The organism is Streptomyces sp. NPDC043861, from assembly GCF_056435905.1.
This window is the reverse complement of record NZ_JBWKDP010000009.1, coordinates 1-57,671: the sequence shown is the minus strand read 5'-3', so window position 1 is coordinate 57,671 and position 57,671 is coordinate 1. Positions and strand designations below refer to the sequence as shown.

The window sequence follows — 57,671 nt, the reverse complement described above, 5'->3', positions numbered from 1 at the left end:
GAGGACCCTCGGCGCGGAAGGGCTCTTCGCGCTCGACCGGAAGAAGCCACTGCCCTTTCTTCCGCAGCTGGTCGGCCTGGTCTGCGGCCGCGCGTCGGCGGCCGAGCGCGATGTGCTCGAGAACGCACGACGGCGCTGGCCGGCCGTCAGGTTCGAGGTGCGCAATGTCGCGGTCCAGGGTGTGCGCGCCGTACCGCAGGTCGTCCAGGCGGTGAAGGAGCTGGACGGGCTTCCCGATGTGGACGTGATCATCGTCGCTCGTGGGGGCGGCAGCGTGGAGGACCTGCTGCCGTTCTCGGACGAGCAGCTGGTGCGCGCGGTCGCGGACTGCCGTACGCCCGTGGTGTCGGCGATCGGGCACGAACCGGACTCACCCTTGCTCGACCTGGTCGCGGATGTGCGCGCCTCCACGCCGACCGATGCCGCGAAAAAGGTCGTTCCTGACGTCGGCGAGGAGCTGGCCCGGGTGCAGACGCTGCAGGACCGGGCGCTGCGGACCGTACGGGGGATGCTCGAGCGGGAGGAACGGGGGCTCGACCACTGTCTGCACCGACGGGTCATGGAGCATCCGCACCGGATGGTGGAGGAGCGGGAGCTGGAGGCGGACGCGCTCGTCGCCCGGAGCCGGCGCGTGCTAGGGCATCTGCTGGACCGCGCCGACTCCGAGCTGGCCCACACCCGTGCGCGCGTCCTCGCCCTGTCGCCGGCGGCGACGCTGGAGAGGGGCTATGCGGTGCTGCAGCGCGCCGACGGATCCGTCGTGCGGGCGGCCGACGAGGTCGCCACCGGCGAGGAGCTGCGGGCCAGGGTCGCGGAAGGCGGGTTCACGGTCACCGTCGGACCCCGCACATAGGGTGGAGCGCATGACGGCGAAGACGGACGAGAGCTCGGCCAATCCGGCGAATTCGATCGGTTACGAGCAGGCGCGCGACGAGCTGATCGAGGTCGTCCGCCGGCTCGAGGCGGGCGGCACGACGCTCGAGGAGTCCCTCGCGCTGTGGGAGCGGGGCGAGGAACTGGCGAAGGTCTGCCGCCGCTGGCTGGACGGCGCCAGGGCGCGACTGGACGCGGCACTGGCGGAGCGGGGCGCGGACGGGGGTCCTGAGCCCGCGGCGGAGGACGAGGGCGACGCGGGCCCGTGACGGGCCCCTGACGGGAGTCGCACAGGGCCGGCGCGGCGGCGTGGGCGCACAGGACGCATCAACCGGGACGCCATTTAGTTGAAAGTTGTGTGAGTCGCCTCACCAGTGGCTCGATTTAGTTGAATCTTCACTCACTTCGCTCGTACGGTGAGGCCACAGCTTGTTCCCCTTGTTCCTCCGGAAGGTACGTTCCGCCATGTCCCTCGTTCTCGACGCCGCCGCCCAGGACCTCCTCTTCCGCGAGGCCCGCACCGCCAACACCTTCACCGACGAGCCGGTGACCGACGAGCAGGTGCAGGCGATCTACGACCTGGTCAAGTACGGCCCGACGGCCTTCAACCAGTCGCCGCTGCGCGTCGTCCTGGTGCGCTCCGCCGAGGCCCGCGAACGCCTGGCGGGTCACATGGCCGAGGGGAACCGGGCGAAGACCTCCGCGGCACCGCTGGTTGCGATCCTCGCCGCGGACAACGAGTTCCACGAGGAGCTCCCGGCGCTGTTCCCGCACTTCCCCCAGGCCAAGGACATGTTCTTCGGCGAACGCCCCGCCCGTGAACGGTCCGCCGCGCTGAACGCCACGCTTCAGGCGGCGTACTTCATCGTCGGCGTCCGCGCCGCCGGTCTGGCCGCGGGCCCGATGACCGGTCTCGACTTCGCGGGCATCCAGAAGGAGTTCCTGGACGACGACCACACCCCGCTGATGGTCGTCAACATCGGCAAGCCGGGCGAGGACGCATGGTCCCCGCGTTCGCCGCGCCTGTCGTTCGACGAGGTCATCACCACCGTCTGACGCCTGAGCTGCGCCCCGGACCCCACCGGCGGGCTCCGGGGCGCCGCACACCCGGCACGACGAGGCCGCCGCACCCCTGCGGGTGCGGCGGCCTCGTCGTGCGTTCCGGGCTGCTGCCGGCTCAGGCCTTCTTCGACTCCAGTGCGGCCGCCATCTCGGCGAGCCGCCCGAACGACGCCGTGCCCGTGACGACGGTGGTCGAGCCGTCCTGGCCCGTGCGCACGAGGGCGTCGTACTTCGGCCCCTCCCAGCGCTCCCAGGCCACGCCTCCCGCCTGCTCGGTGCGGCCGGTCTTCGCGGCCCGCTGGGTGACCTTCGGGACGTACTTGGCAGCCGGCGCCGTGGACTGCTCGACGGCGACGTACTGCCCGTCCGGGTCGAGGAAGCCCAGATGCCAGGCGTTGTCGTTCTCGCGGACGTACCGGACCGACGTCGCCTTCCAGCTCGCGGGCAGGCCGGCGGGAGCGGCCACCGGATAGGGTGCCGCCCGGCGTGCCGTCACCAGTTCCAAGCGGTAGTCCTCCGCCTTGACCGGGTGCGCCGTGTCGTCGTGGGGGACGAAGAGATAGACCACGAAGGCGGCGGCCAGAACCACCGCCAGCGACTGGACCATCCCACGTACCGTCTGCTTGCCTCGCATACCTGCCACGGCACTATGGTCGCATCAAGGTTGTTTGCTCAAACGTGGGGCCCTCTGCTCAATTTGTCGACGTACCGATAGAGTCGCAGCACCCTCTTCATCCGGCCGTCGTCGTACAGAAAGGTGCGCTCCGATGACCGAGCATCATCTTCCGTCACCGCTTGAGGTCTCGCCCGAGGCCCCCGACCGCAACCTCGCCCTCGAGCTCGTCCGGGTCACAGAGGCCGCCGCCATGGCCGCGGGCCGCTGGGTGGGCCGCGGCGACAAGAACGGCGCGGACGGCGCGGCCGTCAAGGCCATGCGGACCCTCGTGCACACCGTCTCGATGAACGGCATCGTCGTGATCGGCGAGGGCGAGAAGGACGAAGCCCCGATGCTGTTCAACGGGGAGCGCATCGGCGACGGCACCGGCGCCGAGTGCGACATCGCTGTGGACCCGATCGACGGGACGACTCTCACCGCCAAGGGCATGCCCAACGCCATCGCGGTCCTCGCGGCGGCGGACCGGGGCACCATGTTCGACCCGTCCGCCGTGTTCTACATGGACAAACTGGTCACCGGCCCCGAGGCCGCAGACTTCGTCGACATCAATGCTCCCGTGTCGGTGAACATCCGCCGGGTCGCCAAGGCGAAGAACTCCTCGCCCGAGGACGTCACCGTCGTCATCCTCGACCGCCCGCGCCACGAGGGCATCGTCAAGGAGATCCGCGAGACCGGCGCGCGCATCAAGTTCATCTCGGACGGCGATGTCGCGGGCGCGATCATGGCGGTGCGCGAGGGAACCGGTGTCGACCTGCTGATGGGCATCGGCGGCACGCCCGAGGGCATCATCGCCGCGTGCGCGATCAGGTGCCTGGGCGGCACGATCCAGGGCAAGCTCTGGCCGAAGGACGACGAGGAGCGGCAGCGCGCCCTCGACGCGGGCCACGACCTGGACCGCGTGCTCTACACCAACGACCTCGTCAGCGGCGACAACGTGTTCTTCGTCGCAACCGGCATCACGGACGGAGAGCTGCTGCGCGGCGTGCGCTACCGCGCCGCGACCGCGACGACGCAGTCGCTGGTGATGCGGTCCAAGTCGGGCACGATCCGCCAGATCGACTCCACGCACCGGCTCTCGAAGCTGCGTGCCTACAGCGCCATCGACTTCGACCGCGCCCAGTAGCCGGCCGCTCCGGCGACCGATGCGCCCGGATCCCGGTCCAGGGCCCATATGACCCGGATCCCGGGTCCACATACGGAAAGGGGCGTCCCCATGTGCGGTGGGGGCGCCCCTTCCCGTACGTACGCGGGGAGCCGCGTACGTCAACGGGTTCGTCAGGCAGCCGATGCCGGCTTCTTCAGCTCCGTCTCGCGCCTCCTGCGGCGGGCCAGCACGACACGGCGCTCGGCCGCGGTGAGTCCGCCCCACACCCCGTAGGGCTCGGGCTGCAGCAGCGCGTGCTCGCGGCACTCGACCATGACCGGGCATCGTGCGCAGACCCTCTTGGCCGCCTCCTCGCGGGAAAGCCGTGCGGCGGTCGGCTCCTTGGACGGTGCGAAGAACAGTCCTGCTTCATCCCGGCGGCACACCGCCTCCGAGTGCCAGGGCCCGTCCTGGTCTTCCCGAGCAGAGGTGCGCTGGGGTGGAACGGCGGCTACCTGCAAGGGGTGATGCGGCAGTTGCAGCACGGTCTACTCCTGACGACGGCTTCGCGAGCGAGAGACGATGCAGCAAGCCCTACCCGCTGTGCGCGCGCCTATGCACTGAGTGGCACAGAGTTCCGGGGCCGGAACGACCGTCGGTCAGCGGACGGAGGCGCTGCCCGATCAGTGCCCCAGGTGCTTGCGCAGGCGGTCGTGAAGATCGGCGATGCGCTTGCCGCGCTTCGGCTTGGCCTCGACGTTGCCGAAGACGGAGTAGCCGTTGACCACGACCAGCGGGGCCTCCGGATCGGCGGCCTCCAGGGTGTCCACCTCGAAGTTGCCGAAGATCCCCGTGCCGCTGCCGCGCAGCGAGATGTTCTCCGGCACCCGCACCTCCACGTTGCCGAAGATCGATGTCGCGTTGATGACGGTCAGCCGCTGCCCGAACATCGCCTCGGTCAGATCGATCTCGACACTGCCGAACAGCGAGAAGGCGTTGGTCCTCGCACCCACGCGCCAGCGGCCCTTGCGGGTGGAGCTGGAGAAGACCGCAACCAGGTTCTCCGCCGGCCCGGCCGGCATTTCGGGCCCGTATCCGTAGGCAGGCGGGACCGGTTCGGTGCGCGGCGCCGAGGCGGGCAGATCCCTCACGATCGGTTCGAGTTCGCCGACGGTCTTGGCACGGTAGACCGCGTCGATCCGCTCGGCGTGCTCACCGGCGTCCAGGCGCCCCTCCGCCAGGGCCTCGCGCAGGATGTCCGCGACCCGGTCACGGTCGGCGTCGGAGGCACGGAGGGAACCTGCGGGATCCGCGGGCACGGATCGGTCCGCGGGAGCGGCTGGAGCAACCGGCGTCTGAGGGTGCTTTTCGAGGTCCACGGCCCCAGCGTAGCGAAACGCGATAGATCGCGACTAGGTCCCGCCCTGGCGATCTTCGAGGATCGGCCCGCGACGTCGGACGCCCGGGTCCCCCCGGGCCTGCCAGGGCCGAGAGGAAGCACCGCAAGGCGGCGGGGGCATCCCCCTGGCCCCGCCGCGGGCGCCCCCGCCCGAGGCGGAGGCCGCGGGAGATCACCCCCGTACCGGACGCACTCGGGCAACGCAGCGTGGGGGCGCCTCCCAGCGGTTGCCGGTGGAGGCCTCAGCTTCGTCACGGGCCCGGGCAGAACGCCCGGACAGGACCCCAGGGGCTTCCCACCGGAGCGGACCGGTCTGGACGCGGCGCCCGGCCCCTGCAGCCCACGGGTCCCTGCAGTCCACGGGTCCGAAAACACGCGCCCGACGGCGACGACACCGGCCCGGGCATGGGCCCTCCCGGCAACTGAGCCTTACCTCACAACCCCGGACGCCGGGGGGCGTCTTACGCTGGTGCCCGCGCTGCCATGGATGCCAGCCGCCGTCTGCCGAGTGAGGAATGGCCGTAATGTCCCCTGTCTCCCGCCCGACCAGCCCTGCGTTCGAGTACTCCGATCTGCTCCCGCTGGGTGAGGACACCACGCCCTACCGCCTGGTGACCGCCGAAGGTGTCTCCACCTTCGAGGCCGACGGGCGCACCTTCCTCAAAGTCGAGCCGGAGGCCCTGCGCAAGCTCGCCGAAGAGGCGATCCACGACATCCAGCACTACCTCCGCCCCGCGCACCTCGCCCAGCTGCGCAAGATCATCGACGATCCCGAGGCTTCGTCCAACGACAAGTTCGTCGCCCTGGACCTGCTCAAGAACGCCAACATCGCCGCCGCGGGCGTCCTCCCGATGTGCCAGGACACCGGCACGGCGATCGTCATGGGCAAGCGGGGACAGAACGTCCTGACGTCGGGTGGCGACGAGGAAGCCCTCTCGCGCGGCATCTTCGACGCGTACACCAGGCTGAACCTGCGCTACTCGCAGATGGCGCCGCTGACCATGTGGGACGAGAAGAACACCGGCTCGAACCTGCCCGCGCAGATCGAGCTGTACGCGACCGACGGCGGCGCGTACAAGTTCCTCTTCATGGCCAAGGGCGGCGGCTCGGCCAACAAGTCCTTCCTCTACCAGGAGACCAAGGCGGTCCTGAACGAGGCCTCCATGATGAAGTTCCTGGAGGAGAAGATCCGTTCGCTGGGCACGGCCGCCTGCCCGCCGTACCACCTGGCGATCGTCGTCGGCGGCACGTCCGCCGAATACGCCCTGAAGACGGCGAAGTACGCCTCCGCGCACTACCTGGACGAACTGCCGGAGGAGGGGTCCGCCCTCGGCCACGGCTTCCGGGACAAGGAGCTGGAGGAGAAGGTCTTCGAGCTGACGCAGAGGATCGGCATCGGTGCGCAGTTCGGCGGCAAGTACTTCTGCCACGACGTGCGCGTGGTACGGCTGCCGCGCCACGGCGCGTCCTGCCCGGTCGCGATCGCCGTGTCCTGCTCGGCCGACCGTCAGGCCGTCGCCAAGATCACGGCGGAGGGTGTCTTCCTGGAGCAGCTGGAGACCGACCCCGCGCGCTTCCTCCCCGACACGACGGACGAACACCTCAGCGCCGCCGAGGCCGCCGATCAGCAGGGTGTCGTCAAGATCGACCTCAACCAGCCGATGGACGAGATTCTCGCCGCGCTCACCAAGTACCCGGTCAAGACCCGCCTCTCGCTGAGCGGCCCGCTCGTCGTGGCGCGCGACATCGCGCACGCCAAGATCAAGGAGCGCCTCGACGCGGGCGAGGAGATGCCGCAGTACCTGAAGGACCACCCGGTCTACTACGCCGGCCCGGCCAAGACCCCCGAGGGTTACGCCTCCGGCTCCTTCGGCCCGACCACGGCAGGCCGCATGGACTCCTACGTCGAGCAGTTCCAGGCGGCGGGCGGCTCCAAGGTCATGCTGGCCAAGGGCAACCGCAGCAAGCAGGTCACGGACGCCTGCGGGGCGCACGGCGGCTTCTACCTCGGCTCGATCGGTGGCCCTGCGGCCCGCCTCGCGCAGGACTGCATCAAGAAGGTCGAGGTCGTCGAGTACGAGGAGCTCGGCATGGAGGCGGTCTGGAAGATCGAGGTCGAGGACTTCCCGGCGTTCATCGTCGTGGACGACAAGGGCAACGACTTCTTCCAGAACCCGGCCCCGGCTCCGACGTTCACCAGCATCCCGGTGCGGGGCCCCGGGCTGGCCTGACACAGCAGGAAGGGGGTCCCGCCGCTCCCCAGCGGCGGGACCCCCGGACCGGGTGCGCGTCGGACGCGCGTACCACTACGCGAAGCGCTGCCTCGCCGACCCGACGTATCGCTGCACCACTGCAACCGCTGCAACCACTGCAACCACTGCAACCACTGCAACCGGATCCTTCGCCGCAGCCGTCGGGCACAGACCGGTCGGTGCGGCCGGCCGAAGGGTTCCGGCCACCCTGACGAACTGCTGATGGGCCGCGCCCGAGCAGTTCCGCACGACGAGCGCCACACTCGCCCCGTAGTCGGCGCGCGGCACGTCCGGGCAGCGGTCCTGGGTGAGGTCGGTGTGCAGGGAGCGGCGGGCCGGGTCGTACCACCAGTTCCGGTTCCGCCCGCCGTGGCATTCCCGGCCCAGCACCGCGGTCCCGTTGCGGGTCACGGCCCCGTCGACCTCGACACGACTGCCCGTCGCCTCGTTCCGCAGCGGCCTGTGGACGTCGTCCCACGCGAACGGGTCGAGCACCGGCCGGCCCGTGGATGCCGGATCGGCGCAACTCGCCTCGTCGGGATCCGAGTTGTGAAGCCGGGTCAGGCAGGCGGCAAAGGCTGCGTGCCCGCGCCGGTTCGGGTGGAACGACTGCCGCACCGTGCCGCTGTCCGCGCCCGAGCAGGCGGCGTTGCATGTCACGTGGCCGGGATGCCCGTGCGGTGGATGGCGGCGTCGGGAGGCGGTGGCACCAGTTGTCCGGGCCGTCGGTGCCGGGTTCGTACGTGCCCACCCCCTCACCGGAGATCTCACTGTCGCCGAGCGAGATCAGAGCACTCCTGCGCCGGTCGAGCGGGCGCTCGGCCGGATCACCGTGGAGGGCGGTGGCCTCGGCGGCCCGGATGCGCTCAGCTCCGGCGTCAGGGGTACGGAGGATGGAGATGCGGCGGGGCCTGCCGTGTCCTGCGCCGGCCGGGGGCCGGTGGCTGCCATGGTGCCGAGAGCCGCCGCAACGACCGCCGCGACCGCGACCGCACGGCGAAGTCTGTGTCCAGTGCGCCTCATTGCGCCTCCCCGGATCGGTGGTACCGACGGTTTTTACTGGGCGGTAGCGCACTTGGGAATACGCAGAACAAGACAAGTGCTCAACTTTTCAGGGAGGTTCGGAGATGTCCGACACGAGCGACAACGCAGGTGAGTACCGGGTCGAGCGCGACTCCATGGGAGAGGTGAGGGTCCCCGGACACGCCAAATGGCGGGCCCAGACCCAACGGGCCGTGGAGAATTTCCCCATCTCGGGACAACGGCTGGAACGCGCCCATATCGAGGCCCTCGCCCGGATCAAGGCAGCCGCCGCCAAGGTCAACGCGGAGCTGGGCGTACTCGACAAGGACATCGCCGGGGCCATCCAGGAGGCGGCCGAGGAGGTCGCGGTGGGCCGCTGGGACGAGCATTTTCCGGTCGACGTCTTCCAGACCGGCTCTGGCACGTCGTCCAACATGAACACGAACGAGGTCCTGGCGACGCTCGCCGGGGAGCGCCTCGGCCGCCCCGTTCACCCCAATGACCACGTCAATGCGTCGCAGTCGTCCAATGACGTCTTTCCCTCGTCCATCCACATCGCGGCCACCGCCGCCGTGACCAGGGACCTGATCCCGGCCCTGGAGCATCTCGCCGCGTCGCTGGAACGCAAGGCCTCGGAATTCGCGGGCGTGGTCAAGTCGGGCCGTACGCATCTGATGGACGCGACTCCGGTCACCCTCGGCCAGGAGTTCGGGGGCTATGCCGCGCAGATCCGTTACGGCATCGAGCGGCTCCGGGCCTCGCTCCCCCGCCTCGCCGAACTCCCCCTCGGGGGGACCGCAGTGGGCACCGGCATCAACACGCCGCCCGGATTCTCCGCCGCGGTCATCGCCGAGGTGGCCAGGACGACGGGGCTGCCACTCACGGAGGCGCGCGACCACTTCGAGGCGCAGGGTGCGCGGGACGGGCTGGTGGAGACATCGGGACAGCTCCGTACCATCGCCGTCTCGCTCACCAAGATCGCGAATGATCTGCGCTGGATGGCGAGCGGCCCGCGCACCGGCCTTGCCGAGATCGCCCTCCCCGACCTGCAGCCCGGCTCCTCGATCATGCCCGGCAAGGTCAACCCGGTGATCCCCGAGGCCGTGCTGATGGTGGCCGCCCAGGTGACCGGCAACGACACGGCCGTCGCCGTGGCCGGAGCAGCGGGGAATTTCGAGCTGAACGTCATGCTTCCGGTGATCGCCAGGAATGTGCTGGAGTCGGTACGGCTCCTCGCGGCCGCCTCCCGGCTGCTCGCCGACCGCACGGTCGACGGCATCACCGCCAATGCGGAGCGGGCCCGTGAGTACGCCGAGTCCTCCCCCTCCGTGGTCACCCCGCTGAACAAGTACATCGGCTACGAGGAGGCTGCCAAGGTCGCCAAGAAGTCCCTCGCCGAACGGAAGACGATCCGTCAGGTGGTGCTGGAGTCGGGGTACGTGGAGCGCGGCGATCTGACTCAGGAGCAACTGGACGAGGCGCTGGACGTCCTGCGGATGACGCATCCGTGACACCGGAGGGGCATCCGGGAAACCATCGTCCGGATGCCCCTCCGGGCACGGCCACAGCACCGCGGATGCCTCCCGGGGGTGCGGCCGGCGGCGCATGCCCCGCGGCGCTGACGGCACGGGACAGGGCTCGGCACGCGGCACGGCCGCCCGCGAGGAGTGCGTCGCCCCCGCACCCGGCTTCCGTCGCCGCTGCGCGCACCGCCCCCCGGCCCCCGCGCCCTGCCCGGTCCCGGGCAGCCATCGCCATCCCCTGAACGTCCTGTGGCACGCGTCGCGGCCGGGTGGATTCCGGGTGGACGGAGCGTTCTGTCGTGATCTGCGCCGCAGCGGGGCGAGGAGTGCGCGCCTAATATCTGCGCATGACAGGATCGGCGCGGCCTCAGCACTGGGCTCCGGGGGACCACATCCTCTGGCGCTACCGCGGCAACGCCTCCGGGCATGTCCACATCTGCCGGCCCGTGACCGTCGTCCAGGACAACCATGAGCTGCTGGCCGTGTGGATGGCTCCGGGGACCGAGTGCGTGAAGCCGGTGCTCAGTGACGGCTCCCCCGTGCAGCAGGAGCCGCTGGCCACCCGGTACACCGCACCCCGGACGACGGCCCGCTCACGCTGGTTCGGCACGGGCGTGCTCAAGCTGGCACGGCCGGGCGAGCCGTGGTCGGTCTGGCTGTTCTGGGAGCGGGGCTGGCAGTTCAAGAACTGGTACGTCAACCTCGAGGAGCCGCTCACCCGCTGGGCCGGCGGGGTCGACTCGGAGGACCACTTCCTGGACATCGCGGTGCGTCCCGACCGCAGCTGGCGCTGGCTCGACGAGGACGAGTTCGCCCAGGCGCAGCAGGCCGGGCTGATGGACGCCCGGCAGGCCCTGCGGGTACGGGCGGCAGGGCAATCGGCCGTCGATGTGATCCGTGCGTGGGGCCCGCCGTTCTCCGACGGCTGGGAGGCGTGGCGGCCCGATCCGCGATGGCCGGTCCCCGAGCTGCCCACCGACTGGAACCGCACCCCGGCACCCACGTCCGCATGACGTCGTCGTGAGACCCTTGATGCGCCCCCGGGGTTCAAACGTAGGATCGTCCTCCGCAAGGCCGCATCGCATGAACGAGTGAGCATCGCACCGGAACTGAGCGTAAGTCATCACGAGGGGGATAAAACCGTGCTTGATGTGTGCCCGGATCTCCCTCGACCTGTCGACGCCTTGCCCGGACTGGGTATGGGCTATATCGACCGTCCAGGGGTGCTGCCGTCCCGGACCACGGGCGGAGCCCTCGCCCACCGGCCCGGGGCCCCGCGGCGCAGCCACGATCGTCAGCACTCCCGGACGCACACAGCGGCACCCGAGGCGTTCGCCTCGCACCACCGGCCCGGACGGACGGAATCCCACGCGTGACGGAGCATCCCACCTCCCACGAAGGCCGGCAGCCTCTGGCTGCCCGGCCGCAGGAGCGCACCCGCCCGCGGCAGGAGGCGGCTTCGCACGCCCCCAAGCCCGCGGCGGGCGGCGTGCCTGCCCAGCCGCCCGCACCGCCCTCGCCCACGGCAGCGCCCGTGCCCTCCGTCCCGGCCGCGCCGTCGGCGACGGCGGCTCCGGGCGCACCCGCGGGCCAGCCGCAGGACCCCACCGGGGTCGCACGGCGCGAGGGCGACCGGCTGCGCTTCGTGGGGGCCGCGACCAGACGCATCGCTCGCGGGATAGACCTGGACGAGATCGTGCTCGGCCTGTGCCGGGCCACCGTGCCGACGTTCTCGGACGCGATCCTGGTCTATCTGCGTGACCCGCTCCCGGTCGGCGACGAGCGGCCGGTCGCACCGTTCGTGCTGCGCCTGCGACGCACCGACCGGCTGCGTTTAACCGACGAGGACACCGAGAACGCTCTTGTCACCAACGCCGTCCAGGTGCCGGTGCTCAGCCCGCAGTCGGATCTGCCCGCGGCGGAGCTGTGCGAGGTCCAGGCCGGCGGGGCGCTCGCCGAGGTGCTGCGCGGTGTACGGCCGGTCTTCGGTGACTCGGCCGCGGCCCGCGCCGCCCTGCCCGAGCTGCTCGGTGACGGCAAGACCGTGCCGACCGGACACCGGGCGATCCTCGCGCCGCTGCGCGGCCGGCGGCGCGTCATCGGCGCCGCGATCTTCCTGCGCCGGCCCGACCGGCCCGCGTTCGAGCCGAACGATCTGCTGGTCGCCGCCCAGCTGGCGACGCACACCGCGCTGGGCATCGACAAGGCGGTGCTGTACGGCCGCGAGGCGTACATCGCGGACGAGCTGCAGCGCACCATGCTTCCCGAGGGGCTGCCCCAGCCGACCGGTGTGCGGCTCGCCTCCCGCTATCTCCCGGCGGCCGAGACCGCCCGGGTCGGCGGCGACTGGTACGACGCGATCCCGCTGCCCGGCAGCCGGGTGGCACTGGTCGTCGGCGATGTGATGGGTCATTCGATGACCTCGGCCGCGATCATGGGCCAGCTCCGGACGACGGCCCAGACACTGGCCGGACTGGATCTGCCGCCGCAGGAGGTGCTGCACCACCTGGACGAGCAGGCGCAGCGCCTGGGCACCGACCGTATGGCGACCTGTCTGTACGCGGTGTACGACCCGGTCTCGCACCGGATCACCATTGCCAATGCGGGCCATCCGCCGCCGATACTGCTGCATCTCGGCGGCCGCGCCGAGGTGCTGAGGGTGCCGCCCGGAGCGCCCATCGGCGTCGGCGGTGTGGACTTCGAGGCCGTCGAGCTCGACGCGCCCGCCGGTGCCACGCTGCTGCTCTACACCGACGGTCTCGTCGAGTCACGGCTGCGGGACGTCTGGACCGGGATCGAGCAGCTCAGGGAGCGGCTGGCCGCGACCGCGCAGCTCACCGGGCCCGACCACTCCCCACCGCTGGAGGCGCTCTGCGACGACGTCCTCGACATGCTCGGACCGGGCGACCGGGACGACGACATCGCGCTGCTCGCCGCCCGCTTCGACGGGATCGCACCGAGCGACGTCGCCTACTGGTTCCTCGAGCCGGAGGAGCAGGCTCCGGGCCGGGCTCGCAGGCTGGCCCGCAGGGCGCTCGCCCGATGGGGCCTGGAGGACCTCTCCGATGCCGTGGAGCTGCTGGTCAGTGAGGTGGTCACCAATGCCGTGCGGTACGCGGAGCGGCCGGTGACCCTGCGGCTGCTGCGCACCGACGTGCTGCGCTGCGAGGTCGGCGACGACTCCCCGCAGCTGCCGCGCCAGCGGCGGGCGCGGGACACCGACGAGGGCGGGCGGGGGCTGTTCCTGGTCAACCGCCTGGCCAGGCGGTGGGGGGCGACACGGCTGTCCACGGGCAAGGTGGTGTGGTTCGAGCTCCCTACCCATATGTAGCGATACGGATCATCTGTAGCGATACGGAACCCAAATCTGGACGTGATCCAAAAGTTGCCGACTTCGCATCGTCGGCGTTGACTGGGGCAGGCGGCCGAAAGCGATCAATTTCCCCCGATCGATGGGAGGACGCTCGTGACCGAGTCGAACCGGAAGGCTCCGTACACGACGAACAACGCCGGAATCCCCGTCGAGAGCGATGAGCATTCGCTCACCGTGGGCTCCGACGGTCCGATCCTTCTCCAGGACCACTATCTGATGGAGAAGATGGCCCAGTTCAACCGTGAACGGGTCCCGGAGAGGGTGGTGCACGCCAAGGGGTCGGGAGCGTACGGCTTCTTCGAAGTCACCAACGACGTCAGCCAGTTCACCAGGGCAGATCTGTTCCAGCCGGGCAAACGCACCGAGATGCTGGCCCGCTTCTCGACGGTCGCCGGCGAACAGGGCTCCCCGGACACCTGGCGCGACCCCCGCGGCTTCGCGCTCAAGTTCTACACCGAGCACGGCAATTACGACCTGGTCGGCAACAACACGCCGGTCTTCTTCGTACGCGACACGATCAAATTCCAGGACTTCATCCGGTCCCAGAAGCGACACCCGGTCACGGGTCTGCGCAACAACGACATGCAGTGGGACTTCTGGACGCTCTCCCCCGAGTCCGCGCACCAGGTGACGTGGCTGATGGGTGACCGCGGCATCCCGAAGACCTACCGCCACATGAACGGCTACAGCTCCCACACCTACATGTGGATCAACGGCGGTGGCGAGCGGTTCTGGGTGAAGTACCACTTCAAGACGGACCAGGGCATCGACTTCCTGACCCAGGCCGAGGCCGACGAACTGGCCGGGTCGGACGCGGACAAGCACCGCCGCGACCTGTACGAGGCGATCGACTCCGGGAACGCGCCGTCATGGACCCTCAAGGTCCAGATCATGCCCTTCGAGGACGCGGCGGACTACCGCTTCAACCCCTTCGATCTGACCAAGGTGTGGCCGCACGGCGACTACCCGCTGATCGAGGTCGGGCGTATGACGCTGAACAGGAACCCGGAGGACTACTTCATCCACATCGAGCAGGCCGCCTTCGAGCCGTCGAACATGGTGCCGGGTATCGGTCCGTCCCCGGACAAGATGCTGCTCGGCCGGCTGTTCTCCTATCCGGACACCCACCGGTACCGGATCGGCCCGAACTACGCCCAGCTGCCGCCGAACCGGCCGCACTCGGCGGTCAACTCGTACGCCAAGGACGGCCCGATGCGGTACACACCGTCGAACGCGGAGCGTCCCTACGCCCCGAACTCGTACGGCGGGCCGTCCGCCGACTTCCAGCGCTTCGGCGACCCTGCGGGCTGGGAGGCCACGGGCGAAATGGTGCGCGAGGCGTCCAAGCTGCACCGCGAGGACGACGACTGGGGCCAGGCCGGCACGATGGTCCGCCAGGTCCTGGACGACGCCGCACGGGACCGGCTGGTGTCGAACATCAGCGGTCATCTCAAGCAGGACGTCTCCCGGCCGGTGCTGGACCGTGCGGTGCAGTACTGGCGGAATGTCGACAAGGATCTCGGCGACCAGGTCGCCAAGAACGTCAACGGCGGTTGAGGCCGCGCCGACCGCGCCGACCACGACCGGCGCGAGCGGCGGCCACCGGACACCGGGGAGGGGCCCGGCGCACATGCGCCGGGCCCCTCCCCGGTGTCCGGTCGGAACCCCGGCCCGCATCGGTCCCGCCGCGGGCCTGGGGTCTTTCGTTCGGATCGAGCCCGGCAAGATCCGAACGAAGGACCCTAGGGCCTCACCGGTCGGCCGGCCGGACCGTCCGTCGTTCCCTCGGCGGTCCCCTCCGTCGTTCCCTCGGTGGTCCCCTCCGTGGTTCCCTCGGTGGTCCCGTCCGTCGTTCCCTCGGTGGTCCCGTCCGTCGTTCCCTCGGTGGCGCCCTCGGAGTCGTTCCCCGACGAGTCACCAGGATCGGACGGCGAGGGGTCGGACGGCTCGTCCGGATTGTGCGGCGGACGGTCCTTCGGGTCCTTCGGCTTCTGCGGCTTGTCCTCGGGCTCTTCCGGCTCCTCCGACTCCGACGGGTCGTCGCTCGGGGTGTAGGACGGCTCCTCCTGCACCGGCTCCGGGAGCTCAAGGTCGAACTCCTCGTCCGAGCCGCCGCCGAGAGCGCCCGTCGTGTACTGCTTCCAGATCAAGGCCGGGACACCACCGCCGTTGGCGCGGCCCTCGTTGACGGTGTCCGTCAGGGTGACCTGACCGGTGCCGTCGGACTTCTCTCCGAACAGGCCTACTGCGGTGACGAGTTCGGGGGTGTAGCCGACGAACCAGGCCGAGCGGTTGTTCTCCGACGTACCGGTCTTGCCCGCCGCGTGGTACTCACCGAGCGCATTCTGCCCCGAGCCGCTCTCGACGACGCCCGTCATGGCCTCCGTGACGGAGTCGGCCGTCTCACGGCTGACGACCTGCGGCCCTATCGGGTCGGATATCTCGACCGTGCGGTCCCTGCGCTCGGCGGACTTCACGATCGTCGGCGTCGTCTTCTTGCCGTGGTTGTCCAGGGTCGCGTACACCCCCGCCATGTCCCACGGGGAGGCGCCCATCGTGCCGAGCGACATCGCCGGCTGCTCCGGCCAGCCCTCGCCGTCCTTCATGCCCAGGTCGAGCGCGGTCTTCTTCACCTTGTCGGGGCCGACGTCCACGATCATCTGCGCGTAGACCGAGTTGATCGACTTGTTGGTCGCCCGCTGGACGCTCACCGGACCGTAGTCCACGTCGTCCTCGTTCTCCGGGGCGAACGGCACATCACTGCCCTCGACGGGTCGCTTGCTCGTGCCGTCGTAGATCGTGTTGAGCGTGATCCGCTCGTCGTCCTGGGTCGTCGACTCGTTCTGCAGTGCGGAGGCGAGCACGATGGGCTTGAAGGTCGAGGCGGGCTGGTAGTCGCGGCGCGTGGCGTTCGAAAACCAGTGCTCGGTGGCGCCCACGCCGCCGTAGAGGGCCACGACATGACCGGTCTTCGGGTCGACGGAGGTCGCGCCGGCCTGGACGGTCGCGTCGCGCTTGTCGCCCTTCCGGTCGAGCTTGGCCTCCAACTGGTCCTCGACGGACTTGGTCAGCGCCTTCTGCCTCTTCTCATCGATGTTCAGCGTGATGGTCCAGCCGCCGGCCTCGATGTCCTTCTCGCTGACACCCTGGCGTCCGAGCTCCTTGTTGGCCGCCGCGACGAGGTAGCCGGTCTGCCCCTCCATGCCGGGGGCGGCCTTCGGCTCCTTGGGAACGGGGAACTTCAGACCGGCACGCTTGCCGGAGTCGAGCCAGCGCTCGTCGACCATGTTGTTCAGCACATAGTTCCAGCGCTCGGTCACCAGGTCCTTGCTCTTGGCGGATGCGACCGCCCAGTCGTACTGGCTCGGGGCCTGGAGGACGGCGGCGAGATAGGCGCCCTGGGCGACGTTCAGCTTCTGTGCGTCGACTCCGTAGTACGCCTGCGCCGCAGCCTGGATGCCGTAGGCCCCGCGTCCGTAGTAGCTGGTGTTGATGTACCCGGCGAGGATGTCGTTCTTGTCCAACTGCTGGTCCACCTTGAGGGAGATGACCAGCTCCTGGAGCTTGCGGGTGATCGTCTGATCCTGGTTCAGGTAGTAGTTCTTGACGTACTGCTGAGTGATCGTCGAACCACCCTGCTTGCCCTTGCCCGTGACGGTGTTGAGCAGACCACGGGCCGTGCCCTTCAGATCGATGCCGGAGTCCTGGTAGAAGCCCTTGTTCTCGGCGGCGATGAAGGTGTTCCGGACGTCCTCGGGGATCTTCTCGAGGCCGACGATCTCACGGTTGACCTCACCGGTGCGGGTGAGGATCTTGCCGTTGCTGAACTTGTAGACGTTGCTCTGCATCTGGGCCTTGGCGTTGGCCTCGGGGACCGGCACCAGCCAGTAGATGACGAAGAACGCGGCCATCAGGGCAAGGCACAGGCCGAGGAAGGTACCCAGCATCTTCTTCCAGGTGAAGAAGCGGCGTATGCCTCCACCGCTCTTCGTCCGGCGCGCGCCGCGCTGCCGGGCTCGTCGCGATTCCGCTCGGCCCATCGCTTCGTTGCTCCGCTCTTCGTCGTCAGATCAGCTCAGAAAGCTAACACCGCCACTACAGACAAACGGCGCCCGATCCCGTCTTTTCCGGACGTGAGAATGAGCACCTGTCCCGATGGAACCGACTCACGAGAGGTGCGCAGGGTTGCCATGCGCGCTAATGTGTAATCACATTGCTAGCGCGTCCGGCCGTGCACCGCGGCCGGGGATACGGGGGACGGACATGTCCGCAACGAGCACATCCCTGCCGAACGACGTACCGCACATGCCCGAGCCACGGGTGCGGGAGTTCGCAGCACACAGCATCGGCGGCGGCCTCGCCCTGCTGTTCGGCCTCGTCGGCCTGGCTGCCGGCATCGGGCTGATCGTGACGGGCGCCACACTCGGCGACGGTGGCGCGAAGGCGGGCCTGGCCGTGCTCGGCGTGGTCGTCGCACTGGCCTCGGGCCTCGCCATGTGCGGGCTGAACATGGTGGCGCCCGGCGAGGCGCGGGTGGTCCAGCTCTTCGGGCGCTACCGGGGGACTATCCGCACCGACGGACTGCGCTGGGTGAATCCGCTGACCTCGCGAGAGAGGATCTCCACCCGTGTCCGCAACCACGAGACCGCGATCCTCAAGGTCAACGACGCCTACGGCAACCCGATCGAACTCGCCGCGGTGGTGGTCTGGAAGGTCGAGGACACCGCACAGGCGCTGTTCGAGGTGGACGACTTCCTGGAGTTCGTGTCCACCCAGACGGAGGCCGCCGTACGACACATAGCCATCGAGTACCCGTACGACCACCACGAGGAGGACGGCCTGTCGCTGCGCGGCAACGCCGAGGAGATCACCGAGAAGCTCGCGGTCGAGCTCCACGCCCGGGTGGAGGCTGCGGGTGTCCGCATCATCGAGTCCCGCTTCACACACCTCGCGTACGCCCCGGAGATCGCGTCGGCGATGCTCCAGCGGCAGCAGGCGGGCGCCGTGGTCGCGGCGCGCCGGCAGATCGTGGACGGCGCGGTCGGCATGGTGGAGGCCGCGCTGGCGAGGATCGGGGAGCAGGGCTTCGTGGAACTGGACGAGGAGCGGAAGGCGGCGATGGTGTCGAATCTGATGGTGGTGCTGTGCGGAGACCGTTCCGCACAGCCGGTCCTCAACACGGGCACGCTCTACCAGTGACCGAGCGCAGGCAGACCCGCAAGCAGATGCTGTTGCGGCTGGACCCGGCGGTGTACGAGGCGCTCGCCCGCTGGGCCTCCGACGAACTGCGCAGCGCCAACGCGCAGATCGAGTTCCTGCTGCGGAGAGCACTGTCGGATGCCGGACGCCTGCCGGGTGGGGTCAAGCCGATCCCACCCAGGGGCCGGCCACCCAGGGCAACGCCCGGGACCCCACCGGAGAACGGGGGCGACTGAGGGCCGTCCGGGCTTTCTTCTCGGGCCCGCGACGCCAGTTACGGCACTCCACCGGCTACCGCCGGCAGGCACCCCGATGCTGCGTTGCCTGAGTCGCCCGAGGACGTTCGGCACGGGGGCCGCCTCCCCGACCTCCGGCCGGATGGGGGCGCGCCCCCGGCGGATCCAGGGGGCCCCCGCCGCCTTGCGGTGCTCCCCCTCGGCCCCGGCGGGGGCCGGGGATACCCCACGCAACCGACCTCGCGAGCCTCCGGCAAACCCTTCCGGTCACAGCACTTGGGAGCCTCCCCTTCGAACCGGGCTCGCACGCCCCGGCACCGATCCAGCCCGATCCAGCCTGCCGACCCGAACGAAGGGTCCCCGTCACGGACGGGTTGCCGCAGACTTTCGGCCACACCGTCGATGTCCGGTTGTCACTGGTCCGTCCCGTCCGGCCCACCGCGCGGATCCGTCCGTTCCGAACCGTGACAATCGCTGCTGACCTGCATCGGAACCTGGCCGAATGACGACTCTGCACTGTGTCTATACATGCGATGTATACCCACTGTGTAGAGTCTTCTGCATGTCAATCGGTCACACGCTCCTCGGGCTCCTGGAGTCCGGTCCGCGCCACGGTTACGACCTCAAGCGCGCCTTCGACGAGAAGTTCGGCCATGACCGGCCCCTGCACTACGGGCAGGTCTACTCGACGATGTCGCGCCTGCTGAAGAACGGCCTCGTCGAGGTGGACGGCATCGAGGCCGGCGGCGGCCCCGAGCGCAAGCGGTACGCGATCACCGACGCGGGCATCACCGATGTCTCCCAGTGGCTCGCACAGCCCGAGAAGCCGGAGCCCTACCTCCAGTCGACGCTCTACACCAAGGTCGTCCTCGCCCTGCTCACCGGCCGCAGCGCCGCCGATCTGCTCGACACACAGCGCTCCGAGCATCTGCGGCTGATGCGGATCCTCACCGATCGCAAGCGCCGCGGTGACCTCGCCGACCAGCTCATCTGCGACCACGCGCTGTTCCATCTGGAGGCCGACCTGCGCTGGCTCGAACTGGCCGCCGCCCGCCTCGACGCCCTCGCCAAGGAGGTCGCAGAATGACACCCGCCGGCTCTCTGCTCGCCGCCGACAACCTCCGCAAGGCGTACGGCCCCACCCATGCCCTGGACGGGGCCGCGTTCTCCATACATCCGGGCGAGGTCGTGGCCGTCATGGGCCCTTCCGGCTCCGGCAAGTCGACCCTGCTGCACTGCCTCGCCGGGATCGTGACCCCCGACTCGGGCACGATCACCTACAACGGCCGTGAGCTGTCCGCGATGAACGACGCGGAGCGCAGCGCGCTGCGCCGCAGCGAGTTCGGCTTCGTCTTCCAGTTCGGCCAGCTCGTACCCGAGCTGACCTGCGTCGAGAACGTGGCGTTGCCGCTGCGGCTGAACGGCACGAAGCGCAAGGAGGCCGAGCGCACGGCCCTGCAGTGGATGCAGCGCCTGGAGGTCGACGACCTCGGGGGCAAACGTCCCGGCGAGGTCTCCGGCGGACAGGGCCAGCGGGTCGCGGTGGCCCGTGCTCTGGTCACCAGCCCGCGTGTGCTGTTCGCCGACGAGCCGACCGGCGCGCTGGACTCGCTCAACGGCGAGCGCGTGATGCAACTGCTCACCGAGGCCGCCCGGTCCACCAGTGCCGCCGTCGTCCTCGTCACCCACGAGGCCCGTGTCGCCGCGTACTCCGACCGCGAGATCGTCGTCCGCGACGGAAAGTCCCGCGACATGGAGCGCGCCGTATGAGCGCCCGGATCTGGGCGCGCGACCTGCTGATGGGCGCCAAGTTCGCGGTGAGCGGCGGGCGCGAGGGCTGGACCCGCACCCTGCTCACCGGCGTCGGCGTCGGCCTGGGCGTGGCACTGCTGCTGGTCACCACCGCCATTCCGAGCGCGCTGGGCGCTCGCGACCTGCGGGGGGACGCCCGCAGCGAGCACACCGCGCCGACCGCCGAGAAAGCCGGCCACAACACTCTGCTCGTCGCCGAGGTGGACACCCGCTATCGCGCCGAAGAGATCTACGGCCGCCTCCTCAAGCCGGAAGGCCCGGACGCACCCGTACCACCCGGACTGCAATCGTTCCCCGCCCCGGGCGAGATGGCCGTCTCCCCCGCCCTCGACAAGCTGCTCAAGTCCGCGGACGGCAAGCTCCTGCGCGAGCGCCTCGACCAGAGGATCACCGCGGTCATCGGCGACGAGGGGCTGATCGGACCGTCCGAACTCGCCTACTACGCGGGCAGCGACACCCTGAAGGCGTTGGACGGCAAGGTCCCGCGGGTCACCGGCTTCGAGAACTCCGCGGAGTCCGAGCCCCTGGACCCGGTGCTCCTTCTCCTGATCACGCTGGTGTTCGTCGCACTGCTGACACCGGTCGCCGTCTTCATCGCGGCCGCCGTGCGCTTCGGCGGCGAGCGCCGCGACCGCCGCCTCGCCGCTCTGCGGCTGATCGGCGCCGACGGTCGGATGACACGCCGGATCGCGGCGGGCGAGGCGCTCGCCGGATCGCTGATCGGTCTGGGCTTCGGCGCCGGTTTCTTCGCCGCAGTACGGCAGTCGGCGGGTGGGGTCGAGCTGTTCAGGATGAGCATCTTTCCGGCCGATCTCGATCCGTCACCGGGACTCGCGGCGCTGGTCGCGCTGGCCGTGCCGGCCGCCGCGGTCGCGGTGACGCTGTTCGCGCTGCGGAGCGTGGTGATCGAGCCGCTCGGAGTGGTCCGTACGGCCAAGCCCGCCCGCCGCCGGATCTGGTGGCGGCTGCTGATGCCGCTCGCGGGACTCGCCCTGCTCTACCCGATGATCGGCATGGGCAACGACAGCGGCGAGTTCAACCAGTGGCAGGTCATCGGCGGTGTCGTCCTGCTGCTCGTCGGCATCACGGCGCTGCTGCCGTGGCTGGTCGAGACGGTCGTCGCCCGGCTCGGCGGCGGCTCGGTCTCCTGGCAACTGGCCGTGCGCAGGCTCCAGATGAGCAGCGGCACCGCGGCTCGCCTGGTCAACGGCATCGCCGTCGCGGTCGCCGGTGCCATCGCGCTCCAGATGATGTTCTCGGGCATCGAGGGCGACTACACCCGGGACACCGGGGAGGACCCCGCCCGCGCGGCGATCTCCGCCCTGGTCCCGCAGGACAGCGAGGCGGCCGCCCGGACCGACGACATCGCCCGCCGGATCGGGCGGACCGAGGGAGTCACCCGGGCGTTCGCGCTGAGCAGCTCCTCGGTCTCCGCCTCCCCGACGGACTCGGAGAATTCGACCACCCTCACCGTCGGCACCTGCGACGCGCTGCGCGAACTGGCCCGACTGCCCTCCTGCAAGGACGGCGACACCTTCTTCACCCAGGGCGGGGCGGACGACGCGAGCACGGCGAAGGTGGCGAAGCCCGGCCGGAAGCTGTACGTCGGGAACCTCTGGGGCCCCGAGAGCGGTCCACCGCCCGTCGCCTGGACCCTGCCCCCGGCCACCGGGAAGGTCACCAGCCGCACCGACCCGCTCGGCTCCAGGCACAGCGGCATCCTCGCCACACCCGGCGCCGCACCGAAGGACCTCAAGACGGACAGGTACGCGTCCATCTACGTCCAGCTGGATCCGGCGGTGCCGAACGCGATCGAGCACGCCCGTACGGCGATCCTCAAGGCCGACCCGATGCTGACGCCGATGCATCTGCAGGCCGTCGAACGGTCCGACCGCTTCGCGTCGATCCGTACCGGACTGTTCATCGGCGCCGCGTGCGTACTGATCCTGATCGGGGCGAGCCTGCTCGTCTCGCAGCTGGAGCAGCTGCGGGAGCGCAAGAAGCTGTTGTCCGCGCTGGTCGCCTTCGGCACGCGCCGCTCGACGCTGAGCATGTCGGTGCTGTGGCAGGCGGCGGTGCCGGTCGCGCTCGGACTGCTGCTCGCCACGGGGGTGGGCCTGGCTCTCGGAGCGGTGCTGCTCAAGATGGCGGGCGCCCCGGTGGTCGTCGACTGGGCGTCGGTCGCCGCGATGTCGGGGATCGGGGCCGGTGTCGTCCTGCTGGTGACGCTGCTCAGCCTGCCGCCGCTGCTCCGGCTGATGCGCCCGGAGGGCCTGCGGACGGAGTGAGCCGGTCGCCGTTGGTGCGAAGGAGGCGCACCGGGAGGTCCGCCAGGACCTCCCGGAGTGCGACGGCGAACTCCTCGAACTCGCCCTGGCGGGCGGCTCCCGAGCGCATCGCCAGGGCGACACGGCGTACCGGGGCCGGGTCGGCGAAGTAGCCCGTCAGCAGACGGTCGTTGCGGCCGGTCTCCACCTCGACCGCGGTGCGCGGCAGCAGCGTAACGCCGAGACCGCCGGCGACCAGCTGCACCAGGGTGGACAGACCGGCCGCGGTGGTGGTGACCGGGGCCCCCTCGGTACGGCCCGCCTCACGGCAGATGTCGAGGGCCTGGTCGCGCAGGCAGTGCCCCTCGTCGAGCAGCAGCAGCTGGAGCTCCTTCAGCGCCTCGCGCGGGATGTCCTGACGCCCGCCGAGCCAGTGTCCCTGCCCCGTCACCAGGACGAAGTCCTCGTCGAACAGCGGAAGTTCGGTCACTCCCGGCACTCCGAGCGGCACGGCGAGCAGCAGCAGATCGAGCCGCCCCGCCCCGAGCCCCTCCAGCAGGGACGAGGTCTGCTCCTCGTGTACCTGGAGGTCGAGTTCGGGGTAGCGCTCGTGCACCAGCTTCAGCACGCTCGGCAGGAGATAGGGCGCCACCGTCGGGATCACGCCGAGCCGGAGCACTCCGGTGAAGGGCGCCCTGACCGCATCGGCTTCCTCCAGCAGCTCCCCCACCGCGTCGAGCACCGCCTTCGTCCGCACCGCGAGCCGCTCACCGGCCGGCGAGAGCAGTACCCTGCGCGTCGTACGCTCGAGCAACTGGACACCCAGTGCCTCCTCCAGCGCCGACACGGCACCGGACAGAGCGGGCTGGCTCATCCCGATGGCGGCCGCCGCGTCACGGAAGTGCAGATACTCGGCCACGGCGGCGAAGGCACGCAGCTGCGCCAGGCTGGGTTGTTTGACACGGTTCGCTGTACTCATTCCGTATTCGTTCCGGCGGCCATCGCCATCACTGATAAGCACCTCCGATCACGATGACCCAGTCTAGCTATTTCCGTGATCAATGCACGCTGTGCCACGATCAGGGTCCGTCCAACCCCTAGGAAGCCCTCAAAAGGGGCCTTCCCACTGCAAGGAGAGCGCGTGCTCACTGTCGGTGACCAGTTCCCCACGTTCGAGCTGACCGCCTGCGTCTCGCTGGAGAGCGGCAAGGAATTCGAGCAGATCACCCACAAGTCCTACGAGGGCAAGTGGAAGGTCGTCTTCGCGTGGCCCAAGGACTTCACCTTCGTCTGCCCCACCGAGATCGCCGCGTTCGGCAAGCTGAACGAGGAGTTCGCCGACCGCGACGCCCAGATCCTCGGCTTCTCCGGCGACTCCGAGTTCGTCCACCACGCCTGGCGCAAGGACCACGCCGACCTGCGTGACCTGCCCTTCCCGATGATGGCCGACTCGAAGCACGAGCTGATGCGTGACCTCGGCATCGAGGGCGCCGACGGCTTCGCGCAGCGCGCCGTCTTCATCGTCGACCCGAACAACGAGATCCAGTTCACGATGGTGACCGCCGGTTCCGTCGGCCGTAACCCCAAGGAGGTCCTGCGGGTCCTCGACGCCCTGCAGACCGACGAGCTCTGCCCGTGCAACTGGACCCAGGGCGAGAGCACCCTCGACCCGGTCAAGCTGCTGGCCGGTGAGTGAGCATGGCTCTCGATGAGCTGAAGTCCGCTCTCCCGGACTACGCCAAGGACCTGAAGCTGAACCTCGGTTCGGTCATCGGGAACAGCGAGCTTCCGCAGCAGCAGCTGTGGGGCACGGTTCTGGCCTGCGCGATCGCCTCGCGCTCGCCGATCGTGCTGCGCGAGCTGGAGCCGGAGGCCAAGGCCAACCTCTCCGCCGAGGCGTACACGGCCGCCAAGTCGGCCGCCGCGATCATGGCGATGAACAACGTCTTCTACCGGACCCGGCATCTGCTGTCGGACCCCGAGTACGGGACGCTGCGCGCGGGCCTGCGGATGAACGTCATCGGCAACCCGGGCGTCGAGAAGACCGACTTCGAGCTGTGGTCGCTCGCGGTCTCCGCGATCAACGGCTGCGGCCAGTGCCTGGACTCGCACGAGCAGGTCCTCCGCAAGGCGGGCGTCGAGCGCGATGTCATCCAGGAGGCCTTCAAGGTCGCTTCGGTGATCCAGGCCGTCGGTACGACGCTGGAGGCAGAGGCCGTTCTGGCGCAGTAGCGCAGTCGGCCGCACATCTGCGAGGGGCTCACCGCCAACGGCCGGTGGGCCCCTTCCGGCTTCCGGGAGTTCCATGGCAGGCGGCCGTACGCCACCCTCCCGCCGTCCGGCCTCGGGGAACATCGGTACAGCCGTTGGCGCTGAAAGAGCGATCATGGCCCTGTCGGCGCGAGCGCGCTGACGCGCTTCTCGTACTCGCGGCGGGCCTTGCCCTGCGCCGGGACGCCATGGCCGCCGTCGAGTGGCTGGCAGCGGCTGGCGATGCACGGGGGACGGCGGTGACGGCCCTGGGCCACGCCGCACGGTGATGCCCTGGTCGAGCGCGGCTCGTTCGGCGGGCTCCAGCTCGGCAGCACGGAGCAAGTCGGCGACCTTGCCCGCATGTCGAGGGTGACCGGCAGTTCCGGGGCGAGGGTGTCCGGGTCGGCGGCCGTGTGCTCGGGCAGGAGGTCGGCGACGGCCGGTACGGATCGCGCCGCGGCTGACACCGTGGTCGCGGGCGAGGGCGACGATGGACCGGCCCTCCAGGTACGCGGTGCGCACGGCGCCGGTCGTGTCGGCCGCCCCGGCGGGGCGACGCCCGCCCTTGCTGCCCTGGGTCTCGGCGGCGCGCAGGCCGTCGTAGGTCAGCTCGCGCTGGAGGTCACGCTGGAGTTCGCCGTCGGCCGCGAGGGTCTGCACCGTGAACTTCACCGTGGACAGCAGCTCGCCGGTGCGCGGGTGGCGGGCGGTGAGGTCCATCACGGAGAACGCGCCGTCGGGTATGCGCAGGGCGAGGCGGCCGCGGTGCAGGACATCGAGCACGTCGGGGATGTGCTGGTTGCCGCGTACGAGGCGGAACATCTCGGAGATGTGGACGGTGTCGCCACCGCGCGTCAGGCCGTCCAGTCGGGGGCGCGCTTCTCACAGAAGGCTTGGGCACCTTCGGTGGCGGTGGCGGTGTGGAAGACGGGAGTGGTGATCGGGTCCTGGACGGTGAAGGCCGTGTGGTCGTCGAGGCCGCGGGTGGCGTTGACGACCTGCCGGGTGATTCGGATCGCGTGCGGAGAGTTGGCCCGGATCCGGGCGGCGAGGGCGAGCGCTGCGTCGAAGGCTTTGCCTTCGCTGGTGAGCTGGTTGACCAGTCCGTGGCGGGCGGCGTCGGCGGCCGGGAGCGGGGAGGCTGTCAGGAGCATTTCCATGGCCAGATGGTGCGGGATGCGGCCGGGCAGGCGAATGGCACCTCCTTCGGAGGCGACGAGCCCTCGGGCGACTTCGGTCAGGGCGAAGAAGGCGGTGTCGGCGGCGGTGATGAGGTCGCAGGCGAGGGCGAGTTCGAAGCCGCCGGCGACCGCGGCTCCTTCGACAGCTGCGATCAGGGGTTTGGTCCGGTGGGCGCGGGTCAGGCCGGCCAGTCCCCGGTCGGCGACGCGGGGCACTCCTTCGGTGGGAAATGCTTTGAGGTCCATGCCGGAGCAGAAGTGTCCGCCCGTCCCGGTCAGGATGCCGACCTCGAGTTCCGGGTCGGTGTCCAGTGCCGTAAGCGCGGCGTCGACGCCTGCGGCGAGGGCCTGGTCGACGGCGTTGCGGACGTGGGGCCGGTTGAGGGTGATGACGAGGACGCCGTCGCGTCGCGAGGTCAGCACCATTGGATCAGCGGAACGGTTGCCCATGGTGTCCTTCCTGTACGGAGTATCGGATGGTGGTGGGTTATCGGCGGATCAGGGGCAGGGCGGCCAGGCCGCGCATGACGCGGGCCGGTCTCCAGGGCAGCTCGGCGGCGGGCTTGGCCAGTTGCACCGGCCCGAGGCGTCGCAGCAGCAGGGGGAAAGCGACTGCGCCTTCGAGGCGGGCGAGGGCGGCGCCGATGCAGAAGTGCGGTCCGTACCCGAACGCGAGGTGCTCGTTCGGCGTGCGCCCCAGATCGAGGCGGTCGGGGTCCGGGAACCGCTCCCCGTCCCGGTTGGCCGACCCGATCAGCAGGCTCACGATGTCCCCGGCACCGATCGTGTGCCCGTGCAGTTCGATGGGTGCGGCCGCGCACCGGAACGTGGCGTCGCGCACGGGCGAGTCGTAGCGCAGCAGTTCCTCGACCGCAGCGGAGACCAGACCCGGACCGTGATCGGGTGCAGCCAGGCGCTGGGCTTCGTCGGGGTGGCCCAGCAGGGCGAGCATCCCGTTCCCGATCAGGTTCATCGTGGTGTCGTGCCCGACCAGCAGCAGCAGGTAGGCCGTCGAGCGCAGCTCCTCCTCGCTCATCACCCCGCTCGCGTCACCGGCCCGCACCAGAGCGCCCAGCAGATCGACCCCGCCCATTGCGCTTCCAGCCCGTTTCGCGGCGATCAGAGCGTCCAGCAGACGCTGCAGGTCCGCCTCTGCACCGGCTGATTCCAGGGGCCTGCCGGGGGAGATGGTCGCCATCAGCGTCTCCCGGGTGGCCGCCGTATCAAGGTGCTCGGGCACACCGAGGATCGCGCAGATCATCCGGAACGTCAGCGGAGCCGCAAACTCCGCGATCAGGTCGATGTGCACGCTGTGCTCGACACGGTCCAGCAGACGATGCGCGACCCCGGCGATCAGGGGTTCGAGCAGCGCGATCCGGCGCGGCACGAACGCCGAGTTCACCAACGCCCGCAGCCGTGTGTGGTCCGGCGGGTCGGCGTGGACCAGGTGCCGGTTGAGCCCCGCCGGCCCCGGAACATACCCGGGGACCCGGCCCGGTTCCTTGCTCAGCCTCGGGTCGCTCAACAGCGCCCGTACGTCGTCGTAGCGGGAGACCTGCCAGACAGCGGGCCGGCCGGGACGCCGCTCGACATGGGCGGGCGCGTGACCTCGCAGCCACGCGAAATACGGGTAGGGATCACACCACCGGCCCGCTGACAATGCGGTCGGCGGAACTACGGAAGCAGCAGCGGACACGGCTTCTCCGACTCGGGCTGGTCGATGCACACCCCACCAACGAAGGCCCCCACCAGCGGATACGGCAGCACACCAGCCCACCGGCGCACACACCCGCAACCTGACGGACACCAGCACGCCCAGCGCACACAGCCGCGCTCCCGAGCCCTCCCGTACCCCCCGACCTCCGCGTTGTCGGTCGCCACCATCTCCGTCTTCGCCCCGCCGTCCAGGTCCAGCAGGGCGTCCAGGATGTGCAGGGAGTCGCGTGGGGTGCCGGGGACGACCATCTGCCCGATGCCCGCGACCTGGTCGTTGGCGGCATTCAGCCGGGTGATGCCCCGCTTGAACCCGAAGTGCTTCGGCGACGGCGCCGCGTTCACCATCCGGACGGGGACGACGGAACCGCAACCCGTCCACCGAGGCCGGCAGGCCCTCGCCCCAGAACTTCACGATCGGCACCTGAGCCTCGATGAGCCGCGCGTTCGTGTCGGCCCGCAGGTAGTACTGGTCGACGTGCACGAGCCGGGCCCGGGTCAGCGCCTCCTAGCCGGGGTTGACCACCGGGGCCAGGCCGATGTTGCACGCCTCCGACACCAGCAGCGCGACCACAGAGTTGGACAGGCCGACCCAGCCGGTACGCGCCGATCTCGTCCACCCGCTCCAGCGCGCGGGCGAATGCCGTCCCCGTCGTCCGCGTCGGTGGCCGGCACAGCCGCTCGCTCCGAGAACCGCGAGCCCTCCGGCGTCTTCAACGTCGCCACCAGGTCCCCGGGCAGCGCCGGGTCCGCCCGCCGCGCGGCCCCTGCGACCGTCGCGTGCAACGCTTCTCCGCGACCTTCCGAGCTTCCGACACCTGCCGGGCCAACACGCTCACCCCAGGCAGCAGCACCCGGTGACGGCGCAACCAGCCCACCGCCTGGTTGAACAGCGCCACCGGCACCTCGGCGTGCGTCCACGCCCGCCCGTGCAGCCCGGAATGACCTCGTGCTCGGCGCGGCCGGCGAGCGGCCGGCGGTCAGGACTGTCCGAGGGCGCAACCCGCTCGCGCGGCACGGTCCTTGTCCTGCCCACGGGGCAGGACAGGACCGGGTCTCATGCGGGGCGCTTGAGCGCGGCCATCAGGGCCTTCACGTCCTCGAGGAGCGGCTGCCTCAGAGGCGCGAGGTCGGCCGGCTCCGGCTCTTCGTCGGTCTCCTCGCCGTACTCGTAGTCGCCCATGGCGGAGAGATCGGCCGTGATCACGGCCCGGCCGTCGAGCACCATCACGCTGAGGCCGTCGCCCTCGGCCTCGGGCATCATCAGATAGGCGCGCTCGCCGAGACCGGTGATCCACTCGCCCTTGCGCTCCTCGCCGAGGTCCGGCGAAGGGCGCGCCTGCGCCTCGAACTCCGGCTCCGGGTCGGTCTCCTTGTGCAGGGTGTAGGAGAGGTTCAACGAGTACTGGTACGTGGCGCTCCCGGTGAAGTCGACACTGCACATCGAGCGGTCGACGGCCCAGTGCCGATCGGCTCCCGACCACCCCTCCTCCCGCTTGCCGAGTTTCGCCGTCATGGCCTTCAACTCCGCGTCCTTGCACAGCTTGCCGCTCACCCGGTAGCCACCGAGGTCCGGGCCGACCCGGTCGTATGCATACAGACCGCCCGCCCACACGGCGGACGCGGCCACTGCGCCGCCGAGCGCCCACAGCCAGGGGCGCCTGGACCGCGGCGGCTTCGGGTCTTCGTCCCCACCCGCGACGACAGCAGCGGTGCGGGGTGCCGGGAGGTCGATGCCTCCCACCAGTTCCGGCTCCGAGATCACTGCTTCTCGTCCCCCGGTGCGGAGGGCGGCGTCGGCGAAGCCGAGGGCGGGGGTGTGGGCGCGAGGTCCATCACCGTGGCGCCGTGCGGGGCCGGACCGTGGCGCACGCTCTGCTCCTGGCCGTACGCACGCAGATAGCCGACCACCGTATTGGTCACCGCCACCAGCGGCACTGCGACCACCGCACCTCCGATACCGGCCGTCAGGCCGCCCGCGGCGACGGCGAGGACGACGGCGAGCGGATGGACCCGTACCGCGCGGCCGAGGATGAACGGCTGCAGCACATGGCCTTCGATCTGCTGTACGGCGAGGACCACGGCCAGCACCATCAGCGCGGTGAACACGCCCTGGGTGACGAGCGCGACGACGACGGCGAGTGCGCCGGAGACGACGGCGCCGACCAGGGGGATGAAGGAGAAGAGGAAGATGAAGACGGCGAGCGGCACCGCCAGCGGGACGTCGAGGAAGTAGATCCCCAGGCCGATGAAGATCGCGTCGATGAGGGCCACCACCACCGTGCCGCGCACATAGGCGGTCAGCGTGCGCCAGGCACGCGGGCCGGCCCCGGCGACGCCCGGCCGCGCCTGGGCGGGCACCAGCTTCAGCGACCACTGCCAGATCCGCTTCCCGTCGTACAGCAGGAAGAGGGTCGAGAACATCGCCAGCAGCATCCCGGTGAGGATCTCCACCATCACGCTCACGCCCTGGAGTCCGGCGGAGGTGATCTCCTCGGTGTTGGTGCCGATGGTGTCCTGGAGGTTCTTGGCGATGTCGTTGATCTGCTGCTCGGTCACATGGAAGGGACTGTTGAGCAGCCATCGCTTGAGCTCGTCGATGCCGTCCTTGACCCGGTCGGCGACATTGTCGAGGTTGTCCAGCACCTGCCAGACCACGAACCAGCCGACCAGGCCCATGATGACGAACCCGAGGATTGCGGTGACGGCCGTGGCGAGGCCGCGCGGCAGGCCGAGTCGTCTGAGCCGGGCGACGGTGGGCTGGAGGAGCGCGGTGATCAGCATCGCGGCGACGAAGGCGAGCACGACGAGCTGGACGGCGCTGATGACCCGCATCAGCACCCAGAGGGTTCCGGCGAGCACCAGCAGACGCCAGCCCGCCTCGGCCGCGACCCTCATTCCCCACGGGATCGCGGATGCCGCATCGGGTTTCGCCGGGACTGCGGGGGCGTACGAAGGCGGCGGGGGGACGTATTCGGCCGGCTGGGCGACGGACGGCTCGCTCTCTCCGTCGTCACCCGCGGCGGCCTCGGCTCGTCGTTCCTCCAACCGTGCCCCCATCCGGGACAGTCCGGCGCCCAGCCGGTCCAGCCACCCTGGCATCTTCGACATCGCGTTTCCCTCTCCCCCCGGGGTCCGCCATGACCGTACACGCACGGAACCCCTCACCGTAGGACGGCGAGGGGCTCCATGAAGTTGAACAGCGGCCCGTGGGCCCGGCCTGGGTGGCCCGGCTTTCTAGTACCAGTGGTTGGCCTGCCAGAACGACCAGGCGCCGCAGGGGCTGCCGTAGCGGTCGTTCATGTAGTTGAGGCCCCACTTGATCTGAGTGGCCGGGTTGGTCTGCCAGTCGGCGCCGGCAGAGGCCATCTTGGAGCCGGGAAGCGCCTGGACGAGACCGTAGGCACCGGAGGACGGGTTCGTCGCACGGTAGTTCCACGTGGACTCGTGGTCCACGATGTTGCTGAAGCACTGGAACTGATCGCCCGGGATCATCTGCCGGGCCATCGCCTGGACCTCGGCGACGCTGTACGAGGACTGGGTCGCGAAGCTGGAGGCGTCACGGACGGAGGAGCGGCTGGCGCGCTCTTCCTCCTTCGCCTTCTCCTCGGCCTCGCGCTCGGCCTTGTCGTCGGCAGCCTGCTTCTTCGCCTTGGCGTCCTTGGCGGCCTGGACGCGTGCGGCTTCCTCTGCGGACTTCTGGGCAGCCGCGTCGGCAGCGGCGGCCTGCGCATCGGCCTGCTGCGTCAGGGACGCGACCTGAACCTGGGCCTGCTCACCGACGGGGATGTCCGCAAGAAGCGTCGCGTCGGCAGCGGTTGCCTCGAAGTCGGTGCCCGCGGACTGCGGGTTACCCGAAGCAACGCCGACGACGGCGCCGACTGTGGTGACCGCAGTGGCAGATGCCACGGCGAATCCCCGGACCGAGATCCGGCTCACACGGTTTCCTTCCAGCGTCGCCCGCACAGGTGACCTCGCGGGCGCAATCTTGCCCCTGACACTGGCACCCCAACTTGCAAGGTCACGGGGGGCACGGGCCCGGTGGGCAACTCCCCCCGGGGGGAGCGCCGCGTGGTGCTCGGGCGGCATACGGCGGCAGCTGTTGAGTTGTGTGGTGCCACATCCCTGGGGATGCAGGTGTGCCGTATGCGGGGCCTGACGGAAGCAAGACTCTGCCGGAAGGCGAGGGCGCAAGGCAATTCCTCGTTACGTGGGATAGCTCACACCTCGTTTGCCCCAGGGGTTTTGCGGAAACGGGCGCGCAGCACGACGCCGCCCGGCTAAGCTCCTGGGCTTTACCGGGCGGCGCCAACTCTCCTGCCTGGAGGAACGGGTCAGATCGGACCGTCCTCCAGCATTTCGGTCACCAGTGCGGCGATCTGTGAACGCTCGGAGCGGGTGAGCGTGACATGGGCGAACAGCGGATGCCCCTTCAACTTCTCCACGACGGCGACAACTCCGTCATATCGACCGACGCGCAGATTGTCGCGCTGCGCCACATCATGGGTCAGAACAACCCTTGAATTGGCCCCGATCCTGGACAGAACGGTCAGAAGGACATTCCGTTCGAGCGACTGGGCCTCATCGACGATGACGAACGCGTCGTGCAGCGAGCGTCCCCTGATATGGGTGAGCGGCAGCACCTCGAGCATGCCGCGGCCGAGTACCTCCTCGATGGTCTCGCGGCCGGCCACCGCGGAGAGCGTGTCGAACACCGCCTGGGCCCAGGGGCTCATCTTCTCCGCTTCGGTGCCCGGCAGATAGCCGAGTTCCTGGCCGCCGACCGCGTACAGCGGCCGGAAGACCATCACCTTCTGGTGCTGCCTGCGCTCCAGGACCGCCTCCAGGCCGGCGCAGAGCGCGAGCGCGGACTTTCCGGTGCCCGCCCGGCCGCCCATGGAGACGATGCCCACATCCGGGTCGAGCAGCAGATCGAGGGCGATGCGCTGCTCGGCACTGCGGCCGCGAATCCCGAAGGCCTCGCGGTCCCCACGGACAAGACGGACATTCCCCTCGGAGGTGACGCGGCCGAGTGCCTTGCCGCGCTCGGACTGGAGGACGAGTCCGGTGTGGACCGGGAGCTCGGAGGCCTCGGGGACGTACAGCGTCTCCTCTTCATAAAGGATGTCCACCTGTTCGGCGGCCAGAGCCAGTTCCGACATTCCGGTCCAACCGGAATCCGTGACGGCGAGCTCCGCCCTGTACTCCTCGGCGAGGAGACCGACGGAGGACGCCTTGATACGCAGCGGCAGGTCCTTGGAGACGACCGTGACGTCGTACCCCTCGGCCTGGAGATTGCGCGCCACCGCGAGAATCCGTGAGTCGTTGTCGCCCAGCCGGTAGCCGGCGGGGAGCACACCCGGGTCCGAGTGGTTGAGCTCGACGCGCAGCGTGCCGCCGAGGTCGCCCATCGGGATGGGGGCGTCCAGACGGCCGTACCGGACGCGGTAGTCGTCCAGCAGGCGCAGCGCCTGTCGGGCGAAGTATCCGAGCTCCGGATGGTGCCTCTTGGCCTCCAGCTCCGTGACCACGACGATCGGGAGCACCACTTCGTGCTCGTCGAAACGGGCCAGCGCGTTCGGGTCGGCCAGCAGGACGCTGGTGTCGAGAACGTAGGTGCGCCTGTCGGGCATGCGGCGCTTAGTGCTGTTCACCACGGAAGGACGTACCCCCTCGGCTGAGATCGGGGTGCGACGGCGTCGCGGGCAGTAGGACCGGTGACCGGCCGCGATGCACGGGCCGGATACCGGCCCTCCGTTCCTTCCATGCTCACCGCATGGTCGTCCTGGCGCAAAGGGCCTCCCGGGCGAGCGGACTCGGTGCCACTCGCTGTAGCACGGCATCCGGCTCAGGTGTCCGGATGTCGACCTGTCAGGGATATTCCCTCGAACGTGCACAGCCATGCCATGGCATATGACGACGCGTCGATGAACAGGCGATGACCATGACCGTGCGCAGGGGCGGGACCGGGGGCGGGGCGGGCTGCACGGCACGGGACGACGCGTCGGCGAAGGGTCCCGGCGGCGTGAAACCGCCGTCGCACGGGCGAACGGGTGACGGCCCGGCCCTTCCCGGAGCCGACCCCTCGCCGCAGGGTCGGTGAAACGGCGTCCGTCCGGCGCCCGTTCGGACCCACGCTGTCCGGGCGGGCCGGCAGCGGGCCGAGCCGTCAGCGGCGCGGCAGACCCGGGCGATTCACCCGGGCAGCGGACAACGGAGCACCGGGCAGCGGATACCGGGGCACCGGACAGCTGACGCGGGGACACGGAGATACGGAGATACCTGAAGGAAAGGCACATACCGCACAAGGCGGCGGAGTGGGACGAAGGGCTGCGGATCACGGCCGCTAGTGCTGTGACCGGATAGGTTCACCGGCTCGCGACGCCCTGCACGGCACTCCCCCTGGCTTCGCCGGGAGGCGCCCCCACGCTGCGTTGTCGAATCACCCGAGTACATCCAGTACGAGGGCGATACTCCGCCTTGCGATGCGTCCCCGCGGCCCCAAGGGGCCGGGGAGACCCCATGCATCCGACGCCACGCGCCGATCCACCAGAAACTACGGGACAGCCCTCAGGACGCCACCGCGCCGGCGGGCCGACGCCCTCCCCGGGAGGGGAGCCCCCGGACGGGGACCGCGAATCGTGTGCGGGCTTCCGGTCCGGGGAGGCGGACGACGCGGGTCCCGTCAGGTGCCGTAGCGCCGGTGGCGGGCGGCGTAGTCGCGCAGGGCGCGGAGGAAGTCGACCTTGCGGAAGGCGGGCCAGAAGACTTCGCAGAAGTAGTACTCGGAGTGGGCGCTCTGCCAGAGCATGAAGCCCGAGAGGCGCTGCTCACCGCTCGTCCGGATCACCAGGTCGGGATCGGGCTGACCCCGGGTGTAGAGGTGCGAGGCGATGAGGTCCGTGTCGACGATCTCCGCGAGCTCCTCGAAGGTCGTTCCCTTCGACGCGTGCTCCGTCAGCAGGGAGCGGACCGCGTCGGCGATCTCCTGACGGCCGCCGTAGCCGACGGCGACGTTGACGAGTATCCCGCCGATGCCGGCGGTCGCCTCTTCCGCTTCCTTCAGTACGGACTGGGTGCGGTCGGGCAGCAGGTCCAGCGTGCCCACGTGGTTCACCCGCCAGCGGCCGTCCGCCGCGAGACCGCGCACCGTGTCCTCGATGATGCCGAGGAGCGGGATCAGCTCCTCCTCGGGCCGGTCCAGGTTGTCCGTGGACAGCAGCCAGAGCGTGACGACCTCGACGTCGGTCTCGGCACACCACCCGAGCAGTTCGTGGATCTTGCTGGCACCCGCCTTGTGGCCCTGCTCGGCGGTGCCGCCGGACGCCTTCGCCCACCGGCGGTTGCCGTCCAGGATGACCCCGATGTGCTTGGGCGCCTGCTCGTGGTCGAGGCGGCCTTCCACACGGCGCGCGTAGAGCCCGTACACCAGGTCGCGCAAGTTCACGTACTCCACCCTCTCGGTTCGTCCGGACCGGCACAACCCCCCGCGGGATCCGGCCCGCCGCGCAGCGACACACCTTGTGCGCTGTGGCTGCCCCCGAAGCCGTCACATTACTTGGCACCGGCCACGGCGGCCCAACCCGGTCTGTCACAAGTCCGTGATAAGCAGGGAAGCGTGAACGATTCCCCCTATTACCGCGCCGCGGAGAGCCGCTACGACGCCATGGAGTACCGGCGCAGCGGCCATAGCGGGCTCAAGCTCCCCGCGATCTCGCTGGGCCTCTGGCACAACTTCGGCGACGACCGCGCGCTCGACTCGCAGCGTGCGATCCTGCGCCGCGCCTTCGACCTGGGAGTGACCCATTTCGACCTGGCGAACAACTACGGCCCCCCGCCCGGCTCCGCCGAGCTGAACTTCGGCAAGATCTTCGCCCAGGATTTCACCCCGTACCGGGACGAGCTGATCATTTCCACCAAGGCCGGGTATCTGATGCACCCCGGCCCGTACGGCGAGTGGGGTTCCCGCAAGTACCTGCTGTCGTCGCTCGACGCCTCGCTGAAGCGGATGGGACTCGACTACGTCGACATCTTCTACTCGCACCGCTTCGACCCGCACACCCCGCTGGAGGAGACGATGGGCGCGCTGGCGTCCGCCGTCCAGCAGGGCAAGGCGCTCTATGTCGGTGTGTCCTCCTACAACGCCGAGCAGACCGCCGAGGCGGCAAGGCTGCTGAAGGAGATGGGCGTACCCGCGCTCATCCACCAGCCGTCCTACTCGATGATCAACCGCTGGATCGAGGACGACGGCCTGCTGGACACCCTGGAGACGGCCGGCATGGGCTGCATCTCCTTCGTGCCACTGGCCCAGGGTCTGCTCACGGGCAAGTATCTGACCGGCATCCCGGAGGGCTCTCGGGCCGCGCAGGGCAAGTCCCTCGACCCGGGCCTCCTCTCCGACGAGGTGCTCCGCCGACTGCGCGGACTCAACGAGATCGCACGGCGCCGCGGCCAGTCGCTGGCCCAGCTGGCCCTGAAATGGGTGCTGCGCGACGCCCGTATGACCTCCGCGCTGATCGGCGCCAGCAGCGTGGGGCAGCTGGAGGAGAACGTGGCGGCGCTCGCCGCACCGCCGCTCTCCGAGGAGGAGTCGAAGGAGATCGACACCTTCGCCGTGGACACCGCGGGCACGAACATCTGGGCCGGCCGGAGCTGATCAGGGCTCCCGCGAGGCTGATCACGGCATCGGGGAGGTCCGCCGCTCACCGGGCCCGCTCCCCGGATCCGGCAGTCGCTGATCACGACGCCCGGTGGACACCGGCCGCATCCTCGGCCGCGCCCGGAGACAAGAAACGGGCCGGTCCGTGGGGGGGATACGGACCGGCCCGAGGGGGGGCTTCCACCATAACCCTTCGTGAGGGCCGACGCGTGCCACGGCATGCCACAACTACTCTCCGAAAGCACCGGACTGCGGCCCGAAGGCGGAAACCTGCCGGGAAAACCGTGTCCGACATTGGTGAAGCGGTCCGGCGTGGCGCGCGCGACTACTCCTCACGGGGGACCTTCGTCGCTGGTCACAGGGTTGACGTGGTGGTCGGTGCCGACCCTGTGGGCGACTCTGCGCGTCAAGCGGCCCGGTATGAGGGCTGCTCTTTGTTGGCCGGAATTCGCTCCTCCAAGTCGTCGCCCCGCCGGCCAGGCGGCAGCTCGGCCCCCTGGAAGGCCGGTTTTCTCCCCTTTCATCACGTCTGTCGACGGCATGGGCGGTGTCCGCCCCCGACTCCCGCTGTCCGACAGCACGGGTGCGCACAGCGGACAGTTCTTGGCCTATATGCCTCCTAGGGTCGGCCCATGACGAGGACGAAGGTGACCTGGACCGAAGCCAACGCCCGCCGTATCGCCCGGCAGGGCCTCCACGCACCGGCGGATGCCGCCCGGGGCTCGTCCCCCGCGACAGTCACCACCGCGATGCTCGGGGCCCACGCCCAGGTGCTCTCCGCCGCCGAGCTCTCCATCGCACTGCGCCTGAAGGGCGCGACCCGTGCGGATGTGCGCGAGGCCCTTTGGACCGAGGGCACGCTGATCAAGACCTTCGGGCCGCGCGGCACCGTGCATCTGCTGGCCACCGCCGATCTGCCGCTGTGGACGGGCGCGATGTCCGGGGTCCCGGCGGGGCCGAACCCGATGCCTGCGGACCTCCGGATGTCGGAGGAACAGACCGAGGCGGTGCTCGCGGCGATCGACGACGCGCTTGCCGACACGGCGCTCACCGTCGACGAGCTGACCGACGCGATCGTGGAGCGCACCGGACCCTGGGCCGGGGAGCGGGTGATGGAGGCGTTCCAGGACAAGTGGCCGCGTTGGCGGCAGATCACTCACCGGGCCGCCCACCGCGGGGTGCTGTGCTTCGGCCCCAACCGCGGCCGCAAGGTCACCTACACCAATCCGCACCGCGCCCTTCCCGGCTTCTCCCCCCTCGAGGAGACGGCCGCGCACGCCGAGCTCGTCCGCCGCTATCTGCGGGCGTACGGGCCGGCGGTCCCGCAGCACTTCGCCAAGTGGCTCGCGGCGCCGCGCGGCTGGGCGGGCGAACTGTTCGCCTCCCTGGCCGCCGACGGGGAGATCGAGGAGGTGCTGTACGAGGGCGAGCCCGGGTGGGTCGTCACGGGTGACACGGATTTCCCGGACGCCCCGGCCCGTGGCGTGCGACTCCTCCCCTACTTCGACGCGTTCACCATCGCCTCCCAGCCTCGCGAACTGCTGTTCCCCGGCCCGGCGTACGAGCGGGCCCTTTCGGCCGGCCAGGCGGGGAACTTCCCCGTCGTGCTCGTGGACGGGGTCGTCGCCGGTGTCTGGCACCAGCGCCGCTCGGGCCGCCGCATCGCGGTCACTGTGGAGACGATCGGGACCCGGGCGCTGACCGCCGTCCACCGTCGTGCGCTGGAGGAGCAGGTGGAGCGGGTGGGCGAGATCCTCGAGGGCAGGGCGGAGCTCACGGTGGGGAAGGTCACGGTGGGCGGCCATGCATAGACCGCGGCCGCAGGGGCCGGCCCGATGGGCACGCGGTCATGAGCGGTGCAGAAGGGTGACCCCGTCCCGCTCGGCGACGACCTCGTAGCCGTGGGAACGCTTCGCCGCGTCGAGCTCTGCGAGTTGCTGCTCCGGTGGATAGGGCCAGTGCCCGGTCTTGTAGGGCCATGCCTCCGGAGCCCTGCGGTCATGGATGATCCACTCCGCGGTGGGGCGGGGCAGCCGCTTCCTCTCGTACTCGTAGAGCTTCCCCTCGACCGGCCAGGTCGGGAAGATCACCACCTCGCAGCGCGAAGTGAGCTGCGGAGCGAGCCGGTTGGAAGCGGCGACCGTCGCGCCGTCAGGGATGCGCCGGAGCAGCGAGCGCGCGGCCTCGATGTGCTGGGTGGTGCGCCAGGTGGCCCGCTGCGCCAATTGGGCCAGGGGGAAGGACGGGAGCATCACCACCGTCACGGCGACGACCGTCACGAGAGAGGCCCGGACATGACGCGCCGCGAGGGGGTGGCCGGAGGCCCGGTAGGAGGCGAGGGCATCGATGAGCCCGGCGATGACAACGGGCATCAGGACGGCGCTGTAGTGGAAGGCAGTGCCCCAGTGGAAGCCGTTCTCCGACAGCATCCGCCAGGCCAGCGTCGGTACGGCGATCAGTGAGAGCGGCGAACGCAGGGCGACGAGCGCGCTCGGCGCGAAGACGAGGACGAGGGTCATGGCCTTGATGTCGGGCCGCAGCGCATCCAGAGGGGCGAAGGCCACCGTCGCGAGGAGAGACCCGTGTCCGTCGACGAGATTGCCCCCGTGTGCGTAACCGCCGCCCGGGTTGAACGCCGGGAGCAGCAGCTTGATCTCGATCGCGCTGCCGATCAGTCCGGCCGCCGCGGTGACGAGGCCGAGCCTGCGCGGCCCCTTCCACGCGATGTACACCCCGACCGCGGCCAGCGTCAGCCCGAGGTCCTCCTTCACCAGCAGCATGGGAGCCGCCCAGGCCGCGGCCTGCCGCCAGCGCCGCCGACCGAGCGCCTCGAGCGCGAAGGCCAGCAGGGGGACGGCGAGGGCCACCTCGTGGAAGTCGAAGGCCGCAGCCGATGCGATGCCCCAGCTCGCCCCGTATCCGAAGGCGACGACGTGCGCCGCACGTCGGCCGAGCGCACGGGCGGCCCAGCGCGCGAGCGGTACGACCGCGACGGCGAGCAGCGCGGACTGGGCCAGGAGCAGACAGAGCGGGGACGGCCAGATCCGGTAGAGCGGGGCGAGGACCGCGATGAGCGGATGGAAATGGTCGCCGAGGAGATTGAAGTTCTCGCCCCGCAACGGGACGACGGGGGCCTCGAGCCGCGCATAGGCGCGTACGGCCTGCTCGAAGATGCCGAGGTCGTAGCCGGTGGTGCGCAGGAGTTGGTGGCGGCGCACGGCCATGGTCGCGTAGAGGAGGAACAGCGCCGCCGCCCATCCCCGGACGAGAAGGGCGGCGGGACGGCCGGCGGGCGGCCGTGCGGCGGGGGTCCGGATCGTCTCCGTTTCCGCAGACGGCACCGTCGCACTGTCAGAGAATGTCCGCATACGCCCGCATGCTAGAGGGCGTGACCTGCCGTGCTGTCCACATGACCGGGGATCTCCCCCTCGTGGCGGTCACCGGTCGAGAGGGTCCCGGACGGCTCGAACATCAGGATCGAGGCGCCGGGCGAGGAGGGCTTGTGCTCGGTGCCCTTCGGCACCACGAACACGTCGCCCTTGTGGAGTTCGACCGTGCTCTCCGTACCGTCCGCGTCCCGCATCGCGATGTCGAAGCGGCCGTCGATGACGAGGAAGAACTCATCCGTGTCCTCGTGGACGTGCCAGATGTGCTCCCCGACGGTGTGGGCGACACGGACGTCGTAGTCGTTCATACGGGCCACGATGCGCGGACTGTAGACGTCGTCGAAGGAGGCGAGTGCTGCGCTGAGATTGACGGGCTCGGTGTCCATGGGACGAGTCTGCGCGGGAGGCGGGAGCAGTGTCTTGTACGTATGTGCACACGCGCACCCGTTCGGTCCTACGCCGACAGTGCGCCCAGCAGCAGCCCGGCCAGCGCCCCCATGATCATGAAAGGCCCGAACGGGATCGCCGACTTCCGCCCGGCCTTGCGCAGGAGGACGAGCCCGAACCCGTACGCCCCGCCCAGCAGGAACCCCGCGAACGCCCCGACGAACAGCGTGCCCCAGCCGTACCAGCCGAGCACGATGCCGAGGGAGAGCGCGAGCTTCACATCGCCGAAGCCCATGCCGTTGGGGTTGATGAGGAAGAGCACGAAGTACGCGGCGCCGAGGACGAGCCCGCCGAGCAGCGCCCCGGACCATGAGCCTGCCGCCTCGGGAACCAGCGCGGCACCCCCGAGCAGCACGGCCGCAGCGACCGCGAGCGGCAGCGTCAGATGGTCCGGCAGCCGGTGGACGTTGCGGTCGATGAGCGCGAGCAGTACGGCGACGGGCGTGAGCAGCACCCACACGGCGGCCTCGGGCCGTGCCCCGGTGGCAGCCGCGAGCGCCGCGCAGACCAGCGCGGTGATGGCGGGCACGAGGAAGGAGGGCCGGTACGGCACGGGCCCTCTCCCGGCCATGGCACTCCCCGATGCGGTCGGCGCGGGACCGGCGTTGGTGGCGGCGGCAGGTGCAGGTGTCTGCACCTGCGCCGAAGTGGCCGCTGCTCGAGCAGTCGCCGGCGCCTCGGAGGACGCCGGGGAGTCAGCGGACGCCGGGGAGTCAGCGGATGCCGGCACTTGGGTGGATGCCGGCACCTGGGACGGCATCGACGGCATCATGGACACCGCGCAGCTCGGACACCGGGCGGTGCCCAGCCACCCGCCGGCGGGTCCGACGATCGGATGGCCGGCAGGACACGCGTTCCGCCAGCCCTCCTCCGGCTCGACGGACAGCCGGTAGGCGGCGCGCGGCACGAGAGCCCCTGCCCCGGCGCCCCAGGCGGCGGCAACGACGATCAGCGCGACGGCGTACGACTCCACGTGCCCGACCCTAGGACCGATGAGCGTCCCGGTCATGGGCCCTGGGGCCCACTCTCCGTCACCCGGGGGCCCACGGCCACGGGACTGGCGCTACGGTCTACCTCCATGGGCATCTGGAGCGACGGCAAAGGCGTATTGAGGATCCCCGGCCGCGAGAATCCGGTGGACCTCGAGATGGCCGCCTCGTACCGGGCACGGACCCGCGGTCTGCTGGGCCGGGACGGCATCGACGGCGCGATCATGCTGACCCCGTGCAGCAGTGTGCACACCTTCCGGATGCGCTTCACGATCGATGTGGCCTATCTGGACAAGCGGTTGCGTGTCCTCGACGTACGAACCATGAGGCCGGGGCGGCTGGGCATGCTGCGGCTCCGCGCCCGCCATGTCCTGGAGTCGGAGGCAGGAGCGATGGAGGGCTGGGGGGTGCGACCGGGCGTACAGCTGGCGATCGAGAGTGCCGCCCGAACGCCCGGCGACACCGGGACGGGTGCCGCCGCTGGCCCCGGCGGCGGGAAGGCCGGCTGACCGGTCAGTCCTCGGCCGCCGCGATGAGTTCCTCACGCGACGTGGCGCTGTGGACGGGCACGTCGAAGCTGTAGCCCTCGTCGCAGAAGATCAGGTCGATGTCCTTGGGCACGAGCGTGCGGTACCAGAGCGCGAAGTCCGCGGCGAGCCCGATGTGGCCATCCAGATAGATGCACCGGCCGTCGACGTGGGTGTATCCCTCCATCCCCTCGTCACCGCGCCGCAGTTCCCACTCCACGTCCCTGACCTGAGACCCTTCGGGAACCTCGTTGCGACGCACCACGGCGTCCGGCCACTCCTGGCCCAGCGACGAGATGATCGCGTCCTGTCCGACGCTCCACTCGTCGCTGTCGAACACCACGAGATACTTCATCGTTCCGCCCGCTCCCTCATGGATCTCCCCCGGTCGGCCCGCCCCTCAGGGCTTGACCTCGACCTGGCCGTTGATTCCGTACTTGCGCATCTTCTCCTCGAAGTACTCGACCGCCCTGGGGTCGTTGGTGACGACGCGCAACTTCTTCACAGGGGTTCCCTTGTCCTTGAGGACGGCAGCGTACCGCCGGAACTCGTCGTCGATGTCCGCGTCCACCTTCTGTCGGATGAAGTCCGGTGCCTTGGAGTCCTTGATGAAGGGGCTGCGGGCAGGGTTGTCGACGAGCTTGGCGTCGATCAGATCTCCCGTGTTGGAGTCGAGGCCGTCCGCCCAGACCTTCTCTCCGCCGCCTTCGACCTGGTATTCGGTGTCACCGGCGTGCTTCCGCTGGTACGCGCGCTGCTTCGGGTTTCCGTAATTGGCCCCGCGCGTCTTCAGTTTCAGCTTGTACTTGGTCAGGCAGTCGTTGTTGTGGACGAGCGCCCAGCTTGCGCCCACGCCGACGTAGTACGTGTGAATACCGCCGACGGTCAGGTCGTGGGTGGTCTGGCGCTTCACGAAATGCTCGACGGCGCCGACCTGCACTGCGGTCCCGGCCGACGTGCGGAGCAGGGCCCCCTGCCGGATGTCACCGGCGTCGACCCAGCGCCGGAGGTCCACCGCCCAGAACGGATGGGTGTCCGTGGCGGTGACCTGCCCGGCGGTCGTGTGCAGCCGGGTGAACCGCTTGTCGTCGTGTGTGGTGAAGGTGCGGGTCACCGGGCGGGTCGTGGTGAGTCCGGTGACCGGGTCGGTGGCGACGGCCTGGTCCCCGATACGCACCGACTCGATCGGAATGCTCAGCCCGCCGGCAAGCAGGACCTTGGTCCCGGGCGGGAAACTGTGGCTGACCGGACACGTCGTCGGCTTGTCGTCGGGTTTCTTCTCGTCCGGTTTCTTCTGTTTTTCGGGGTCGTACTTCTTCTTGGCGTCCTCGAGGGCCTTCTCCGCATCCTTGACGCGTTTGCGGTTCTTCAGCAGACCCGTGAGGCCGTCGTACAGGTCCCCGCCATGCTTCTTGAGCTTCTTGATCAGCTCATAGGCCTTCTTCCACTTCCACGGCGCCCCGTACTTCGCGGCCAGCTTCCCGACCGCACCACCGATCAGACTCGTCAGAACATTGATGAGGGTCTCGGTACACGCCCCCATGTCCCCCTCGGTGATGCACTTCAGCGCATCGGTGATCCCCAGCTCCTCCGCCAGGATCTTCCCCAGCTCCTTGGCCGCTTCCTTCGCCTTGTCCGAATCCGACTTCTCCGCGGCCCGGGCGTCCTGAAGCTCCTTCAGCGCCTTCTCGTAATCGATCTGCTCCTGCGACTTGGGAGCATCACCCTGCGCACCACCGGTATCCGAGGCGGGCTGTCCGTCACCGGTACCATCGGCCTGGGCACCTCCCCCACCGCTGTCACCGCACTCCCCGCCGGCGATGCACGACACCTGCGCGGTGATCTTCTGCGCCAGCTCCGCACCGATCCCGGTCGCCACCAGCGCACCGACGATCGCCACCACGACCAGGACAAGCCCCAGATACTCCAGCGCACCCTGGCCACGATCCCGCACGCGACGCCGACGCAACCCGAGCAACCGCGCCTCCGTCCGAGGCCCCCTCACTCGGACACACCGCACAACCCCCGCAGGTGACATACACACGAAACTACGGTCAGCAGCGGGCGCCCGTCATGGGCCCTGGGGCCCAACTCCTGCCCCAACAGGCCTATGTTCACTGAAGTTTGACGATCTGCCATGTGATCGGAACGGCGGGAACGTCGAGCGTCTTCGCGTTGATGAAGTTCGCTGTGCAGAACGTGGCCACGCTCGCGCCCTTGCGCACGACATGGAGCATGAGCGGCACCTCGGCACCGTCGAGGGCTCCCGTCACCTGGTGGGCAGTCGTCTCCTCGCCGGCCTTCGACGTCGGCAGTTCTTCGACATCGGAGTGACGACGCGGCCGGCGGTCGAGGTTGGGGCGTTCTCGCCCGGCGGTCCGGCCCGCGGGTGATTCAGCGGGTGATTCAGCGGGCGATCCGCTGAGCGCGTACCAGTTCGGTGCGGTGGACAGGGCAGGTGGACCGGGCGGGCGGCGCGGTCGGAGGCCGGTCCCACTATCGCGCGGTGCGCCTCGGCGCAGTCCTCGCGGCGTCCGGTGCAGCGCTGGAGCGGGCACCACTGGCACATCTCGGCGTCGGCGTGCTCGACGACTATGCGGCGGGAGGACTGGCGGCGGCCCATCTCGCGCCAGGCCCGTCATCGCCTTCGGGCACGTCGTCCTCGGGCTTCTTCGGCGGGGCGGTGACCTGGTCGGGGAACTCGTCGGCCGGGCCCCGGTAGCCCTCGTCGGCCTCGGCTTTCACGGTCGGGTGCAGGCGGAGTGCTCGGCGATGCCTTCGGTGCGCACGGCGGTCCGGTCGTGCGTCCGCCCGGCCGGTCGGCGCCGTTCCACAGGATGCGGCCCGGGCGGTCGCTGATGGTGGTGGTCACTGATGGCGGTGGTCCTGATCGTGTTCTGCCGGCCCGAGGACCTGTTCCGCGTCACGCAGCACGCCTCCCGCGCGGTCGGCACAGCCACGGCCCGACACGTGGGGCGACCGCGTCATGGCGGGCCGGACCCGAGCAGGGTGAACGCCCCGTACACCCCGGAGCCCACCGCGAGCAGCCCGACGACGAGCACCGCCCACCGCTGCCTGTACCGGGCGAGCGCCACGGCCGCGGGCAGCAGCAGCGGGAACGCCGGCATGATCAGACGCGGACGGGACCCGAAGTACGCGGCGCCGATGAGCGAGATCACGACGATGCCGATCCCGTACACGAGCACGGGCAGGGGCTGCCGCTGCCGCAGGCACAGCCGGACGACCCAGCCCAGCAGACCGAGCGCGGCGATCAGCCCGATCCCGGCGAGCGGATTCGCCCCGGTGAGCTGCTTGCCGACGAAGCGGGCGAGCGCGAGCCCGCCGTCGATGTTGTTGCCCCAGGCCGCCTGGACCTCGAAGTACGCGGTCGGGCTTCCCTGGCGTACGGCCACGAAGGCCACGTACCCGAGCCAGCCGAGCGGTGCAAGCAGGACCCCGACGACCATGCGCCAGGTCAGACGGCCACGGACCAGGTGCACGATCGCCGTGATGCCGATGGCCGCCACGAGTGCCGCGGCGGACGGGCGGGTGAGACCGGCGAGCGCGCAGAGGAAACCGGCGGTGATCCAGCGGCCGGTGAGCACGGCATACAGCGACCAGGCGGCGAGCGCGGTGAACAGCGTTTCCGTGTACGCCATCGACTGCACGAAAGCAGTCGGGTACACCCCCCACAGCACCGCGAGCAGCACCCCGGCCCTGCTACCGGCGACATGGGACCCCACGGCGTAGATGCCCCATGCGGCACCGAACGCAGCGACCCAGGCGATCACCAGCCCCGCGGTCGCGGCGTCGAGCACGGGCACGACCTCGCAGAGGCCACGCTCCAGGGCGGGCAGCAGGGGGAAGAATGCCAGGTCGGAATGCACGCTGCCGTCGGGGAGTGTGACCTCGTGTCCGTAACCGTTCTCGGCGATCCGGACATACCAGACCGCGTCCCAGCGGCCCTTGAGCCGGTGCAGGCCGTCCTTGCCGGTGGCCGCCGCGGCGATCGCGAGGATGACCATGCCGGTCAGCCGCACTGCGGCGTAACCGAGGAGCGCGGGGGCGGCGGGGAATCCGGACAGGCGGGCGGTCCGGAGGGAGGGCTGCTGGGACATGCGGTCGATTATCTACGTCCCGGTGGGGCGCTCGGCCGGCCGGCCGCGCAGTGGACCTGGCCGCCGCCCTGGAACGGCCCGTTCCGCGGCCCCGACGCCCGGGCGCAGGCCCACGCCCGGCACTCCGGCCAGGGGCTCATGGCAGCCCTGGAGGTGTCCGGGCGCCGCGACCCCGAACGGCGTCCTTCGCGCCGACTCCTGGATCACGGCAACTTGGCGGACTGCTTCCGCACCAGGGCCATGGGGATCTCGGGCGTCCTCGCGTCGATGAAGTTGGCGGTGTAGAAGGTGGCGACGGTCGCTCCTCGTCGCACGAGGTGGAACACGAGCGGCACCTTCGCGCCGTCCACGGCTCCCGTCACCTGGTAGGCGATGGCGTCGTCGCCCGCCCGCTGGGCGGGCAGCGTCTTCACCTCGGCGTAGGTCGACGCGCCCTCACCGCCGTGTGTGGTGAAACCGTTGGCGCAGGCCTCGACCGCGGTACGGACGGACTTCAGGACGGCGTCCGCCGAGTCGCCGCTGTGCGAGGTGAGGATCTCGGTGACGACTGTCTGCTTCTCGTTGCCCTCTTCCCTCTTGTCCACGACCGTGCGGTACACGGTGGCGCTCGCGGTGGGCTCGGGGGCTCCGTTGATGACGGCCGCGAGCGGTTGGCACTCCGGCTTGTCCGCGATCTCGGTACCGGGTTCGTCTCCGCCCTGCATCGGCGTGACCACGTAGTGCGGTACCTCGTCGGTCACCAGTGCCGCCTGCGTCAGCTCCGCCTTGGTGAGGGTCCTGCCGGTGCTCGGCTTCTCGGGGGCAGGCGGCACAGCGGGGTCGGACGCCTCGGGCGGCACGCCGTTCGTCGGGGTGGCCTCCGGGGCTGCCGCGGACGCGGACTCCTTACCGGGCTTCTTCGCATCCTCCTTGGCCCCGTCGTCGCCCTCACAGGCGGTGGCCAGCCCCATCGTCAGCGCGGCAGCCGCCGCGCCCATCATGATGCGCCGTGCCGTGCCCGCGCTCCGCTTGCTCATCAGGTTCCCCTCTTGCCCGCGACTGAAGGCCGATCAGTACGCTAACAACGCGGTTCCGGGCGCGCACGGGCCCACGGGCCCAATTCGACGGCCGGCTCCGAGCAGAGCGAACACCGCACTCGCCTGCCCTGCCTTCGCGCGGTCCGGCTCGCCCAAGGCCGGACGTCGACGCTGCGCCGTCCGGTCCGTCCCGGTCATCGGGTGGGCCAGTCCACCTGACGGCCGTCCCGCTCGAAGGACTCCTCGACATCCGCCCAGTCCTCCACCCACTCCCCGACGCAGTCGGTTTCCATCGCCGGATCGTCAGCCACGCGGATCATGGACCCCTTGGCCTCGTCCCGCTCCTCCGGCGTCCCGGCCAGGTCAGCGAGTCTGTCCACCCGGATGTAACGTCCGGCGTCGGCACCCGCGACGATCCGCCCCACGACGCCGTAGTGGCGCACGGCCTGCGCGTGCTTGGCGATCACGGCCGACCGGTCGAGGACCGCCGTGACCCTGAACGATGTCTCCGGCGCAACGGCGTTCTCGGTGCCACCCTCTTGCCGAGCCTTTGCAACCGCCGCATACTCCCGCCCCCGCTCCGCAGCCGCCGTGCGCAGTGAGGACAGCAGACGCGTCGCCGTACGGTCGTCCCAGGCGAACAGCGCCACGACGTCACGGTTCTGCGCCTCATCCTCCCGGGCCGGCAGATCGGCGTCACAACGTACGCCCAGTTCGCGCACGAATTCCCTGGCTGCGAGGGCGACCTGGGCTGCTCCCCGTGCATTGCCCCACATCAGGAATCCGAGCCCTGTGTGCAGCAGGTCGGCGGCATCGGAGGCGACTGTCTCGAGAGCGTCTCCGTCACGGCTCGAAGCTTCCTCCCTGAATTCCTCCAGGAACTCCTCCACCTCGTCGTACAGCTCGCCGGCCCTTTCCGAGTCCACAGGCGCCGTTTCCCACAGCAACTCCAGGGCTCGGAAGCAAGCATCACGGGCGGCCTGCCCCCTGGCCTCCGCCACGGACCGGAAAAGGACTCCGCAAGCGCGCTCCACACAGGCGGCTACGAAGGCTCTGGCCTGGGCGAAGGACGCCGAGCAGGCAAAGCCTTCCACGCTCTCCAGCATCTCCACGTTCACGTTCTTCGATGTCGACTCTTCGGGCTCCACCCCCAGGCGCTTGGAGATCTCCTCCGGCTGAAGAGGCGGGCCGACCACCCCGAGGTGGATGCGGAAAGCCGGCGGTGTTGTCCTCGACAGGCCGTCAGGCTGCTCCATCCGCCTCCGGCCAGGGAAGTTGCCGCGGTCGGCGCCTTCGCCACCAGCCGTCACCGGACGGCACCGCACCCGCGTCCTCTTCGGTGAGATCGCGGAAGAGGGAGTCGACCTGGGCGACGGCCGCCAGCAGCGCCTTCCGTTCGTCCTCGGTGCAGGCGCCTATCGCGCGCTCGAAGTGATCGCGCGCCGCGAGGTCTTCCGCGTACAGATGTGACAGATAGCGACCGGACGGCGGCCAGCCTGCCGCCATACGGCGCACCATCCGCTCCCAGATCGCGAGCGACACCGCCGCCTGGTTGTCCAGTGCGAGCGCGGAAGCGAGCGGGGTCGGGATCGGCACCTCCCGCAGGAGCTCTTCGAGCGGTGTCACCGCGGCCGCCGGGAAGGCGAGCGACGGCGCTTCGACGGCATCGACCGTGTACGTCGGCGGCTCGTCCCCTGCCGGGTCGGATGCGACCAGCCGGGTGCGCGTCACCACCCCGCTCGGATCGGCAAGCCAGAACGTCTCGGGGTCGACCCGGTCGTCCGGGTAGATGACTCCGGCCCCCGTCCGGTCAGCCAGACCGGCCGCCAGCTCCGCCTCGCTCGCGGGCGCGTCGTCGCTGCGCGGACAATCGTCCCGAACATAGAGATCGAGGCGCATCACCACGTCGACGCGGACGTACTCGTAGGTGCACACCACGGCCGCGTCCCAGTTCCGGTTGTCCTGGTCGCCATCCGAGTGGCAGACGTCCACCTGCCCGGCCGGCACCTGGACCACCTCTGCCAGCGCCGCGGCGAGCACGGCGGGTTCCAGGCGACGACTGATCAGAAGATTGGCGATCACTTGTACGTTCCTTCGTAGATCGCCCTGGCCTTTTCGACGGCCGCGGGGTTGTTCTTGAACTTCGGAGCCATCTCCAACTGCTTGAGCGACTTGGGGTCACCCCTTGCGATGAGCTGCAGTGCCGAATACTCGACGCGGTCGAGGTTCACCAGCCCGGGGCCGTCCTTCGGGAAGACCGTACCGTTCGACTTCACCTCGTAGGACCGTCCGTTGATGAGATACGTGTTGCCGTCGTCGGCGAGGGTTGCCCGGCCCTCGGCGATGCCCTTGATGTCGTCGTCGACCTTCTTCTGCATCCCGTCCAGGATGACGGTGTTCGACTCCTTCACCTCGCCGTGTGCCGAACCCTTGACCGTGTGCCTGTGGTGGGGACGCTTGAGGACCTTACCGGCGGCCGGTCCCTGCACCCCGTCGGCGGTGGGCCACTCGCAGTCGTTGTTGTGGACGAGGGCGTACGACGCCCCGATCCCCACGTAGTAGGAGTGGATGCCTTCGACCGCCAGGTCATGGGTGGTCTGCCGCTGGGTGAAGCGGTGCACGGCCCGGACGGGCAGGGTGGCTCCGGACGGCAGCCGAAGCCGGTCCCCCGCCTCGATCTCGTCGGCGTCGGCCCAGCGCCGCTCGTTGACCAGCCAGAACGGGTGGGTGTCGGTCGCGGTGACGGTGCCGGCCGCGGTCGTCAGCCGCGTGAACTCCTCGTCGTCGTACGTCGTGAACGTACGGACCACCGCGCGCGGACTGGTGAGTCCGGTGGCCGGATCGGTGGCCATGACCCGGTCTCCGAGACGGACCGCCTCGATCGGGACGGACATACCACCCTGGACGAGGACCCGCGTGCCCGGCGGGAAGCTGTGGCTGACCGGGCAGACCGTCGGCTTGTCGTCGGGCTTCTTCTCGTCCGGCTTCTTCTCGTCGGGCTTCTTCTGCTTCTGCGGGTCCCACTTCTTCTTGGCGTCGTCGAGCTTCTTCTGGGCGTCGGCGACCTTCTTGCGGTTCTTGATCAGCCCTTCGATGCCGTCGTAGAGGTCTCCACCGTGCTTCTTGAGCTTCTTGATCAGCTCGGCGGCCTTCTTCCACTTCCACGGCGCCCCGTACTTCGCCGCCAGTTTGCCGACGGCTCCACCGATCAGACTGGTGAGGATGTTGATCAGCGTCTCGGTGCAGGCGCCCATGTCGCCCTTGGTGATGCAGTCGAAGGCGTCCGTGATGCCGAGCTCGTCGGCGAGGATCTTGGCGAGCTCCTTCGCGGCCTCCTTGGCCTTGTCCGCGTCGGCCTTCTCCGCCTTCTGAGCGTCCTGAAGGTCCTTCAGGGCCTTCTCGTAGTCCAGTTGCTCCTGGGACTTGGGGGTGTCGCCGCTGTCGGAGGCCGGCGTATCAGTGCCCTCACCGTTGGCGCCCTCGGCCTGGTTGTCCGCACCGCCCCCGCAGTCGGCCCCGCCCGAGATCTTGCAGACCGCGGTCTTGACCTCGTTCGCGATCTGGGGACCCATGTTGGTCGCCAACAACGCGCCCACGATCCCCACCACGACCACGATCAGGCCCACATACTCCAAGGCCCCCTGCCCCGACTGCGACTTGCGCAGCCCCAGCAGACGAGCCTCGGTACGCACACCCCGACCGGCCCACCGTCGACGAACCCAACGTCCGACCCCCGTACGACACATGACCCCGACGCTAACCAACCAACACCTGTGCGTCATGGGCCCCCGGACCCACCCCGAGACCCAACCTGGCCTTACCTGGGTGGTGTTGAGCCCGTGAGCATGCCAAAAGGACCCGCCGACTCGACACGACAATCAAGGCCGCATCCGGAAATCGCCATCGGCCCTGCATGACCGCGCGCCCGAACCGGTCACCCAAGCCGGGCCAGATCCATGTCGAGGCCCATCGTGGAGGCGAGACAGCCGGTGAAGCACTCGTGCCGACTGCGCTCGACGAGGGACAGCCCGGCCCTGGCTTCCTCGCTCAGGATGTTCGCCCTGGCCCGCTGCAGATGCGACCGTGCGGACTCCTTCTGCCCGCGTGCAGCGAGCAGACGGCCGAGCCACGCGTTGTTGGACACGAGCTCCGGCGCTCGTTCCACCGACTCCGAGACCAGTCTGAAGGTCAGCTCCCGGTCGCTGCGCTCCACCCCGTGCCACTCGTTGACCCCGGCGAGCTGGAGCGCAGCGACCGCCCGGTACGCGGAGTCGTGCGGAATCCGCTCCAGCGACTCCCGTGCAGCGGCGACGGCGACGTCGTCGAGCCGCACATGCAGACCGCTGTGCGACAGGAGCAGGGCCGCCCGCGCATTGCCCGGCTCCGTGGCCGCAACGCGCTCGACGACCGCGGCCGCGGCCTGCTCCTCGTCGAACCACTCCTGTCCGAAGACGACCTGCGCATAGTCGAGCAGCCGCTCCGCGGACCCTTCCTCCTCGGCGAGCCGCTTGATCTCCCGTGCTTCCTGGTCCGGCTGGTACATGCGCGTCCTGACTGTTTCCGGGGTGCTTGGCCGGAATGAAGGCGTTGCCTCGGCGGGAGCGCGTCGCTCCCGCGGCTACTCCTCCAGTTCGACGATGGGACGGTCGGTGACGGCAGCCACCATGACGAGCGGGGCGTCGCCGTCGCTGTGGCCGACGGAGACCGCGACCCACCGGTCGGCACCCTCCTCGCCGCCCAACGGCAGCGGCCCCCACACCGTCAGATCTCCGTAGTTGTCGTTGTCACACAGCGCCTGGAACAGCGGAGGCATGGACTCACCCGCCTGCTTCCGGAAGAGGGCCACATGCATGGCCACCTTCCGATGGGTGCCCCACCGGTAGTACAACTCCTGTACGAGGTCGGCCAGATGCTCTTCGCCGGCCTCCACCGCCTCATTCCACTCGGGATCGTAGAGTCCCACGAGGCTCTCACCCTCCCAGAGCGGGATGATGAGGAAGCCCTCGCCCCTGGTCACGGTCCATTCCAGCGTGACCGGCTTCTCCTCGCTGATCGTCGGCCCGGTCGCCGGCACCGGCTCGGCGAGCAGCGCCTCGATGTCGGAGACAGCCAGTTCCCGGTCGAATGCCTTCCCGAACTGGGCGGTCACAGTGCGGACCGGTCCATCGGGCGGGGCAGGGGCTCGAGAACTCCGGCGTCCCGCAGGCGCAGGTATGCATGGACCACCGCCTCGGTGTCGCCGCGCGGTGCGATCTCGAGGAGCACGCCTCCGCCGCGCACCTCCTTGCGTGCGGCTGCCAAGTCATCCGGCAGCAGGGCCGCGCGCCCGGGGGAGAGGTAGCCGATCCAGCCGACGCATGGATCTGCGACCTCCCATCCGGTGTCGTCCTCGAGGGCGTCGAACACGTCATCGTCGATCACATTGCCGACATCGGGTTCCCATACCTCGGCAACGGCGGTGAGGAGTTCGGCGTCCGGGATCTCGGCGTCGTCAGGCGATTTGATGCCGATCACCATCGAGTTGAGCAGGTACTCCGATTCGCCGCCCGCCAGGCCGTTGACCTCGATCTCCCAGCCCTGTTCGTTCGTGGTGACCACGTGCAGTCCGACACCGTCCGAGCTGGATCCGGCTTCCTGCTCTGCGCGCAGGGCAGCGAGAAGGGCTTCCTCATCGGACCGGAGCTCGGTTGCAGGCCCGGACTCGTGGATGTGAAACCACATCCACTCCTTGCCCGCCCCGGAACCGGTCCCCGCAGCCGGGAGAAGCCCGGCGAGCCGGCCCAGGGTCAGCTCCCAGCGTCCTGCCAGCGCCTCGACCGACTCCTCTCTGGGCCCCCAGAAACCCCGCACCACACGTCGCATGTCCTGCCTCCGTCACCCCTCGTCCTCCGGTCCGGCCGCTGTTCACCCTAGTCCAGCTAGTCGAACGCCTCCGGCTTCCTCGTGCTGTCACTCGGCTTCTGCTTGGTGTGGATGACCTTGATGTTCAACCCCTCTTCCCGGAACGCCTTGCGGGCGGCCTTGGCCACGTCCGGGTCGGAGAAGTGCCATTCGACAGCGCGGCCGCCTGACGCCCGAACCTGCTCCCGCGCCTCGGTGACGAACTTGTTCTTGCCGGATTTCGTGAGCGCGCCCTTGTCGGACTTGGACAGGTAACTCTTGTAGCCGTTCTTGGCCTCCAGGAAGGTCTGCCTCGTGGAGTCCCAGCCGTCGTACTCCACGGGCTGCTTGCCCTCCTTGGGGTTGGGGACGATGTACTCCCTGCCGCGCTTCGTCCCCGTGATCTGCTCCTGGTAGCGGAGCCATGACTCGTTCTTCCAGTTGGGCTTGGGGTTGCGGTCACGGCTGCCCCAGTAGCCGTCGCCCTTGTCCGCCGATCCGAGCGCCGGGTCGTTCAGGTCGTCGGCCCAGTCCGGCGGGTTGTAGTTGCGCGGGTCGGAGGTGTCGTTGCGCCTGGGGGTCGGCCACGGCTTCTTCTTCGCCGCGGCCTTCTTCGCGCGCTCGGGCTCCTCGGCACGCTTCTTGGCCACCCAGGCAGCCCGTTCCTGCTCGCGGGCTTCCTTCGCCTTGGCCTTGGCTTCCGCATCGCAACCGTCATCGGCGAGGATCACGCGGTCCGGGGGTCCTGCGGCGAGCACACCGGTCCCGGACCCCGCGACACCGGTGAACCCGGGTTGCGTGCGAGGTCCGGACGCGATGGGGCAGCCGGTCCTACGGGCCTGCTCCTCGGCCTCGTCCGCCGCCTCGTCGGCCTCCTTCGCCGCCTTGCGGGCGCCCTCGACGTCTCCGGCGTCGGCCGCCTTACGGGCCCGGCTCGCGGCTTCGCCCGCATCTGCGGCGGCTTCGGCCACCTCCTCGGCGACCTTGCCCAGCTTGCCGAGTTTGCCGACCTTGCCGACGACCTTCGCGACGTCGTAACCGGGAATGAAGAGGGAACCGACGTTCCAGACGACATCGGTGACGGCCCGGGTCTTCTCCCCGTTGTTCCAGCGCTCGCGCACCTCGTCGCCGACGAACACGTCGTCGCCGACCTTCACCACGGTGTTGATCGAGGCGCCGCCCCAGTCGCCGAGCGCCCCGAGATAGTCGCCGTTGTCCCACTTCTCGCCGGCGTCCTTGGAGTCCTTCACCCACTGGTCGCCGAGCTGCTCCCCGTAGTCGGCCATGCCGGACCAGGTCTCGGGCTTGAAGAGATCGACGATGCCGGAGATGTCACCCACGAGGCCGTCGACGACGAGGCCCTTGACGACCTGAGTCCCGCGGTCCCAGGCACAGCCGAAGAACCCCCAGCCGCCGCAGTCCTCCTCCTCACCCTTGCCGTCGCCGTCGCCGCCCCCGGACCCGTCGCCATCCCCGGACTCGTCGGGGTCCGTGGCCGACGCCGACTCGTCGTACGCAGCCTCGGGTTCGGCGTGGGTTTCGGGGTAGGTGTCCTGGCCACCGCCGTCGGGTCCCCCGGTGGTGCCGCCCCCAGGCCCGGCGTTGGGGCCACCAGGTCCGGTGGTGGAACCCCCGGTCCCACCCGTGGAGCCGCCGGGTCCGGTGGAACCGCCAGGTCCGGTGGTGGAACCCCCGGTCCCACCCGTGGAGCCGCCCGGTCCGGTGGAACCGCCAGGTCCCGTGGTGGAACCCCCGGTCCCACCCGTGGAGCCGCCAGGCCCGGTAGCGGAACCACCGGTCCCACCCGTTCCGTTCGTACCGCCGGTACCGGTGGTCTCGCCGCCCGTCGTCCCGGTGGCGCCTTCGTCCGTACCGCCGGTCCCGGACCCGCCACCCGTGGTGGTGGAGCCCGTATCCGCGCCGCCCGTGCTGTCTTCACTCGGGTCCTGGCCGGCCTGGACCGTGTCGCTGCCCTCGCCGGATGCCGGGCACGCCGTGCCCGTGATCGAGCAGATCGCGGACTTGATACCGTCCGAAACGCTGCCCCCGATGCCACCCAGGAGCAGCGCCAGGATGATCGCCACGACTATCGCGATCAGCCCCGCGTACTCCACGGCCGTCTGTCCCCGGTCGCGCCGCCAGGTGATCATGTGCGAGAGCGAGAAGCCGGGCTTACTCCCCCGTTCCTGCTCCGACAGCAGGAACCACTCACGGCTCTCGGGCAGAGCGAGGAACAGGAGGACAATCACCGGCAGGAACAGTTGGGTGAAGCCATGCGCCGATCCGTCACCGATGTTGGCCAGGCCACCGAGGATCAGCCACACCTGTACGGCGATCAGTCCGCTCCATATGCCCCTGCCACCGGTCCGGACCCGCCGCGCAAGCAGCCAGCCCACGACACCGGGCGCGGCGCCGTACAGGGCGAGGCCCAGGAGCTCGCCGCCCATCGCATCCGCGGCGAGCGCGGAGCCGAACAGGCCGAGTCCGCCCAACACCGTGAAGCCGAACACCAGCCGGACCAGAACCAGCGCCGCCTGCAAGGGGCGTGGCATCGTTCGCCTGCCGTGAGGGCCGGCGGCAGTTGCACCACCGAATCCGCCGGTGTTCGCGGTCCCACCTATGCCAGACATCCCAGAGTCCTCAACTGATCGGTGCGCCAGGGGAGTTCGATCGACCTAGATCCGATCACGTTTGCATAAGGGAATCAATGGGCCCCAGGGCCCAACTCATCACCCTTGAGCACATCGACCAGCCGTCAGGGCGTTCAACGGGGCAGAACGACCCAGGATTTGGTGACCTGGTACGGCGGTTCGGCATCACAGATGCCCCACTCACCTCCCCAGTCGTCGACGACGGCCGCGAGCATCCAGAGCGCCCGGCGCCGGCGCCGCTTGCAGAGGATCACGGCTTCGGGGTCGGCGTGCGGCGGATGCTGATCCCAGACGACGAGGCGGAGCATGTCATCACGATGCCGGACGGACAGGTAGACCTCTTCTCCAGGAGTCAACCGCGCACCGAGAGAGACGAGTTCGGAGGCCACGCAGGTGGTCGGCAGAGCAAAGGTTTCGAGGCGGTAAGCGTGCAGCGCGGACGTGATCGCGGTCCGGGCGATACCGGCACTGCGGGCTTCCCCCGGGAGGGTGAGGCTCAATGCGAGCCCACCGGCGTGGACACTCGCCGGGGACGGGGTGGCAGGGCAGAGCGCAGAGGGCAGAAGAAGTGACATGCGAACTCCATGAATCGCGGTGCGTGTTGATGCTCTCTCTCGCGTCGTCGCGCACGAGTGGCTCACATGGGGTTTGCGCCTGATGAGTAGTGGCTTGTCTCCCTGACGCGGTGCCGCCCCCTCCCAGGGAAGGAGCTTGCGGGCAGGACCGCGTGATGCACTTCCAACTCTCAGAACGTGAGCGGTGCGTTACTCAATGTAGGGCACGCGGGAGTACACGTACTACCCTTTGCGCAACCTCTCACCCCTGGACAAGTGGACCCATCGGCAGCGCCAAAGGCAGACTGGCCCCATTGCATGGCCGGACGGGAGGGGCGCATGGCTCCGAGGAGTACACCCACTGAGCGCCAGCGACGCCTCGGCGCGGAGCTGCGCAAGATGCGCATCGCGGCCGGTATGACAACGGAGTTCGCAGCCGGACTGCTCGGTGTCCCCCGCACCAATGTCCCGAACATGGAGTCCGGCCGTTCCGGCATCAGCGCCGAGCGCGTCCGCACTCTGGCAGGCAACTACGGCTGTACGGACGAGAATCTCGTGGACGCCCTGGTCGCCATGACCACGACCCCGGGAAAGGGCTGGTGGGAGAGCTACCGAGAACTACTCGCCCCGGGCTTCCTGGACATCGCCGAGATGGAATGGCACGCCCGCCGACTGCGGATCGCCCTCACCGTTCACCTGCCCGGCATACTGCACACCGAGGATCACGCTCGCGCTGTGTTCGAGCAGGTCATTCCCCGGCTCACAAGGGCAGAGATCGATGTACGGGTAGCCCAGCGAATCGCGCGCCGACAGGTCCTGAACAAAACAAACCCTCCCGAGCTCGACCTGATCCTCCACGAAGCGGCCCTGCGTATGGAGTTCGGCGGCCCTGACGTAGCCCGGCGTCAGCTTGAGTTTCTCCTGGCAGCGACCGAGCGGGATTACGTGACCGTACGGGTCATTCCGTTCAAGGCCGGAGGCTTCCCCGGTGCCGGACAATCCGTCATCTACGCAGAGAACGCCGTCCCGCAACTGGACGTCGTCGAGCTCGACAGCACCCACGGGCCGGAGTTCATCGACGCGGGTGCACAACTACAGAAGTACCGAGCCCAGCTCGACGAGATGCAAGCCGCAGCACTCGCCCCCGACGCGTCACGCGAATTCATCCGCGCCATCGCCAACGACCTATAGGAGTCCAGAAGTGCCGACCATCGACTGGGAGGACCCTTTCTGCGGAGAGGGTGCCAACTGCTTCCGGCTCGGGACCGACGAGGACGGCAACGGCTACATCGCCGTCCTCGGCGAGGAGGACCGTCACCTCACCGACAGCCGCGAGGCCCTGCGCAACCTCATCCTCAGCATCAAGGCCGGCAAGGCCGACCACCTGCTCTGAACCAGCCCCCTCCCCCAAGTCCATTGTTTGGGCCCGGGTTTGGGCCCGGCTTTGGGTCCTGGGGCCCTCTGGTGGGGTGGGTGTTCGGCCGTATGTTTCTGGTGTCGCCAGCGGGACCGGCCAGG

Annotated in this window: 51 protein-coding genes and 2 pseudogenes (1 of these 53 running past the window's edge); 22 read left to right on the top strand and 31 right to left on the bottom strand. The window is 69.7% G+C overall.

Annotation, left to right across the window (positions count from 1 at the left end; genetic code table 11):
* The 3 genes from xseA to AC068D_RS21165 all read left to right on the top strand — a co-directional run.
* Positions 1–853: the 3' portion of an exodeoxyribonuclease VII large subunit gene (gene xseA / locus AC068D_RS21175; RefSeq protein WP_478824570.1), read on the top strand. It extends 362 nt beyond the left edge of the window; only the last 853 of its 1,215 coding nucleotides appear in the window; its start codon lies beyond the left edge, outside the window; it ends in the stop codon at positions 851–853.
* 10 nt (positions 854–863) lie between these two features.
* Complete coding sequence (locus tag AC068D_RS21170) at positions 864–1,142, top strand: exodeoxyribonuclease VII small subunit (RefSeq protein WP_478824569.1); 279 nt, start codon at positions 864–866, stop codon at positions 1,140–1,142.
* A gap of 196 nt (positions 1,143–1,338) precedes the next feature.
* Positions 1,339–1,929, top strand: a complete 591-nt coding sequence (locus AC068D_RS21165) for a malonic semialdehyde reductase (protein WP_478824568.1) — start codon at positions 1,339–1,341, stop codon at positions 1,927–1,929.
* Positions 1,930–2,050: 121 nt separating this feature from the next.
* On the opposite strand, the gene AC068D_RS21160 is transcribed toward AC068D_RS21165, so the two are convergent.
* Complete coding sequence (locus AC068D_RS21160) at positions 2,051–2,578, bottom strand: DUF4245 domain-containing protein (protein WP_478824567.1); 528 nt, start codon at positions 2,576–2,578, stop codon at positions 2,051–2,053.
* A gap of 124 nt (positions 2,579–2,702) precedes the next feature.
* On the opposite strand from AC068D_RS21160, the gene glpX reads away from it, so the two are divergent.
* Positions 2,703–3,734, top strand: a complete 1,032-nt coding sequence (gene glpX / locus AC068D_RS21155; RefSeq protein ID WP_478824566.1) for a class II fructose-bisphosphatase — start codon at positions 2,703–2,705, stop codon at positions 3,732–3,734.
* 152 nt (positions 3,735–3,886) lie between these two features.
* Here glpX and AC068D_RS21150 read toward each other — a convergent pair whose 3' ends face one another.
* Together AC068D_RS21150 and AC068D_RS21145 are read right to left on the bottom strand one after the other, a co-directional pair.
* Positions 3,887–4,240 (bottom strand): WhiB family transcriptional regulator, encoded by a 354-nt coding sequence (locus AC068D_RS21150; RefSeq protein WP_478824565.1) that lies wholly within the window; start codon positions 4,238–4,240, stop codon positions 3,887–3,889.
* Positions 4,241–4,378: 138 nt separating this feature from the next.
* Positions 4,379–5,074 (bottom strand): DUF1707 SHOCT-like domain-containing protein, encoded by a 696-nt coding sequence (locus tag AC068D_RS21145; protein WP_478824564.1) that lies wholly within the window; start codon positions 5,072–5,074, stop codon positions 4,379–4,381.
* Positions 5,075–5,618: 544 nt separating this feature from the next.
* Here AC068D_RS21145 and AC068D_RS21140 point away from each other — a divergent pair.
* On the top strand, positions 5,619–7,325 hold the full coding sequence (locus tag AC068D_RS21140; RefSeq protein WP_478824563.1) for a fumarate hydratase: 1,707 nt from the start codon (positions 5,619–5,621) through the stop codon (positions 7,323–7,325).
* Positions 7,326–7,400: 75 nt separating this feature from the next.
* Here AC068D_RS21140 and AC068D_RS21135 read toward each other — a convergent pair.
* Positions 7,401–8,369: pseudogene (locus AC068D_RS21135) on the bottom strand (RICIN domain-containing protein).
* Positions 8,370–8,473: 104 nt separating this feature from the next.
* On the opposite strand from AC068D_RS21135, the gene AC068D_RS21130 reads away from it, so the two are divergent.
* The 4 genes from AC068D_RS21130 to AC068D_RS21115 all read left to right on the top strand — a co-directional run bounded on the left by AC068D_RS21130 (position 8,474) and on the right by AC068D_RS21115 (position 14,822).
* Positions 8,474–9,880 carry a class II fumarate hydratase gene (locus AC068D_RS21130; RefSeq protein ID WP_478824562.1) on the top strand — a complete coding sequence of 469 codons (1,407 nt, stop codon included), beginning with the start codon at positions 8,474–8,476 and terminating at the stop codon, positions 9,878–9,880.
* Positions 9,881–10,239: 359 nt separating this feature from the next.
* Positions 10,240–10,905: a cytidylyl-2-hydroxypropylphosphonate hydrolase gene (gene fomD, locus AC068D_RS21125; protein WP_478824561.1), complete on the top strand. Its 666-nt coding sequence runs from the start codon at positions 10,240–10,242 to the stop codon at positions 10,903–10,905.
* Between the two features lie 359 nt (positions 10,906–11,264).
* The gene (locus tag AC068D_RS21120) at positions 11,265–13,223 is read left to right on the top strand and encodes a SpoIIE family protein phosphatase (RefSeq protein ID WP_478824560.1); all 1,959 of its coding nucleotides are present in this window, start codon (positions 11,265–11,267) and stop codon (positions 13,221–13,223) included.
* 135 nt (positions 13,224–13,358) lie between these two features.
* Positions 13,359–14,822, top strand: a complete 1,464-nt coding sequence (locus AC068D_RS21115) for a catalase (protein WP_478824559.1) — start codon at positions 13,359–13,361, stop codon at positions 14,820–14,822.
* A gap of 185 nt (positions 14,823–15,007) precedes the next feature.
* On the opposite strand, the gene AC068D_RS21110 is transcribed toward AC068D_RS21115, so the two are convergent.
* Positions 15,008–17,305, bottom strand: coding sequence for a transglycosylase domain-containing protein (locus AC068D_RS21110; protein WP_478824558.1), 2,298 nt, complete (start codon positions 17,303–17,305; stop codon positions 15,008–15,010).
* Between the two features lie 223 nt (positions 17,306–17,528).
* On the opposite strand from AC068D_RS21110, the gene AC068D_RS21105 reads away from it, so the two are divergent.
* From AC068D_RS21105 to AC068D_RS21085, 5 genes are all read left to right on the top strand, one after another.
* Positions 17,529–18,464 (top strand): SPFH domain-containing protein, encoded by a 936-nt coding sequence (locus tag AC068D_RS21105; RefSeq protein WP_478824557.1) that lies wholly within the window; start codon positions 17,529–17,531, stop codon positions 18,462–18,464.
* 26 nt (positions 18,465–18,490) lie between these two features.
* Positions 18,491–18,700 carry a type II toxin-antitoxin system antitoxin gene (locus AC068D_RS21100; RefSeq protein WP_478824794.1) on the top strand — a complete coding sequence of 70 codons (210 nt, stop codon included), beginning with the start codon at positions 18,491–18,493 and terminating at the stop codon, positions 18,698–18,700.
* Positions 18,701–19,262: 562 nt separating this feature from the next.
* The gene (locus tag AC068D_RS21095; RefSeq protein ID WP_478824556.1) at positions 19,263–19,787 is read left to right on the top strand and encodes a PadR family transcriptional regulator; all 525 of its coding nucleotides are present in this window, start codon (positions 19,263–19,265) and stop codon (positions 19,785–19,787) included.
* A complete protein-coding gene (locus tag AC068D_RS21090) occupies positions 19,784–20,470 on the top strand; it encodes an ABC transporter ATP-binding protein (protein WP_478824555.1) in 687 nt (228 codons plus the stop codon). Before AC068D_RS21095 ends, AC068D_RS21090 begins: the two co-directional genes overlap by 4 nt.
* A complete protein-coding gene (locus tag AC068D_RS21085; RefSeq protein ID WP_478824554.1) occupies positions 20,467–22,800 on the top strand; it encodes an ABC transporter permease in 2,334 nt (777 codons plus the stop codon). Before AC068D_RS21090 ends, AC068D_RS21085 begins: the two co-directional genes overlap by 4 nt.
* On the opposite strand, the gene AC068D_RS21080 is transcribed toward AC068D_RS21085, so the two are convergent.
* Positions 22,745–23,758 carry a hydrogen peroxide-inducible genes activator gene (locus AC068D_RS21080; RefSeq protein ID WP_478824553.1) on the bottom strand — a complete coding sequence of 338 codons (1,014 nt, stop codon included), beginning with the start codon at positions 23,756–23,758 and terminating at the stop codon, positions 22,745–22,747. The genes AC068D_RS21085 and AC068D_RS21080 overlap by 56 nt on opposite strands.
* Positions 23,759–23,920: 162 nt before the next feature.
* On the opposite strand from AC068D_RS21080, the gene AC068D_RS21075 reads away from it, so the two are divergent.
* Positions 23,921–24,475, top strand: a complete 555-nt coding sequence (locus tag AC068D_RS21075; RefSeq protein ID WP_478824552.1) for a peroxiredoxin — start codon at positions 23,921–23,923, stop codon at positions 24,473–24,475.
* 2 nt (positions 24,476–24,477) lie between these two features.
* Positions 24,478–25,011 carry an alkyl hydroperoxide reductase gene (locus AC068D_RS21070; RefSeq protein ID WP_478824551.1) on the top strand — a complete coding sequence of 178 codons (534 nt, stop codon included), beginning with the start codon at positions 24,478–24,480 and terminating at the stop codon, positions 25,009–25,011.
* A gap of 875 nt (positions 25,012–25,886) precedes the next feature.
* On the opposite strand, the gene AC068D_RS21065 is transcribed toward AC068D_RS21070, so the two are convergent.
* The 9 genes and pseudogenes from AC068D_RS21065 to AC068D_RS21025 all read right to left on the bottom strand — a co-directional run bounded on the left by AC068D_RS21065 (position 25,887) and on the right by AC068D_RS21025 (position 35,373).
* Positions 25,887–26,663: a crotonase/enoyl-CoA hydratase family protein gene (locus AC068D_RS21065; protein ID WP_478824550.1), complete on the bottom strand. Its 777-nt coding sequence runs from the start codon at positions 26,661–26,663 to the stop codon at positions 25,887–25,889.
* 37 nt (positions 26,664–26,700) lie between these two features.
* A complete protein-coding gene (locus AC068D_RS21060; RefSeq protein WP_478824549.1) occupies positions 26,701–27,909 on the bottom strand; it encodes a cytochrome P450 family protein in 1,209 nt (402 codons plus the stop codon).
* Positions 27,910–28,076: 167 nt separating this feature from the next.
* Positions 28,077–28,503 (bottom strand): annotated as a pseudogene (locus AC068D_RS21055) (Tn3 family transposase); the annotation flags it as partial.
* A gap of 136 nt (positions 28,504–28,639) precedes the next feature.
* Entirely contained in the window at positions 28,640–28,804 is a 165-nt protein-coding gene (locus AC068D_RS21050; RefSeq protein ID WP_478824793.1) for a hypothetical protein, read from the bottom strand.
* A gap of 179 nt (positions 28,805–28,983) precedes the next feature.
* Positions 28,984–29,691, bottom strand: coding sequence for a hypothetical protein (locus tag AC068D_RS21045; protein WP_478824548.1), 708 nt, complete (start codon positions 29,689–29,691; stop codon positions 28,984–28,986).
* Complete coding sequence (locus tag AC068D_RS21040) at positions 29,688–31,037, bottom strand: AI-2E family transporter (RefSeq protein WP_478824547.1); 1,350 nt, start codon at positions 31,035–31,037, stop codon at positions 29,688–29,690. Before AC068D_RS21040 ends, AC068D_RS21045 begins: the two co-directional genes overlap by 4 nt.
* A 126-nt stretch (positions 31,038–31,163) precedes the next feature.
* On the bottom strand, positions 31,164–31,865 hold the full coding sequence (locus AC068D_RS21035) for an aggregation-promoting factor C-terminal-like domain-containing protein (RefSeq protein WP_478824546.1): 702 nt from the start codon (positions 31,863–31,865) through the stop codon (positions 31,164–31,166).
* A 395-nt stretch (positions 31,866–32,260) separates the two neighbouring features.
* On the bottom strand, positions 32,261–33,583 hold the full coding sequence (locus AC068D_RS21030) for a PhoH family protein (RefSeq protein ID WP_478824545.1): 1,323 nt from the start codon (positions 33,581–33,583) through the stop codon (positions 32,261–32,263).
* Between the two features lie 1,028 nt (positions 33,584–34,611).
* Positions 34,612–35,373 carry an isoprenyl transferase gene (locus tag AC068D_RS21025; protein WP_478824544.1) on the bottom strand — a complete coding sequence of 254 codons (762 nt, stop codon included), beginning with the start codon at positions 35,371–35,373 and terminating at the stop codon, positions 34,612–34,614.
* 171 nt (positions 35,374–35,544) lie between these two features.
* Between AC068D_RS21025 and mgrA the strand changes: the two genes are divergently transcribed.
* Complete coding sequence (mgrA, locus tag AC068D_RS21020) at positions 35,545–36,582, top strand: L-glyceraldehyde 3-phosphate reductase (protein ID WP_478824543.1); 1,038 nt, start codon at positions 35,545–35,547, stop codon at positions 36,580–36,582.
* 635 nt (positions 36,583–37,217) lie between these two features.
* Entirely contained in the window at positions 37,218–38,396 is a 1,179-nt protein-coding gene (locus AC068D_RS21015) for a winged helix DNA-binding domain-containing protein (protein WP_478824542.1), read from the top strand.
* A gap of 36 nt (positions 38,397–38,432) precedes the next feature.
* Here the strand turns inward: AC068D_RS21015 and AC068D_RS21010 are convergent, their stop codons facing one another.
* The 3 genes from AC068D_RS21010 to AC068D_RS21000 form a co-directional block, all read right to left on the bottom strand.
* Entirely contained in the window at positions 38,433–39,953 is a 1,521-nt protein-coding gene (locus AC068D_RS21010; RefSeq protein ID WP_478824541.1) for a DUF2079 domain-containing protein, read from the bottom strand.
* An 11-nt stretch (positions 39,954–39,964) separates the two neighbouring features.
* Complete coding sequence (locus AC068D_RS21005; RefSeq protein ID WP_478824540.1) at positions 39,965–40,357, bottom strand: cupin domain-containing protein; 393 nt, start codon at positions 40,355–40,357, stop codon at positions 39,965–39,967.
* A gap of 68 nt (positions 40,358–40,425) precedes the next feature.
* On the bottom strand, positions 40,426–41,391 hold the full coding sequence (locus tag AC068D_RS21000; RefSeq protein WP_478824539.1) for a prepilin peptidase: 966 nt from the start codon (positions 41,389–41,391) through the stop codon (positions 40,426–40,428).
* Between the two features lie 105 nt (positions 41,392–41,496).
* On the opposite strand from AC068D_RS21000, the gene AC068D_RS20995 reads away from it, so the two are divergent.
* On the top strand, positions 41,497–41,916 hold the full coding sequence (locus AC068D_RS20995; protein ID WP_478824538.1) for a DUF192 domain-containing protein: 420 nt from the start codon (positions 41,497–41,499) through the stop codon (positions 41,914–41,916).
* A 4-nt stretch (positions 41,917–41,920) separates the two neighbouring features.
* On the opposite strand, the gene AC068D_RS20990 is transcribed toward AC068D_RS20995, so the two are convergent.
* The 3 genes from AC068D_RS20990 to AC068D_RS20980 all read right to left on the bottom strand — a co-directional run bounded on the left by AC068D_RS20990 (position 41,921) and on the right by AC068D_RS20980 (position 44,207).
* Positions 41,921–42,289 (bottom strand): hypothetical protein, encoded by a 369-nt coding sequence (locus AC068D_RS20990; RefSeq protein ID WP_478824537.1) that lies wholly within the window; start codon positions 42,287–42,289, stop codon positions 41,921–41,923.
* A gap of 45 nt (positions 42,290–42,334) precedes the next feature.
* Entirely contained in the window at positions 42,335–43,912 is a 1,578-nt protein-coding gene (locus tag AC068D_RS20985; protein WP_478824536.1) for a restriction endonuclease fold toxin-2 domain-containing protein, read from the bottom strand.
* Between the two features lie 136 nt (positions 43,913–44,048).
* The gene (locus AC068D_RS20980; protein ID WP_478824535.1) at positions 44,049–44,207 is read right to left on the bottom strand and encodes a hypothetical protein; all 159 of its coding nucleotides are present in this window, start codon (positions 44,205–44,207) and stop codon (positions 44,049–44,051) included.
* A gap of 233 nt (positions 44,208–44,440) precedes the next feature.
* Here AC068D_RS20980 and AC068D_RS20975 point away from each other — a divergent pair, with 233 nt between their 5' ends.
* Complete coding sequence (locus AC068D_RS20975) at positions 44,441–44,656, top strand: hypothetical protein (protein WP_478824534.1); 216 nt, start codon at positions 44,441–44,443, stop codon at positions 44,654–44,656.
* A 262-nt stretch (positions 44,657–44,918) separates the two neighbouring features.
* On the opposite strand, the gene AC068D_RS20970 is transcribed toward AC068D_RS20975, so the two are convergent.
* From AC068D_RS20970 to AC068D_RS20925, 10 genes are all read right to left on the bottom strand, one after another.
* A complete protein-coding gene (locus AC068D_RS20970; protein ID WP_478824533.1) occupies positions 44,919–46,052 on the bottom strand; it encodes a hypothetical protein in 1,134 nt (377 codons plus the stop codon).
* A gap of 203 nt (positions 46,053–46,255) precedes the next feature.
* Entirely contained in the window at positions 46,256–47,068 is an 813-nt protein-coding gene (locus AC068D_RS20965) for a hypothetical protein (protein ID WP_478824532.1), read from the bottom strand.
* Positions 47,069–47,262: 194 nt separating this feature from the next.
* Positions 47,263–48,324 (bottom strand): hypothetical protein, encoded by a 1,062-nt coding sequence (locus AC068D_RS20960; RefSeq protein ID WP_478824531.1) that lies wholly within the window; start codon positions 48,322–48,324, stop codon positions 47,263–47,265.
* A complete protein-coding gene (locus AC068D_RS20955) occupies positions 48,311–49,150 on the bottom strand; it encodes a hypothetical protein (RefSeq protein ID WP_478824530.1) in 840 nt (279 codons plus the stop codon). Before AC068D_RS20955 ends, AC068D_RS20960 begins: the two co-directional genes overlap by 14 nt.
* Complete coding sequence (locus AC068D_RS20950) at positions 49,147–50,760, bottom strand: polymorphic toxin-type HINT domain-containing protein (RefSeq protein ID WP_478824529.1); 1,614 nt, start codon at positions 50,758–50,760, stop codon at positions 49,147–49,149. The genes AC068D_RS20955 and AC068D_RS20950 overlap by 4 nt, the downstream gene beginning before the upstream one ends.
* A 242-nt stretch (positions 50,761–51,002) precedes the next feature.
* Positions 51,003–51,611: a hypothetical protein gene (locus AC068D_RS20945; protein WP_478824528.1), complete on the bottom strand. Its 609-nt coding sequence runs from the start codon at positions 51,609–51,611 to the stop codon at positions 51,003–51,005.
* Between the two features lie 75 nt (positions 51,612–51,686).
* The gene (locus AC068D_RS20940) at positions 51,687–52,217 is read right to left on the bottom strand and encodes a hypothetical protein (RefSeq protein ID WP_478824527.1); all 531 of its coding nucleotides are present in this window, start codon (positions 52,215–52,217) and stop codon (positions 51,687–51,689) included.
* On the bottom strand, positions 52,214–52,930 hold the full coding sequence (locus AC068D_RS20935) for a hypothetical protein (protein ID WP_478824526.1): 717 nt from the start codon (positions 52,928–52,930) through the stop codon (positions 52,214–52,216). The genes AC068D_RS20940 and AC068D_RS20935 overlap by 4 nt, the downstream gene beginning before the upstream one ends.
* Positions 52,931–52,986: 56 nt before the next feature.
* Positions 52,987–55,500: a Tox-REase-5 domain-containing protein gene (locus AC068D_RS20930; protein ID WP_478824525.1), complete on the bottom strand. Its 2,514-nt coding sequence runs from the start codon at positions 55,498–55,500 to the stop codon at positions 52,987–52,989.
* A 212-nt stretch (positions 55,501–55,712) separates the two neighbouring features.
* The gene (locus AC068D_RS20925; RefSeq protein WP_478824524.1) at positions 55,713–56,174 is read right to left on the bottom strand and encodes an ATP-binding protein; all 462 of its coding nucleotides are present in this window, start codon (positions 56,172–56,174) and stop codon (positions 55,713–55,715) included.
* Positions 56,175–56,492: 318 nt separating this feature from the next.
* Between AC068D_RS20925 and AC068D_RS20920 the strand changes: the two genes are divergently transcribed.
* Positions 56,493–57,344, top strand: a complete 852-nt coding sequence (locus AC068D_RS20920; RefSeq protein ID WP_478824523.1) for a helix-turn-helix domain-containing protein — start codon at positions 56,493–56,495, stop codon at positions 57,342–57,344.
* 10 nt (positions 57,345–57,354) lie between these two features.
* The gene (locus AC068D_RS20915; protein ID WP_478824522.1) at positions 57,355–57,546 is read left to right on the top strand and encodes a hypothetical protein; all 192 of its coding nucleotides are present in this window, start codon (positions 57,355–57,357) and stop codon (positions 57,544–57,546) included.
* The last annotated feature ends 125 nt before the right edge of the window (positions 57,547–57,671 follow it).

What these genes read in the sequence shown, in the direction of transcription:
- AC068D_RS20925 (WP_478824524.1), bottom strand. Translation starts at nt 56,174, where the DNA reads ATGTCACTTCTTCTGCCCTCTGCGCTCTGCCCTGCCACCCCGTCCCCG.
- AC068D_RS20945 (WP_478824528.1), bottom strand. Translation starts at nt 51,611, where the DNA reads ATGTACCAGCCGGACCAGGAAGCACGGGAGATCAAGCGGCTCGCCGAG.
- AC068D_RS20990 (WP_478824537.1), bottom strand. Translation starts at nt 42,289, where the DNA reads ATGAAGTATCTCGTGGTGTTCGACAGCGACGAGTGGAGCGTCGGACAG.
- AC068D_RS21085 (WP_478824554.1), top strand. Translation starts at nt 20,467, where the DNA reads ATGAGCGCCCGGATCTGGGCGCGCGACCTGCTGATGGGCGCCAAGTTC.
- AC068D_RS21100 (WP_478824794.1), top strand. Translation starts at nt 18,491, where the DNA reads ATGCTGTTGCGGCTGGACCCGGCGGTGTACGAGGCGCTCGCCCGCTGG.
- glpX (WP_478824566.1), top strand. Translation starts at nt 2,703, where the DNA reads ATGACCGAGCATCATCTTCCGTCACCGCTTGAGGTCTCGCCCGAGGCC.
- AC068D_RS21080 (WP_478824553.1), bottom strand. Translation starts at nt 23,758, where the DNA reads ATGAGTACAGCGAACCGTGTCAAACAACCCAGCCTGGCGCAGCTGCGT.
- AC068D_RS20920 (WP_478824523.1), top strand. Translation starts at nt 56,493, where the DNA reads ATGGCTCCGAGGAGTACACCCACTGAGCGCCAGCGACGCCTCGGCGCG.
- AC068D_RS20970 (WP_478824533.1), bottom strand. Translation starts at nt 46,052, where the DNA reads ATGTCCCAGCAGCCCTCCCTCCGGACCGCCCGCCTGTCCGGATTCCCC.
- AC068D_RS20935 (WP_478824526.1), bottom strand. Translation starts at nt 52,930, where the DNA reads ATGCGACGTGTGGTGCGGGGTTTCTGGGGGCCCAGAGAGGAGTCGGTC.
- AC068D_RS21090 (WP_478824555.1), top strand. Translation starts at nt 19,784, where the DNA reads ATGACACCCGCCGGCTCTCTGCTCGCCGCCGACAACCTCCGCAAGGCG.
- AC068D_RS21010 (WP_478824541.1), bottom strand. Translation starts at nt 39,953, where the DNA reads ATGCGGACATTCTCTGACAGTGCGACGGTGCCGTCTGCGGAAACGGAG.
- AC068D_RS21040 (WP_478824547.1), bottom strand. Translation starts at nt 31,037, where the DNA reads ATGTCGAAGATGCCAGGGTGGCTGGACCGGCTGGGCGCCGGACTGTCC.
- AC068D_RS21070 (WP_478824551.1), top strand. Translation starts at nt 24,478, where the DNA reads ATGGCTCTCGATGAGCTGAAGTCCGCTCTCCCGGACTACGCCAAGGAC.
- AC068D_RS21165 (WP_478824568.1), top strand. Translation starts at nt 1,339, where the DNA reads ATGTCCCTCGTTCTCGACGCCGCCGCCCAGGACCTCCTCTTCCGCGAG.
- AC068D_RS21015 (WP_478824542.1), top strand. Translation starts at nt 37,218, where the DNA reads ATGACGAGGACGAAGGTGACCTGGACCGAAGCCAACGCCCGCCGTATC.
- AC068D_RS20965 (WP_478824532.1), bottom strand. Translation starts at nt 47,068, where the DNA reads ATGAGCAAGCGGAGCGCGGGCACGGCACGGCGCATCATGATGGGCGCG.
- AC068D_RS21140 (WP_478824563.1), top strand. Translation starts at nt 5,619, where the DNA reads ATGTCCCCTGTCTCCCGCCCGACCAGCCCTGCGTTCGAGTACTCCGAT.
- AC068D_RS21110 (WP_478824558.1), bottom strand. Translation starts at nt 17,305, where the DNA reads ATGGGCCGAGCGGAATCGCGACGAGCCCGGCAGCGCGGCGCGCGCCGG.
- AC068D_RS20930 (WP_478824525.1), bottom strand. Translation starts at nt 55,500, where the DNA reads ATGCCACGCCCCTTGCAGGCGGCGCTGGTTCTGGTCCGGCTGGTGTTC.
- AC068D_RS21065 (WP_478824550.1), bottom strand. Translation starts at nt 26,663, where the DNA reads ATGGGCAACCGTTCCGCTGATCCAATGGTGCTGACCTCGCGACGCGAC.
- AC068D_RS21005 (WP_478824540.1), bottom strand. Translation starts at nt 40,357, where the DNA reads ATGGACACCGAGCCCGTCAATCTCAGCGCAGCACTCGCCTCCTTCGAC.
- AC068D_RS20995 (WP_478824538.1), top strand. Translation starts at nt 41,497, where the DNA reads ATGGGCATCTGGAGCGACGGCAAAGGCGTATTGAGGATCCCCGGCCGC.
- fomD (WP_478824561.1), top strand. Translation starts at nt 10,240, where the DNA reads ATGACAGGATCGGCGCGGCCTCAGCACTGGGCTCCGGGGGACCACATC.
- AC068D_RS21170 (WP_478824569.1), top strand. Translation starts at nt 864, where the DNA reads ATGACGGCGAAGACGGACGAGAGCTCGGCCAATCCGGCGAATTCGATC.
- AC068D_RS20960 (WP_478824531.1), bottom strand. Translation starts at nt 48,324, where the DNA reads ATGGAGCAGCCTGACGGCCTGTCGAGGACAACACCGCCGGCTTTCCGC.
- AC068D_RS21130 (WP_478824562.1), top strand. Translation starts at nt 8,474, where the DNA reads ATGTCCGACACGAGCGACAACGCAGGTGAGTACCGGGTCGAGCGCGAC.
- AC068D_RS21095 (WP_478824556.1), top strand. Translation starts at nt 19,263, where the DNA reads ATGTCAATCGGTCACACGCTCCTCGGGCTCCTGGAGTCCGGTCCGCGC.
- AC068D_RS21105 (WP_478824557.1), top strand. Translation starts at nt 17,529, where the DNA reads ATGTCCGCAACGAGCACATCCCTGCCGAACGACGTACCGCACATGCCC.